Origin of the sequence: Phaeobacter sp. HF9A, from assembly GCF_011806385.1 — a bacterium.
Classification (GTDB): domain Bacteria; phylum Pseudomonadota; class Alphaproteobacteria; order Rhodobacterales; family Rhodobacteraceae; genus Epibacterium.
In genome coordinates this window covers 1-55828 of the sequence record NZ_JAATOX010000010.1, presented here as the reverse complement: position 1 = coordinate 55828, position 55828 = coordinate 1, and the positions used below count along the sequence as shown (strand labels likewise).

Below are 55828 nucleotides of genomic sequence, written 5' to 3'. Positions count from 1 at the left end.
TGCTGTCCGGCTCCTTTGCCCGCTGGCGACTGCTGCCGCAGCTGTCGCCCTTGCAGGCCGCGCAGCTGACCGGCTTTGTCGGGATCACCTTCATGACCGCGCTTGCGGTGATCTGCGGCGTGACGCTTATGCTGGTGGCGCCAACGCTCGCCATGCGCGGCGCCGGGCTTGCCATTCTGGCGCTGGCCACGACTGCGGTCGTTCTGTGTTTTCTGCATCCCGAATGGCGTCTGCGCGGGTTGAAACTCAGGTTGCCCTCCTTGCAGGCGATCTTTGCGCTGATGTTCTGGGCGCTGCTGGACGTCACATTTGCCTGCACCACCCTCTGGCTGCTTTTGCCGGAAGGACATGGGCTGACCTTCGCCGCGCTTCTGCCTGCCTATTTCCTAGCGCTTGGCCTGGCGATCGTCTCCTCCTCTCCCGGCGGTGCCGGCCCGCTAGAACTCGCCATGCTGGCCATGCTTCCCGGCGCGGATGCAGCCGTCCTGGTGGCCGGGCTCCTGGCCTTTCGCGCGGTCTATTACGGGCTGCCGGCGGCCCTCGGGGGGGCCTTGCTGCTCTGGCCTTCGCTGATGCGCTATGGCCTGCCTGAAGAAAGCGAGGAAGTGGATCTTCTTGGCGCCGATGCGCGTGTCGCCGCCAGCCAGCCGTTTGACCGCCCACAGGCAGAAACCGCGGTTATCCTGCAAAATGGCGGTCATGTCATGGCCTTTGGGCTCAATCAGGTCGCGATCCTGGACACGCCCCAGCTCTCCACCGTGCTGTTTGACCCGATGACCGGGCGTCGCGATGAAATCCCCGAGGCCCTGGCGCGGCATGCCCGCTCTCGCAATACCGCCGCCTGTTTCTACAAATGCGGCCCCCGCATGGCGCTTACCGCCCGCGCACAGGGATGGAAGGTGCTTCGGGTGGCGCAGGATGCCATCCTGTTTCCTGCGGATTTCTCCGAACAGGGCTCCGCCTTCCGGCAGCTACGTCGCAAACTGCGCCATGCTGAGAAATCCGGCGTGACGGTGGAACCGGCCTGGAACAGCCTGCCGCTGCGCGAAATGGCCGAGGTCGATGCCGCCTGGATCGCCCAGCACGGGAGCGCGCGCGGCACCACCATGGGGCAGTTCGAACCGGGCTATGTCGCCATTCAGATGACATTTCTCGCCCGGATCGAGGATCGGCTCGTCGGCTTTATGACCTTTCACCGCTGCGCCAATGAATGGTGCCTTGATCTGGTCCGCCAACTGCCCGGCGCGCCGGACGGCACCGGACATGCGCTGGTGCGCGCGGCGATCGAGGCGGCCAGGATCTGCGGTGTGGCGCGGCTCTCGCTCTCTGCTGTGCCGGATCACAGATTGGCACAGCGCTATGACAACGGGTTGCGCCAGTTCAAATCCTGCTTTGCACCCCATTGGGAAACCCGTTACATGGCCGCGCCGAGCTGGCCGCAAATGGCGCTCGCGCTGGCCGAGATGACCCGCCTTGTGCATCGCCCGATCCGCCCGGACTTCAACCTGCCGCAACAAACGCTGACCTTGCAGGATCCTCATGTTGATCTTGAGGAAAATGCGGTTGCGATCAAACGGACCGCGTGAGAGACGGACACATCCGGCAACGGGCGTGCCACGCCCGAGCCCAGATCTGGCAAGTGGATACCAAGATGAGCAATAGTTTCCTCGACCTGATGGCAAGCCGCGATGTGCTGCTGGCCGATGGAGCAACAGGCACCAATCTGTTCGCCATGGGGCTCCAGTCCGGCGACGCGCCGGAACTGTGGAACACCGATGAGCCCGGCAAGATCAAGGCGCTCTATCAGGGATCCGTGGACGCGGGCAGCGATCTCTTCCTGACCAACAGCTTTGGCGGCACCGCCGCGCGCTTGAAACTGCACAATGCGCAGGGGCGCGTGCGCGAGCTGAACCGCGTCGCCGCGGAACTCGGCCGCGAGGTCGCCGACACTGCCGGGCGCAAGATCGCCGTTGCCGGCTCGGTCGGCCCCACTGGCGAAATCATGGAACCCGTCGGCAGCATGAGCCATGCGCTGGCGGTGGAAATGTTCCACGAACAGGCCGATGCGCTCAAGGAAGGCGGCGCTGACGTCCTCTGGCTGGAGACAATCTCTGCCCCCGAAGAATTCCGCGCCGCCGCCGAGGCGTTCAAACTGGCGGATATGCCCTGGTGCGGCACCATGAGCTTTGACACTGCGGGACGTACCATGATGGGCGTGACCTCCGCCGATATGGTCAAACTGGTTGAAGAGTTCGAAAACGCCCCGCTCGCCTTTGGTGCAAACTGCGGCACCGGATCCTCCGATATCCTGCGCACCGTGCTTGGCTTTGCGGCGCAGGGCACGGAACGACCGATCATTTCAAAGGGCAACGCGGGCATTCCGAAATATGTCGATGGCCATATCCATTATGACGGCACGCCTGACTTGATGGGCGAATATGCCGTCCTGGCCCGGGATGCCGGCGCCAAGATCATCGGTGGCTGCTGCGGCACCATGCCGGAGCATCTGCGCAAGATGCGCGAGGCGCTGGACAGCCGTCCGCGCGGCGAACGCCCGACGCTGGAGCATATCGTCGAACTGCTCGGCCCCTTCAGCTCTGCCAATGACGGCACAGAAGACGGGGCGGAAACCGGCCAAGAGCGGCGCGCGCGCAGAGGCCGCCGTCGCGGTTAAACCCAACATCACGGCACATCACACCTGGGCGGCTTCCCCAGAGCCGCCCTTTGCCGTCGCGGCGCCAGCAGTCGCCGGGTTATTTTCCGGCGGCAACCATATCCCTGATTTTCACTGCCTTTTCGAAATGATCCAACTGATGGCTGGCAATCCACCAGGTGGCCGCCTCCATCAGCAGTTCAGGATCATCATTGCGATTGGCAAAGAAGGCATAGAACGACAGGCCAACGCCTTCGCCTTTTTGAGCGATCTTCTGGTCGCACACGTGAATGATCTTGTCTCGCAGGCTTTGTCGCATCGCGTTCGACCTTCCGTCTGAAATTCCGCTAGAACAGCGCCAGCTGATCCCCCGCCTGCGCCGGTTTTGCAAACAGATCGCAGCGCAAGGGCGGCGCTTTCTCTGCCAGGCCCAAGCGCGCGCAGGCCAATTTGAACCGCCGTGCGATCATGTCGGCATATTCCCCCTCGCCGCGCATGCGATGACCCCAGCGTGGATCATAATCGCGCCCCCCATGCATTTCGCGCAGCCGGGCCATGACCTTTTCCGCCCGGCCCGGTTCATGCTCGCGCAGCCATTCCTGCCACAACACCGACACCTCCCGCGGCAAGCGAAGCATGATCCAGCTCGCCGCATCGGCACCGGCCTCCGATCCCGCCGCCAGCAGCGCCTCCACCTCGTGATCCGTAAGCCCCGGCACCAGCGGCGAGGTCATGATCCGCACCGGAATACCCGCAAGGTGCAAGCGGTTGATGGTCGCCAATCGCCGGGCGGGAACTGGCACCCGGGGTTCCATCCGCCGCGACAGATCCGCATCCAGCGTGGTGACCGAAATCCCCACCCTGACCAGCCCAAGCGCGGCCATTTCCGACAGGATATCAATGTCGCGCTCAATCATCGTGCCCTTGGTGACGATGGCAACCGGGTGGTTAAAGTCCCGCAGAACCTCAAGACAGCGCCGCATCAGCCCATGATCCCGCTCGCAGGGTTGGTAGGGGTCGGTATTGGTGCCGATCGCCAGCGGCGCGACCTTGTAACTGCGGGAGGATAACTCCTTGCGCAGGATCTCCGGCGCATTGCTGCGCGCCACCAGACGGGTCTCGAAATCCAGCCCCGGCGACAAGCCCAGATAGGCATGGCTCGGCCGCGCAAAACAATAGATGCAGCCGTGCTCGCAGCCCCGATAGGGGTTGATGGAGCGATCAAAGGGCAGATCCGGCGACTTGTTGTAAGAGATCAGACTGCGCGCCATTTCGCTGCGAATCTCTGTCACCGGCGAGGGCGAGTCCTCCGCCTGATACCAGCCATCCGACTCTGCCTCGCGGCTCAAATCGAACCGCCCCGCCGCATTGCTGAGCGCCGCGCGTGTTTTGCGACGTTTTAAGGTTTGACAAGATTTTTCCAACATACTCTTGCTATGCCACACCAATGGGAACAAATAAAGAACACTTGCGCAGATGCAGAGAAAATCAGGCGATAACGGCATGAGAACAGCGCGGTTTTCATCACAGAGGTCGGTACAACGCGCCGCGAGGTCGCAATCGAAACAGTTCCGATTGTCGCATCTGTCACAAAACGATAAAAAATAATGGCCAAACCGGGTTCGCCCGCCAGCTAAGGAACACAGATATGTCGGAAGAAGAAGACATCATCCTCGCAGACCTCGACGACGAGGAACTGGTTCAACAGATGTTCGACGACCTCTACGACGGTCTCAAGGAAGAGATCGAAGAAGGGGTGAATATCCTCCTGGAGCGCGGCTGGGCGCCCTACAAGATCCTGACCGAAGCGCTGGTTGGCGGCATGACCATCGTTGGCGCCGACTTCCGCGATGGTATCCTTTTTGTGCCCGAAGTTCTGCTGGCTGCAAACGCGATGAAGGGCGGCATGTCCATCCTGAAACCCCTGCTCGCCTCCACCGGTGCGCCGCGCATGGGCTCCATGGTGATCGGCACCGTCAAAGGCGACATCCACGACATCGGCAAGAACCTCGTCTCGATGATGATGGAAGGGGCCGGCTTTGAGGTGGTCGATATCGGCATCAACAACCCGGTCGAAAACTATCTGGAAGCGCTCGACGAGCACAAGCCCGACATCCTCGGCATGTCCGCCCTGCTCACCACCACCATGCCCTATATGAAGGTCGTGATCGACACGATGATCGAGCAAGGCAAGCGCGACGATTATGTTGTGCTGGTCGGTGGCGCACCGCTAAACGAGGAATTCGGCAAGGCGATCGGTGCTGACGGCTATTGCCGCGATGCCGCCGTTGCGGTTGAAATGGCCAAGGATTTTGTTGCGCGCAAGCACAACTCAGCAAACGCCTGATATGAGCACCGCGTCGCCAAGACGCGGACGCGCGGCTCGCCTGCAACGGCGGGCCGCGATGCCGCTGCCCAGCGGAACCTCTCTTGACGAAAAAAGCCTCACCGAACGGGGGCTCGCCGCACCGGAGCGCAAAACGGGACGCATCCTGCTGATCGCCTGCGGTGCCTTGGCGCGCGAGATCCTCGACATCACAGCCGCCAATAGTCTCGATCACCTGGATCTGACCTGCCTGCCGGCCAAGCTGCATCTTTATCCCGACCAGATCGTTGCCCATGTCGAGGCCGCCGTGAAAAAACACCGCGCGACCTATGATCGGATCTATGTGGTCTATGCCGATTGCGGCACCGGTGGCCTGCTGCAACAGAAATGCGCCGAACTGGGGGTGGAGATGGTCCCCGGCCCCCATTGCTATGCCTTTTTTGAGGGCAACGCGAAATTCCAAGACCGCGCCGACGACGGCGAAATCACCGCCTTCTACCTTACCGATTTTCTGGTCAAACAGTTCGACGCCTTCATCTGGCGCCCGATGGGGCTCGACAAGAACCCCGAGCTGCGCGACATGATTTTTGGCAATTACACCACACTGGTCTACCAATCACAGGTAGCGGACCCGCATCTGGTGGAGAAAGCGCGCGCCTGCGCGACCCGCATGGGGCTGAGGTTTGAGCATCGCCATACCGGCTATGGCGATCTGGAACCCACGCTCACCAAATGGGGCGGCGCCTGATCTTCTTCTAACTCGAAATATCCCGGGGTGAATTGGCCCCCGGGCCAAGAGGGGCAGCGCCCCTGTCTTCTGGCTCTAGATCTGCGCCGCGGCGGTTTCGCGGATGCGCTCTATCATGGCCCGCAGCCCGTTGGAGCGCTGCGCGGACAGATGATCGTTCAGCCCAAGCCGTCCCATTTCCGCGCGGGCATCCACCGCCAGAACCTCGGCAAGGGTCAAGCCGTTGTACAGCTTGCGCAACACTGCGATCAGCCCCTTTACAATCATCGCATCGCTGTCACCGTCAAAATGCAGCCTGTCCCCGTCGATCTGTACATGCAGCCAGACCTGGCTGGCGCAGCCATCGACCTTGGTGGCCGGCACTTTCAGCGCGTCAGAGAGCGGCTCCATCGCCTTGCCCTGTTCGATCACATGGCGATAGCGATCCTCCCAGTCATCAAAGAACTCAAAATCCTCGACGATCTCTTCAAAAGCAGCAGTGGCCATGACAGCTCTCATCTCTCAATATCAGGAACAGCCAGCACCTAGGCCAGCCGCCATGTCTTTTCAACCGCTTTTCAACGGCGTCGCAATCGGGTAACCAGATTTACAAGACACTCTGACCGCGGCAGGTATTTATGCGTATCACATTCGGCGCTCTCTTGATTGGCACTCTGGTCCTCTCCTCCTGTGGTGGATGGCGCGACTCCCGGATCAATCCGACAAACTGGTTTGGCAAATCCCGCGAAAGCCGCGTTGAGGCCAGCGTGGATGAAAACCTGAACCCGCTGATCCCGCAGGAAGAGGACCGCGCCAATCTTCTGGGCTCACGCGACGAGGTACAGGAAGATCGCAGCCTGCCCATCGCCCTGATCAAGGATATGTCGATCAGCCGCACCCCGACCGGGGCCATCGTCACAGTGGTTGGCGAGGCGGCGCGCAACGGTGCCTATGACGCCGTGCTGGTTCCGACAGAAGCACAAGGCCCCGGCGAGCTGGAATATACCTTCCGCGTGACCTACCCTGAAAAAGCCACCTATCGCGGCACCGAGGCGACGCGCACCATTCGCGCCGCTGTCAGCCTGTCCAATCAGGACCTGCGCGGCGTCCATCGCATTCGGGTCGTGGGCAAGGAAAACGCGCGAGAGAGCCGTCGCTGACGCAGCCCTCGCCGCTTTGGGTCACCGCAGCAGGCTGCCGCGTGACCCGCTGATATCACTGATATAAATCCAGACCTCTGCCACCGGCAAAGCGCATTATGCGCTTGGCCGGTGCCGCATCAGACTGTTCCCGGGGGTCAGACCTCGACCACCTTCACCTGTTGCCCTTTGGCCGCGAGCGCGATCTTGCCCTCGCACAGACGCAGCGCATCGGCGCCAAAGACCTCAAGGCGCCAGCCATGCAGCGCGGGCACATCACGTTCCCCGGCGGCAATCGCATCCAGATCGGCCGAGGGCGCGATCAGCTTGGCGGCAACACCCGAGGTTTCGGTCTTGGCCTTCAGCAACACCCGCAGCAGATCCGCCAGCGCGCCGTTGATTTGCATCTTCTCGCGCGAGCGATCCGGCTGCGGCATCTGATCCTGCGGACAGTTCACGCCGCGCTCCACCGCCTTGAGGATGCCATCGGCGATCACGCCCTTGCGGGCCTCACGCAGCAGCAGGCGCGAGCCGCCAAGGTCGGCAGGGGTTTGCGGTTTGGTCGAGGCGAGCTCCACCAGCGCGTCATCCTTGAACACCCGGTTGCGCGGCACGTTATTGGTTTGGGCATATTCCTCGCGAAAGGCTGCCAATTCGCGCACCACGGCGAGGAATTTGCCAGAGTTGGTGCGCGTCTTGACCCGGCGCCAGGCGTTTTCCGGCACCACCGTATAGGTCGCCGGATCGGTCAGAACTTGCAGCTCTTCCGCGACCCAATGGCTGCGCTTGGTCTTGTCCAGTTCCTTGCGCAGATATTCGTAGATCAGGCGCAGATGGGTCACATCGGCCAAAGCATAGGTTTTCTGCGCCTCGCTCAGCGGGCGGCGCGACCAATCGGTAAAGCGCGAGGTCTTGTCGACCCCCTGTTTGCAAATCTTACGCACCAGGGTTTCATAGCCGACCTGCTCGCCAAAGCCGCAGACCATTGCGGCGACCTGGGTGTCAAACAGGGGCTTGGGGAACACCTGCGCATCAACCCAGAAGATCTCCAGATCCTGACGCGCGGCGTGAAAGACCTTGACCACATTCTCGTTGCGGAACAGATCATAAAGCGGCTCCAGCGACAGCCCCTTGGCCAGCGGATCCAGCAGCACCGCGTCCGTCTCGCCGTCACCCTTGAAGGCCAGCTGCACGAGGCAGAGTTTCGAATAATAGGTGCGTTCGCGCAGGAACTCGGTATCCACCGTCACATAAGGATAATTCGCAGCCTCTTCACAAAAGCTGCGCAGTTCGTCGGTGGTTGTCAGAGTTTTCATGCAGATGCGTCTTTGCCGGTTTTTATAGGGTTGGCCCGCTCGGGTCCGCCCTTGATACGCCGTACCAGCCTCGGTTGCAAACCCTCTTGAACGCAGCGTCAGTCGAGGTGCAGCATCTCGCGCTCACCGCGCAGAAACCGTGCAAGCACAGCCGGATAGAGCCGATGTTCCTGTTTCAGCACCCGCGCCGCCAGCAGATCGGGCGTATCGCCCGGCAGGATCGGCACCTCGGCCTGGCCCAGCAGCGGGCCGTCATCCAAACGCGGCGTCACCTCATGCACGGTGCAGCCATGGCGGCTGTCACCCGCCTCCAGCGCGCGGGCATGGGTGTGCAGCCCCTTGTATTTCGGCAAGAGCGAGGGGTGAATGTTCAGCATCCGCCCTTCAAACTGGCTGACGAAGCCTGCGGTCAGCACCCGCATGAAGCCCGCAAGGCAGACCACATCGGCGCCGGCCTCAAGGATTGGCTTGACCAGCTCGGCCTCAAACGCCGCGCGATCCTCGCCAAAGGGGCGGTGATCCACCACCGCCGTGGCAACACCGCGCTCGGCGGCCTTGCGCAGCCCGCCCGCATCGGCGTTGTTTGACAGCACCAGACAGGGGCGGCCCGGATGGCTGGAGTCCTGCAACATGCTGTCAACGAGGGCCACCATATTGGAGCCCCCGCCGGAAACCAGAATGGCGACTGTCTTCTTGGTGCTCACAGCAGCCCGCCGGAGTAGCGAACCCCCTCGCCCGCGACCACGGTGCCAAGGCGGGAGACGGTTTCGCCCTCGCCCGTCAGCACCTCGGTCAGCGCGTCGGCGCGGTCTGCGCTGACAACCAGGATCATGCCGATGCCGCAGTTAAAGGTCTTGAGCATTTCGGATTCTTCAATGCCGCCGGTCAGGGCCAACCAGTTAAAGACGCTGGGCACCACCCAGGCGCTGAGGTCGATCTCGGCGCCCATGCCTTCGGGCAGGACGCGCGGCAGGTTCTCGGTGAGACCACCGCCAGTGATATGGGCCAGCGCGTTGACGCCGCCCGCGCGCACCGCCGCCAGCGCCTGCTTCACATAAAGCCGCGTCGGCGTCAGCAGCGCCTCGCCCAGGGTGCCGGTGCCAAAGGGGCTCGCCGCATCCCAGTCGAGGCCGGAGTATTTCACGATCTGGCGCACCAGCGAATAGCCGTTGGAATGCACCCCGTCAGAGCGCAACCCCAAGAGCACGTCCCCTTCGGCGACATTGGCGGGCAGCGTCGCGCCGCGCTCCATCGCGCCAACAGCAAAACCGGCCAGATCAAAATCACCCTTGGGGTACATGCCGGGCATCTCTGCGGTCTCGCCCCCGATCAGCGCACAGCCCGAGCGCACACAGCCCTCGGCAATGCCTTCGATGATGCGCGCCGCGACCTCGGTTTCCAGCTTGCCGGTGGCGAAATAATCCAGGAAGAACAGCGGCTCGGCGCCCTGACAGACCAGATCGTTGACGCACATGGCAACCAGGTCGATACCGACGCCATCCACATGGCCAGTGTCGATCGCGATGCGCAGCTTGGTGCCCACACCATCGGTGGCGCCAACCAGAATCGGATCTTCAAAACCGGCGGCCTTGAGATCAAACAGGGCGCCAAAGCCCCCCAGCCCGCTCATCACGCCGGAGCGATTGGTGCGCTTGGCTGCCGGTTTGATCCGGTCCACCAATTCGTTGCCCGCATCAATATCCACCCCTGCATCCGCATAGGTCAAACCGTTCTTGCCGCTGGTCATCGCATGGCTCCTTCGCAATGTTGGAGTGGCTTTATCCTATAGGGCGCGCGAAGGGAACCAGGGAATACGCCACTCCCCCGGGTGAAACCCGCCCAAAGGGAGTGACATTTTATCTATTGGTGCAGCGTCACGCGCCTGCCCCCGTAGCTAGATGCCAAATTGCCAGGGCGCCTGATGAAAGGCAAAGGAATCGCCCTCGCGCGCCACCTGCCCCAGACCCGGGAAATCAATATGCATTCCGGTCACCAGCAGCTGGTCGGCGGCGGCCCGCTCAAACATCGCCTTGCGGGTCTGTGCGGCCAGCGCCTGATCCACATCAAAGGGGATCGTCCATTCGGGATGCGGGAACTGCAAGGCGGTGCTGTGCACGATATCGCCCCAGATCAACAGCTGCGTATCGCCACCGTCCAGCATGAACCCGCTGTGCCCCGGCGTGTGGCCCGGCAGCGGCACTGCGGTAAAGCCGGGCGCCGCCTCGACCTCGCCCGAGAACAGTTTGAGCCGGTCCGCATAGGGCGCGGTGGTGTTGCGCGCCATCTGAAAGAACCCCTGCGCATCCGCGGGAACCGAGGCCATGATGGCATCGTCCTGCCAGAACCCCCATTCGGTTTCCGCGATCACAAGTTCGGCGTTGGGAAAGGCCGCGCTGCCATCCGCCGCCAACAGCCCACCGGCGTGATCCGGGTGCATGTGTGTCAGCAAGACGGTGGAAATATCCGCCGCCGCCACCCCCGAGGCCGCCAACGCCGCGCTCAACCCGCCAAGGTCAGGCCCCATCAGCTGCGCGGTGCCGGTGTCGATCAGCGTGTATTTGCCCCCCCGTTCCACCAGATAGCCATTGACCGGGATCTCCACCCCGCCATCCTTGGCCTGATAGAGCGTGCCCGCCAGCGCCGCCTCGACCGCCGCCGGATCAGAGCCGGTAAAGGCCGCCGTCGGCAGTGCCAGGTGCCCGTCCAGCAGCGCGGTCACCGTCGCGTCGCCAATGTGGAACCGGTGCAGCACCGGAGCGGGCCCCGGCGCCGCCGCCTGTGCCCGACGCCCGAAGGACGGAACAGCAAGGGACGCGGCCCCCAGGCCGATCGACTGAAGCACGGATCTGCGCAAAAGTGTCATAAAAACCTCCAATATCTCTGCCCGCCACATCAGCGAACACTGAATAGTTACCTGGCCAAACTGGCCTTCGGCAGCCGCAACGGGCTAATAAGGGATATTAGCACTCCTAATAGGCAAGCCCATGGACCGATTGACGCTTCTCGAAACTTTTACGGTCGCGCTGGACGAAGGTAGCCTCAACCGCGCCGCACAGCGACGCAGCCTGACTCAATCGGCGATCAGCCAGCAGATCAAACAGCTCGAACAGCTCATCGGTCAACAGCTCTTGCACCGCACCGCGCAGGGCGTCCGCGCCACCCGCGCCGGAGAGCTGGTCTATGATCACGCCCAGGGCCTTCTGGGCGGCTATGACCGGATGTTGGCGGAACTCAGCGTGTTGGACACCAGCCTCTCTGGCGTGTTCCGCATCAGCGTCAACACGTTCCTTGCGCGCAAAGTGGTCGGGCCGCTGCTGCTGGAGCTCGATCAGCAGCATGAGGACCTCAATATCGTGATGCGGGTGGATGACCGGCTGGTCAATGTGGTGCGGGAGAATTTCGATCTCGCCATTCGCTCCGGTCGCCTGGGCGATACCGATGGCGTCGGGCGGCGCATCGGCGAGATTGAAACCGTGCTTTTTGCCACCTCGGGCTACCTCGACAACATCGGCCGCCCACAACGGCCAGAGGACCTCAAGCGGTTGAAATTCATCCAATATCACGAAGACCAGACCAAGGGATTCTTCCCCATGTTGCGTGACGGGGTGGAGTCGCTGGCGCCGATCCGGGTCGGGTTCACGGCGGATGATCCCGAACTCATCATGCGGGCCGTCAGCAATGGTGCCGGCTACACCCGCGCTCCGCTGTTCTTTGTTCAGGAGCTGCTCCGCAGTGGCACCTATGAGCGGGTGCTGCCAGACTGGACCGCGCCCAACAAGGATATCTTCGCCGTCTACCCGTCTCGCCACAGCCGAGACCGGCGACGAGAGCTGATTATCGACGGCATTGCCGAGCGGCTGCAAGAGGCGCTGCACCCGCAGGATCGCCCGCCTCGCGCTCAATCACCGCTTGACCTCTCCGCCACCATTACCTAACCAGTTTTTCCAGGTGGGCCTGTAGCTCAACGGTTAGAGCAGAGCGCTCATAACGCTTTGGTTGCAGGTTCGAATCCTGCCGGGCCTACCATTCCCCAGATACATCTGTTCCCTCTCGGCCAAACGCGCGAGTCTGTTGTTCGCGATCAGAGTACCGCAGAGATGGCGGCGCATATGTCATATTCGAAACAGTTTCGACACAGTGCAGAGCTTCGTCGATCACGATATGGCGGACGCTTTCGTGAACGCGCAACACCGCCGCCATGCGCACCGTTTGGGCCTTCTCGGCGGCGCGAAACACTTCGACGATCAATCAAAGCGGCTTGAAGCCATCAAACAGTGTGGAATGTTGGCTCCTCCGGCCAAAAATGACGAAAGCCGCCCTGTGGAGGCGGCCTTTATCATCTTGTATTCTCAAGGAGAATTTGGCTCCGGCGGTAGGGATCGAACCTACGACCAATTGATTAACAGTCAACTGCTCTACCGCTGAGCTACGCCGGAGTGTGAGCGACCGTATAGCGAGGGGATTTCGGGGCGTCCAGAGAAAATATTACAGTATTCGCGATTTTTTGCAGGGGAATTTGGTGAGCGTCCCGGCTTTCTCCTGCGTCCCCTCACGGCTCGCGAGAACCTCACAGGTCATTCATATTAAAGAATATTATGACATTGAGGGTGCTTTTACGCAGCCAGCCATCATGCGGAGCCGGTTTAACGAAAAAAAAATTCTCCTGTGGCAATGTCAGCCCAAACGAATTGGAGGGACATCATGTTCTTGAAGTCTTGGTTCCGTAACATGCCAGTAAAACAAAAGATCCTGCTCCCTGGGATGGCTGGCTTGTTGATGATGATCGGCGTCATCACGACGTTCTGGGCTCAACGCCTGTCCACCGCCCTATATTCAGGGTTTGAAGAGCAGGTCGTGCTCACCGAATCCTATATTGCGGCCCCGCTGGCGACTGCCGCATGGAACTACGACGAGGAGCTTGCGAATACCACGCTACGCTCCTTGGCGGAGCGCGAGACTTTTGTCTTTGCCCGTGTGGTTAGCAGTGGCGCCGTTCTTGCCGAAGCCCATATCGGCGACACAATGCAGGAGGATTGGATCGCGCATGCCGACGAAATGCTCCAGTCGGAAGAGCCGCGTATGGAGGTGGGGGACTACACCTATTTCATGACGCCGCTGCTCTTTGACGGCGAGCAGGCGGGCAACATGATCTGGGCATTGGATACCTCGATCATTTCCAACCAGATCATGCATGCCAATGTGGTGGCCGCAGGGCTTGGCTTTGCGATCTTCGCAGGGTTTTCGATCATCTTTTACATGATCGCAGTCGCGGTCTCGCGTCCCATCGGGGATGTGGTGACCCATATCGACGCGCTTCAGCATGGCGATCTGACCCGGGACATCCCGGAAGCGGATCGTCGCGATGAAATCGGTGCGCTCGGCAAGGCTCTGGTCGATTTTCGCAATACCTCTGCGGAACAGCAGCGCATGGAAGAAGAAAAGCGCAAGCAAGACGCGGCCCAGGAGCATGTTGTCACAGTGCTGAGCCACGCGCTTGGGGAACTCTCCACCGGCGATCTCACGGTGAAGATCGACGAAGACTTCCCGGCGGAATACGAAAAACTGCGCGAAGACTTCAACGCCTTGGTGCATCGTTTGTTTGATACCGTCTCTGCGGTGGTTGATGCAGCTGAGAGCATTCAGAATGGCTCGACCGAGATCAGTTCCGCCTCTGATGACCTTGCGCGCAGGACCGAAAGCCAGGCCGCAACGCTTGAAGAAACAGCTGCGGCGCTGGACGAGTTGACCGCATCGGTGCGCCAGGCAGCCGAGGGGGCAACCAGCGTTTCCAATACCATGGATGAAGCCAAGGCTGAGGCGGTCAATAGCGGCACAGTTGTGAACAGCGCCGTCTCTGCAATGACCGAAATCGAACAATCCTCGAGCCATATCTCGCAGATCATCGGTGTGATTGACGACATTGCCTTCCAAACCAACCTCTTGGCGCTGAACGCTGGTGTTGAGGCGGCGCGGGCCGGCGAGGCTGGACGGGGCTTTGCCGTGGTTGCCTCCGAGGTGCGCGCCCTTGCGCAGCGATCCTCTGACGCGGCGATGGAGATCAAGACGCTTATCGGCGATTCCTCCAAACAGGTGGAGCGCGGCGTCGATCTGGTTGGCAAAGCAGGCGAAGCGCTGCACAATATCGTGGAGCGCGTCACCCAGATCTCTGGCCTGATTTCCGATATCGCACAGGGTGCGAGCGAGCAATCCGCCGGGCTTGGTGATATCAACAGCGGGATGGTGGAACTGGATCAGGTGACCCAGCAAAACGCCGCGATGGTCGAAGAAGCCACAGCCGCAAGCCACATGTTGAAGGCCAACGCCACCAACCTTGCCGGTATGGTCTCTCACTTCAAGCTGGGTAACGCCCAGAGCAACGTCCATGTCATGGCGGCCAAGCCGGATGCAGAAGAAGAGATCGCAGCGCCCTCTGCTTATGGCGAGGATTGGGACTACACCCCCGAGCCGACCAAAGCCGCGGTTGGAGCTGACAGTGGCAATTCCAAGATCTGGGATGACTTCTAGATTGCAATGACGGCAGGGGCCTTCCCCTTGCCATCCATCAAGACAGGAGCTGGTTTCCACTATGGAGACCAGCTTTTTCACGTTGCAAGGAATGGCAGTCCGAGGGGGGTACTCGATGTCGCCCGCGAAGTAAGCACACATCTGCATCCTGCGCGGAGGAGCCGTTTTTTAGTCAAGGCGCCACTATAGCTGCCACAGCGCCCGTGCAGAAAGCTCCGCCTGGCGCGCTTGCGCGGAAACGGCCGTTCTTGTCAAAGCGCAATAACGATATCTGCGCGCAACCCCCCCAGGTCATCGCTGGTGCCCAGGCGCAAAATCCCGCCATGCGCGCGTGCAATATCGGCCACGATGGCCAAGCCCAGCCCGACGCCGGTGCCGCGGTCCTGATTGCGGGCGGGATCCAATCGCGTAAAGGGGCGCATGGCGTCTCCGCGCAGGTCTTCGGGAATGCCGGGCCCGTCGTCATCCACCCGGATGCGCAGGGATTTCTGAGTGACCGCCACCGAAACCCGCGCTTGCGTGCCATAGCGCACCGCGTTGGAGATGAGATTGTCCAGCGCACGACGCACCGCTGCCGCCCGCAAGGGCACCACCCGATTGCCTGACAGGTCGATCAGCTGCACGTTTTTTCCCTGACGCACCCAATCCTCTATCGCGTCTTGCACCAGCTCGCCGGGATCGCTCTCTTCCATTTCGCTGGTTGTCACACCCCGGGAGAAATCAAGGAAAGCATCGACCATCTCTTCCATCTCGCGCACGTCCTGGCGCATCGACGCGGCGTCCTCATCCTCCAGAAACGACAGGCTCAACTTGAGCCGGGTCAAAGGAGTGCGCAAATCATGGCTCACCCCGGACAGCATCAGCGTGCGCTGTTCAATCTGACGATCAATGCGCGCGCGCATGTCAACAAAAGCAGCGCCCGCGGCGCGGACTTCGGTGGCGCCGCGGGGTTGGTAGGGAATCATCCGGCCCCGGCCAAAGGCCTCGGCGGCTTCGGCCAATCGTTTGATCGGTCGCAGCTGATTGCGCATATAGGCCATGGCGATCACCACCAGCAAAAAACCAAAGACCACCATGGTCACAATCAACTGGTGCGGCGCCGCGGCGCTCACGCGCCTGCGACTAAACTCCATCTCCAGCGGTCCGAGGTCGGTATCCATAATGACGCGAATCTGTCGCCCCTCCGGCAACTGGATCGATTCGAAATTCGGCAGGGTCAGACGAAGCGTCGAGCGCACGATGCGGCCCGAAAAATCCTCAAACGAGATCTGATCCGGCGGAATCTGCTCATCAGGTGCCAGGAAACGCAGCTTGATCTGCAAGGGGCGCAGCAACGGCGCCAGCCGCGCCATCGCCTCCTCCTGTGTTTGCGCGCCGCCGATCTCGTCGTTGATCATGATGAACTCACGCGACATGGTCTGCGCCATCTGGCGGGTGATATTTTCAAGATCGCGACGGATAAACGCAAAGGACACAACGATCTGCAACACCACAACCGGCATCAACAGGATCAGGGCCGCCCGACCGTAAATCCCGCTGGGCAGTCGTGGCATATAGTGTTTGAGGCGCGAGAGGTTCATGGCTAAGCCTAAGCGGAGGAAAATTGCCGGGCATTTGCCCCAAGAGGATGATCCAATGAGCAGAGCGCAAGCAACGGATGGGTTCAACCCTAAACCCGGGGTGCCGGAACAGATCACGCCAATGGTGCGCCGCATTCTCGCTCCGAACCCGTCGCCCATGACCTATCGTGGCACCAATAGCTATCTGATCGGCACCCGCGACATTGCTGTTATTGACCCTGGCCCCGCCTCGTCGAGCCACCTTGCCGCGCTGCTTGCGGCGTTGGAGCCGGGGCAACGGATCAGCCATATCCTTGTCACTCATAGCCATCTGGACCATTCACCGCTCGCCGCCGCGCTTCAGGCAGAGACCGGCGCGCCGATCCTTGCATTCGGCGATTTCCGCGCCGGACGCAGCGCCATCATGGAAGAACTCGTCACCCAGGGGGTCGCTGACGGCGGCGAAGGGATGGATCGCGAGTTCGCTTGCGACCGGTGCCTCAAAGACGGCGAGGTGGTCTCGGCGGAGGGCTGGTCACTTGAAGCGCTGCACACGCCCGGCCATATCGGCAATCATCTCTGCTTTGCGCTTGGCGACACCCTGTTCTCCGGCGATCATGTCATGGGATGGGCAAGTTCCCTGGTCTCGCCCCCCGACGGTGACCTGACCGATTTCATGGCCTCATGCCGACGTTTACAGCATCGCCGCTGGACGCGCTTTCTGCCCGGGCATGGTGATCAAGTGTCAGAGCCGGCAGCGCGACTTGACTGGTTGATCGAACACAGATTGTCGCGTGAAACGGCAATTCTCGACCATTTGCGCCGCGCAAGCGCAAATGCAGCGGAATTGACCCAACTGATCTACACAGAGACCCCAAGCGCCCTTCTCCTGGCCGCGGAGCGAAATGTTTTTGCACATCTGGTCGACCTTCACCAACGTGGCAAAGCCCAGGCCCTCGGCCCCCTAACGACACAGGTCCGCTTTGCGGCTGATATCTGAATTTTTTGCCCGCACAGGCAAATTCGCTCTGGACGCCCCGAAATCCCCTCGCTATACGGTCGCTCACACTCCGGCGTAGCTCAGCGGTAGAGCAGTTGACTGTTAATCAATTGGTCGTAGGTTCGATCCCTACCGCCGGAGCCAAAATCCCCAAGTAGATCATAGATTTACAAGACACCTCAGTTAGGTGGCTCAGGGGGTGTTTGGCATGCGCAAGCATATGGTAAGCAATGCGGCGCTGATACAAGATAGCGCGATTTGCCATGAACCCAGCGCCTGATGCTGGTCTGCGGTGCAGAACCTATGAAATTCGATATCCATATTCTCGGCCTTTGCGGACTTTTCTTGTCACTTCCCACCGCGAGACAGATCGCGTCGGGCCTTGGTTGCCGCTTCATTCATCGAATGAAATGCTAGAGGAGGCCCGACCTCCAGTAGATGACATAATCGTTCTGTCGGAAATTGATCTCGGTGTCCTTCCACAAACCTGCACCTCGGGGCTATTGTCTCGCAAAGAACCACCCTGCCTTTTTAGGGTGTCCTTTTGATTCTTGATAATACGGGTCTCACCGGCGCTTCATTCGCGCCGAGGGCTTTGGTCCTAGGCGCCCACGAAGCCTGCCAACATGGTATCGGCGGACTGCCAGGCCCTATTGAACCCCTCCAAGGAGGGGACGGCATTGGTGTTTGCCTGCTCTATCTCCAGCATGCACGCACGTAGCTCTGCCAGCCCCAGGACGGCGGCGGATCCGGCGAGGCGATGGGCTTCTTGTCGATGATCCTCTGTCAGCTCTGCGCTTTGCCCCAATGCGTCGCTCAGGATCTTCACGTCGCTTCGAAACACCGACAGGAAATGCTGCGCTTTCTCGGGGCCCACCGCCTGGACGAACTGTGCAAGGTCGGACTCACCCTCGCGGGGGGCGTGATCCACAACCGCGCCCTGCCCTCGGCTGCGGCGCACCACCAGATCGCCCAGGGCCGCGCGGTTGATCGGCTTGGTCAAGACCTCGGCAAAGCCCGCGTCAAGAATGCGGGCATGATCTTCGGCGGCGGCATGGGCTGTCAGCGCGACAACCTCGATATCATCGGCCAATCGCTCAGCCCGTATGCGGCGCAGCACCTCCATGCCGTCGACTTCGGGCATGCTGATATCGGTGAGGATCAGGTCAAAATCATGGGCTTCGACCAACGACAAGCCCTCTGCGCCGCCGCTGGCAGTGACCACGCAATGACCAAGGTCGCTCAGCATCTTTTCCAACAGCAACCGGTTGATGTCATTGTCCTCGATGACCAGGAGATTGCGCGCCTGTGCCCGGGTTTCCTGAACCACGACAGCCTGGTGATCGCGCAGCGACGCGGGGGGCAAGGGCACCGAGAAACTGAAGATACTGCCCTCGCCAAGCTCGCTTTCGCAGGCGATTTCGCCCCCCATCCGATGCACCAGCCGCTGCGAGATCGCCAGACCCAGGCCGGTGCCCTCGCTGCCGCGTTTATAGCTTGGGTCGAGCATGATGAAATCGTCGAAAATACGCTCCAGATCTTCGGCGCCGATCCCCTTGCCCGTATCCGCCACGCTGAATTCAACCAGATCGCCCTCGCCCCGGATCACATCCACCGAGATCGCGCCGTCACGGGTGAATTTGATCGCATTGCCCACCAGGTTCAGCAGCACCTGCTGCACACTGCGCGCCTGCCCCAACACCCCGTCGTTATCGCCAAGACTGCAATAGATGCTGAGTTCATTGTTGTTTTTCAGCGCGTTGGCCTTTTGACTGTCCACCAGGCCGGTGACAAGCTCATTGAGATCAAAGGGCCGGGCCTCTTCGGGTTCGGCGCCGGCTTCCAGCCGTGACAGCTCCAGCACATCATTGACATGATGCAACAGCAATTCGCCCGAAACGCGCATGGCCTGTAGGTATTTCCGTTGCTCCGGCGAAGGCTGCATGTCTTCCAGCAGATCCAGCGAACCGAGGATGCCCGTCAACGGGGTGCGCATCTCGTGGCTCATCACCGTCAGCAGCTTGTCCTTGGCCCGTTCTCCGGCGAGCGCCTCGTCGCGGGCGCGGCGCAGATCCTCCTCGGCGCGAAGGCGGTTGGAGATGTCGCGCACATAGCTGACCAAGACCTGGTGGCCGCTGGATTTACTGACCTTCAAGGAGACTTCGACCGGCAGGATTTCTCCGGTCTTGCGGGTGGCGGTCAGCTGAATACGGTCATCGCCGCCCATTGCCTCTTCAAGCCGGCTCTGGGCCGACATGATATCCGGATCCAACGAGATCAGCGCATTGATCGGCATGCCCTTGGCCTCTTCGGCGGAATAGGCAAAGATACGTTCCGCCGCGCCGTTGAACGCGGTGATCCGGCCGCGCTTATCCGCCATCAGGATGGCATCCAGCGAAGAGGTGACCATCGCCTCGGTTCGGGCCGCCTCGGTTGCCTGCAAGGCCGCCAGCCGCTGACCACGGCGATAGAGCAGCAAGATCAGCAAAGCCGTCGTTGCAAGCGCCAGCAACAGCGTGCCGACGACGAAGCTCAGCCTCAGGAACAGGCGGTGCAACAGCACCCGTTCGGCGCCTGCCGTCTCCGCCTGGATCACCACCCCCATCAGGGCGAGGTCCCGCACCTCCGCGCCATCGCTTTCAACCATCTTTCGCAGATCATCGAGCCGCGCCAGCAGCACATCGTCGCTGGCGTCAATCAAAGCCGCCTGCTGATGCAACCCCTCGCGCAGCCGTTCAAGCGTGCGGCCGCCGTCTTCGGTTTCGCGGATCCCGGCATAAAGCGCGCTCTCCTGAAAGGTCACGATCCGGCTGTAGTAAATGTCAAACTGCCTGCGCAACAACGGCAGATCGCCGGGCCCCGCAGTCAGGATCGCCGCCTGCTGATACTTCAGATAATCGACTTCGGCCTGGGACAGGGTCCATTGCAGGTTGTCCGTCGCCGCGGTTGACAACGCCTCGATCCGGTTCTGCACATTGTTGCCAAGCCGAAACGCCTGGACCGCCAGCAGTGTCAAGACCACGGCGGCACCTGATATCAGCCAGCGATGCAGGTTCGGTAGCGTGAGGCGTCTCAAAGACCGGATAGCTCCTGAATATCAGCCCAACGGAGGGAGGGTTACTTTACGGTTATTCTGTTCAACTGCCAGATGCTGCGGGAATAGACTTCCTCGGTGCGGAACTCGGCCCCGCTGTCGTAAGGGTAGACAATCCAGAGCGGCCCCTTGTCGCGCAGCGACATCGTGGCGCCATTGCGCATATAGGCAATCATCGGTCCGCCGGGGCGCACATCCGACATGGGGATCTCCACCGCGTAGTCATTGACCGCCGCCGCCTCAAGCGCGCCATCCTGCGCCCCGATATGAGACATCAGCGTATCCAGCGGCACGCCGACAAAGGTTTGCACGCCATCGCTCCAGATCGTCGTGGTCTTGATTTCGCGGTCACCAAGCGCGCGCAGATCCTCAAGCGTATATTCAAACGAGGCGTCCCCGCTGCGCACCGTCAGCAGCACGTCACCGCCGGAAGCAACGACAGGAAGGGAGAAGAGGCAGGTGAAAAGCAGCGCAGCGGCGGCAAACAGGCGTTTCATACAATTAGCTCCTAAGTCAATCCGGCCCCCAATCAGGCCACCGAGATATTGACACAACGAAGACGCGTCAGCATGAGCGCCTGTGTATAGTTTCCTAGACTTTCGTATAATATCGGTAAACTGCGTCGCCCTCGGGTAAGCTGTTTCCACCACCCTGCCCCGACACAAGTAGATTAAAGTAAGATCAGCCGGCCTTTGTTGCGGCGTTTGAGAGTACGGGAGTGCACCATGAGTTATGCCTACGCCACCTTCGATCCGAATTTTAACGCCGAAGTTGATAGATTAGAAACGTTTGGCCCTGTAGGATCGACATCGAACAGTGAAAACAGGTTAAACGGCAACATGCGTATTCTTCTGGCAGATGACCACGACATGGTACGGGATACAATCTCGGCCTATCTGACATCAGAGGGCGGTGCGGAAATCACCACGACAACGGACCTGCCGCGCGCACTCAAGGAAATCGAAGGCAGCGGTCCTTATGACCTGGTGCTCTTGGACTACAACATGCCCGGGATGAACGGTCTGGATGGGTTGCAACGCGCCCTGAAGGCAAATGGCGGCGGCGGGGTTGCGATCCTTTCCGGCAGCGCGCCGACCCGCACCGCGCAAGAGGCGCTTGATGCCGGGGCGATCGGATTCATCCCCAAGACGATGGGAGCGCAATCGCTGCTGAACGCGGTCCGTTTCATGAGCGCCGGTGAAATCTATGTTCCGGTGGAACTGATGCGCCAGGAGGCCGCCGCGTCCGCCCATCCGCTGATCGCACAGCTCAGCCCGCGTGAAGTCGAAGTGCTCAGCGGTCTGTGCCGCGGCCAATCCAACAAGGAAATCGCCCGCGATCTGAATCTTCAGGAAGTGACCATCAAGCTGCATGTGCGCACCCTGTGTCGCAAGCTCGACGCCAAGAACCGCACCCAGGCTGCAATGACCGCAAAAGAAGCCGGGCTGTTCTGACCCCGAAAAAGACCGCTGACTTTCGCAAAAACCCTTCGATCCTGTCGAAGGGTTTTTTGTCGCCCCCATGATCCAGATCCCAATGCGCCCCCCCAACGCCCCGGCTGCCCAAGGCGCGAAGACCTGTAAGCGCCGCAAGGCGCTGGCTGTACCAGAGGCGGATGCAGGATGAAGAGCAACGCGACCAGCCCCGGCCCTTTCCAGAGCCGCAACTGGCCAGGGGCAAAGCCTTCCTCTTGTCACGCCGCGCGCAAAACCTGCGAACTCCATCGGCGTCTTGCGCCCGGTCGATATCCGCGGCTCGCAAACGGCCCTCATCCGCAGGCCGCAGCCCTCAACACAAAAGGACGCCCCGCGTGGGCGCGCGGGACGTCAAGAGCCGGTGTTGCGGTGAGGCAAGAGGGGGGGGGGTTACGCAACGCCGGCGGGGGAAGAATTCCGATCTGTACCCGTGGCCGACCCGCCCTTATTGAGGGCAGAGACGTTCAACTGGACCAGCTGCAAGACGCCGGAGCCCGGGTTTTCAATGCGCCGATCCCGTCCTGCCGGGATTCGGGCGCTCTGGCTTTCCCAGAGCATGCGGACCTGCTGGCCTAGGGTAAGCAGGGCCGCACCTTGTACGACGACCCAATGCTCCGGGGTGCCTGCGCCAGCGCTGAGGGTGACGCTCGCGCCCGGATTGACAATCAGCCGCTGCAAGGAAAACCCCGGCCCCATGGCCAGCGTTTCACGGCTGCCCCAGGCATGAGACGAACGCCGGGAGGAAATCCCGTCCTCCTCTGTTGCGGCGGCGACACTGGCATAGATCGCCATCATATCCGCGGCGTGTTGATGAGGGACGTGATGGGCCTGATCGGCGGTCAAATCGGCATCCCAGGCGGCGACCTCGGGATTGGACGGTGCCTGTTCCTCTGCCGCGTCCCGCGCCCAGTCGTTCAGCAGGCTCCAGGAGGGATCCACCTGAACTGCAACCAGATTATCCACCTGTTGCGCCACGGCACGTTCAAAACTCACATCCCGCACCCGGCGATAGGCGTGATTGTCCAGCAACATCGCATCGCCCAGGGCAGCGGCCTGCTGGCTGGCATGTTGCACCGGCAGGAACAACCGGCTTGCGTGATGTTTGAAGGCCGCCAGCAGCACATCAGCGCGGGCGACGTAGACACCCAGCCCCCAGAGCTGATGATTGCTCTGGAACAGCGACCTTAGGGAGGCGTGGCGGCGGCTTGGCTGCACCCGGGTCACCGCCACCGGGGCATTGTCGCGCGGCAGGCAGGCCACGTCAAAGGCGCCGTGGCCGGTATAGCCGCGTGTGCTGCGCTCTCCCAGCGCGACAATCTCGCCGCGCTGCGCCGCCGGAATGGCATGGCACAGGGCGGTATCAAGCAAGCCCAGATCCTCGAACTGCGCCGACGCGGGGGCGACAACCACCAGCGCCTGCGGGCTTGCCTCAAGCGCAAAAAGCGCGCTCAGGAAGGCTGCGGCGGGCTTGTGCCGCTCAGGCTCCAGGATCAGTTTGGCGCCGGGAGATGCCTCCAGCTGCTGGCTGGCAAGGGGGCCATGCTCCAAGGGGGTTACAACCACCGGCGGGGCAAAAACATCGCCGGAAAACGTATGCAGCAAAGCCTCGAAACGGCTGGGCACGCCCGGCGCATTTTCAAAGTGCAAAGGGCAAAGACCAGCTGCATGTTCTCTGGGCTGATCAGCGCTTCCGGCGAGAATGATGGGGTGCAGCATGGGAACCTCGATTGCTTGGCATTCCGTTGTGTACAAACTTATACAAACCGGCGCACAACATCCCCTATCCATCCGTCTTCGCGCCCATTGCGAAAGGATAGAGACACGTCTTTGGGATAGGTCGTCCCCCTCGCCGGGTCACAAATTTACAGGAATTAGAGGTAACATTATTTCGTCTTTGAAACGCTAACGTTTGTTAACCATGATTCCGACAACCACTTGGAATCATTAACCAAGTTTTGCGAGAATCACCCACCTCGAAGATCCAAGTGATCCGCTCCGTCTGCTTCGCGACATTCCAGGGCTGACGCGCAGCCTGCTTTGGGCTAAATCTGGCGAGATGAGCACACCCGTTTCCAGCATCCGCAATCTTGGTCCCGCGTTTGAAGCCTCCTGCGCGCGGGCGGGCATTCAATCCGCCGAGGAGCTGCGCGCGCTCGGGGCGGATGCGGCCTATGCGCAATTGCTGCGATCCGGCTCAAAGCCACATTTCATCGGCTACTACGTGTTGGTGATGGGTTTGCAGGGCCGCCCCTGGAACGATTGCAAGGGCGAGGAGAAGAAAGCCCTGCGCAAGCGCTTTGACGCGATCAAGGCGCAATCCTTTGACAAGGAGCGCTCCGCCTTTGAAGCCATTCTGGACGAAATCGGTGTGATCCCGGCCAAATCCGCCGCCAAATCCTAGGGTGCGACCGCGCCGCGCCATGCATATGCGAACAAAAAAAGCCGCCGCATGACACATGCGACGGCTTTGATCTGCTAAGATCTGAGTGGTGGGCTTAGCCGACCAGTTCCAGACCCGAGAAGAAATAGGCGATTTCCACGGCTGCGGTTTCCGGCGCGTCGGAACCGTGCACGGAGTTTTCACCAACGGATTCCGCGAACTCGGCGCGGATGGTGCCGGGAGCGGCGTCCGCCGGGTTGGTGGCGCCCATGATTTCGCGGTTTTTCGCGATGGCACCTTCGCCTTCCAGAACCTGGCAGACGATGGGAGCGGAGGACATGAATTCGCACAGTTCGTCATAGAAGGGACGCTCGGCGTGCACTTCGTAGAATTTGCCTGCTTGCGCTTTGGTCAGGTGGATGCGCTTTTGCGCAACGATGCGCAGGCCGGCTTCTTCGAATTTGGCGTTGATTGCGCCGGTCAGGTTGCGGCGGGTTGCGTCGGGTTTGATGATCGAAAAGGTGCGTTCCAAGGCCATGGGTATGCTCCGTCTGATTGACCGGGCACAATGCCCGGCTTCCTTTGTCGCGGGCGGTAGCATGGCCTCGAAGATTTTTAAAGCCCCAAAGAAACGCCGGGCTGCCCGCCAACGCGGCGGATCGGGGTGCCGGTGCCGGGCTCACTCTGCGGCCCCGACCTCCAGTGGCGAGGCCTGATCCGCCCAGCGCGTATAGAGCACCGCCGCCAGCGCCAGGATCGCCGCCCCCAGCATGATCGTAAAGACCGCGAAAGGCGCATTTTGTGCAGTGACGCTGAGGCCGGTCAGCGTGGTCAGCACCGCCCCGACCGCAACGCCCAGCGCCCCCGAAAGCCCCGCCGCGCTGCCAGCTAGCTCGGGGCGCAGCGACATCAGTCCGGCGCTGGCATTGGCCATGGTCAGCCCATTGCCAAACCCCACCGCGACGGCACAGCCGAAAAAGGTCACAGCACTGCCTAGGTCGGCATAAAACAGCAACAGCCCCAGGCTCGGCCCCAGCACGGCGCAGCTGCGCCCCCAGAGGATCAGCGTCAAGAGCGGCACCCGCAGGCTCAACCGGGCAGAGACAAGATTGCCCACCATAAAGCCGCCGGTGATGATACCGATGCCAAGGCCCACCCAGGCGCTGTTCATGTTGAACCAGGCCTGCGCCACCATCGGCGCACCGGTGATGAAGGCAAAGAAGCCACCGATAGAGAACGCCATGCAGACACTATAGCCCCAGAAGCGGCGCGAGCTGAACAAGAGCGGATAGCGCCGCATCTGGGTCATGACACTGGCGCTGCGGCTATGATTGGTTTCGCCAAAATCCACCCAAACCAGCGCCAGCACCCCGCCGCCCAGCGCCAGATAGAGCCAAAAAGCCGCGCGCCAGCCAAACAGCATGTCGAGCCAGCCGCCAAACATCGGCCCCAGCATCGGCGCGAGCGCCATGGCCATGGTCACATAGCCCAGCCGACTGGCCGCCTCGCGGGTGTCATAGAGGTCGCGCACAGCCGCCCGGGGAACGACCGACCCGACCACAGCGGCACTCTGGAGCAGACGAAACCCGAGAAAGACCCAGATATTGCTGGCAAGCGCCGTCCCGAAGGAGGCCAGGGTAAACAGCACAAGTGCCCAGAGCATCACCGGACGCCGCCCAAAGCGATCCGACAGCGGGCCGACCAGCACCTGCATAACCGCCGAGATCGCCAGAAATGCGCCGACAGACAGATTCGCCAGCGCGTAATCGACCTGAAACTCCGCTGCGATATGGGGCAAGGAGGGCAGGAACATATTCAGCGCCAGCACCGACAGCCCGGTCGCAAGCGTCAAGGTGACCAGGGTCGGTGGCGTGCGGGCGGCTGGGACTTTCACTCTGGGTATCCGATCATCGCAATGGGCAACGGAGCAAAGCTGTCAGGACAGGTGGGTGATTTCAACCAAAAGACTGCCAGCATTGTTGCCATAGGTCCGCCAGGCATCATTGGCAAAGAGATAGAGATAGCCGCTGCCTTTGTTCACCGTGAACTGCATATCAGAGCCAAGGCATTGCACCTCGTGCTGTTCCAGCCCCGCGCCGGTTTCGCTGGCCCCCTGCCCGTTGGCAATAACCCCGATCAGGGCAAACCACGGCGCGTCATCGACGCGTCTGGTCAAGGGAAGATCGGCATTGCGAAACCGCTCGACGGAGCGCCACAGCCGACGCATCGCTTCCGGTATCGCGGCCAGCCCATAGGCCAGCTTGCCAAGATGGACCCCCTCACGCGCGCCATCCGCCGTTGCGACAATTGCGGCATCCTTCCATTCCCCTGGGGCGCGCACCGCATAGGTGCCTTTGTTTTCGAGAAAAATCCCGGTCGCATTCCATTTGATCCGCGCATGGGCGTAGGTCTTGCAGCTCTCGCCCGGCTGCAAGGTCCGCGTTGGCCAATACTGCGCCTCTCCCGGCGGCGGCGAGCGATGACGTGTGAGCACGGAGTCGTCAAAAGTGGTGCGGCTGAGCCAATCAGCGATCACCCCCTCGCGATCTATCACCTCTGGCACCGCGCGCGGGCGGCTGGGGCGTTTCTGGAAGCCGCCAAGCAGGGAATCATGACGCGGCGCAAAGGCGTTGGGCTGCAACTGCCCCGGCACCATATCCCGCAGCGCCAGCCCGTTGGCCTGGGCCTCCTCCAACATCCATTGCAGGGTCAGATCGCCCAGGCCGGTCTCGGCGTAGCTGCCACCGACGTTTCCATGCACACCGGGAAACCAGCGTTGCTCCACGTCCTGGTCGGGCGCCCATTCCGTCCAGAGCGTCGGCGCGAAATCCACCCGCCGCTCGTCCATCGCCAATGCCTGCCGGGCGCAGACGACATTGCCCCCCAATGCGGTATCCTTGAAACCCAGCTTGAGCGGATCCCCCAGCACCCAGCGCAGGAAGGCCAGATCGTCGGGAATGCCCAGCGCGCCGACGGTGTCCCAGACCCCGATAAAACGAAAACCGATCTGCGCCGGATCGTGGAATTTGACCACCCCAACGGGACGCGGCTGCAAGAGCCTGGCCCGCAGCCCTGTCTCGGGCGCGTCGGCCTTGTTGAACTGATAGCGGGTCATCAGCTTCTTCACCACCTGCCAGGGATCTTCATAAGGCGACAGATGATCGGGCCGCAGATCCGCCAGCCCCACGTTCGAGATCATGCCCGCAAGGCTGCGCGCCGTGTAAGCGCCCCGGCTGAACCCAAAGAGGAAGATCTCGTCCCCCGGCGCATAGGTTTCGGCAACGAACTTATAGGCGCTCATGATGTCGTCTTCGAGATTGCGCCCAATAGCGCCCCCCAGCGCGCGGCGAATGATGCCGCCAGAGGTGCCGACCCCGGCGCGATAATAGGGGATCTGCTGCACGCCTGCGCTGTCTTGCGCTGCCACCAGCGAATGCAGCTTCACCACATTGGTGGGCGTGGGCAAACCATCTCGGTTCTGATCCGGCGTGTTCCAGGTCCCGTCACAACAGACAACCAATCTGCGCATATCACTATTCCTCAACTAAAATAAAAACCGAAAAATCATGCCGCACGCCCGGCGCGCCGCCCTTCAATACAAGGCAGAGCCTAGCACAGATCGCGACACAGCCAAGCCTGCGCCCCGGAATAGCACGGATAGTGATTGACCCCTCCCGCCGCTTTCGACATGAGAGAGCCATGCTCAAGATTGACACCATCACCTATTCCGTCGAAGGCCGCCCATTGCTGGAAGAGGCCTCCGCTAACATTCCCACCGGCCACAAGGTCGGCGTCGTGGGCCGCAATGGCACCGGCAAATCCACCCTGTTCCGCCTGATCCGGGGCGAGCTGGCGCTGGAGACCGGCTCCATCTCGCTGCCGTCCAAGGCGCGTATTGGCGGTGTCGCTCAGGAGGTGCCCTCCTCCGAGACCTCGCTGGTCGATACGGTGCTGGCCGCCGATACCGAGCGCGCCGAGCTGATGGCGGAATCCGAAACAGCCACCGATGGCACCCGCATCGCCGAGATCCAGACCCGGCTTGCGGATATCGACGCCTGGTCGGCCGAGGCCCGCGCTGCCTCGATCCTCAAGGGGTTGGGCTTTGACGATGCCGACCAGCTGCGCCCCTGTTCCGATTTCTCCGGCGGCTGGCGGATGCGGGTGGCCCTTGCCGCCGTGCTCTTTGCCCAGCCGGATCTCCTGCTGCTTGACGAGCCGACCAACTATCTTGATCTGGAAGGCGCGCTCTGGCTGGAAAACTATATCGCGCGCTACCCGCATACGGTGCTGATCGTCAGCCACGACCGTGGGCTGCTCAATCGTGCGGTGGGGGCGATCCTGCATCTGGAGGACCGCAAGCTCACGCTCTATCAGGGACCCTACGATACCTTTGCCGAAACCCGCGCCGCCCGCATCGCCGTGGCCCAGTCCGAGGCCCGCAAGCAGGACAACCGGCGCGCGCATCTGCAAAGCTTCGTGGATCGCTTCCGCGCCAAGGCCTCAAAGGCGAAACAGGCGCAATCGCGCCTGAAGATGATCGAGAAGCTGAAACCGATCTCCACCCCGCAAGAGGCCGCCATGCGCGCCTTCACCTTCCCCGAGCCCGAGGAAATGTCACCGCCGATCATCCAGATCGAGGGCGGCATCACCGGTTACGGCGAGGTCGAGGTGCTAAAACGGCTGAACCTGCGTATTGACCAGGACGACCGTATCGCGCTCTTGGGCAAGAACGGTCAGGGCAAATCGACCCTCTCCAAGCTGCTGTCGGACCGGCTGCCGCTGATGGCGGGCAAGATGGTACGCTCCTCCAAGCTGCGGATCGGCTATTTTGCCCAGCATCAGGTGGACGAGCTCTATGTGGATGAAACGCCGCTGGATCATTTGCGCCGCCTGCGCCCGCATGAGGCCCCGGGCAAATGGCGCACCAGGCTTGCGGGTTTTGGGCTTGGCGCGGCGCAGGCCGAAACCAAGGTCGGACGCCTTTCGGGTGGGCAAAAGGCACGGCTGAGCCTGCTTCTGGCCACGCTCGACGCGCCGCATATGCTGATCCTCGACGAGCCGACCAACCACCTGGACATCGAGAGCCGCGAAGCCTTGGTCGAGGCGCTGACCGCCTATTCCGGCGCTGTCATTCTGGTCAGCCACGATATGCACCTGCTGAGCCTGGTCGCCGACCGCCTGTGGCTGGTCTCTGACGGCACGGTAAATCCCTATGATGGCGATCTGGAGAGCTACCGCAGCCTGCTGCTGGCGCGTGACAAACCCGCCACCAAGGCCACGCCCAAAGCAAAAGCGGAGCCGCAAGACGCGCCCAAGCCCAAACGGGCCATGCGCGACCGTCTGGCGACCCTGCGTGCCGATGTGCGCAAATCCGAGGCCCGTGTCGAAAAACTCACCGAGATGCGCGAAAAGCTCGATGAAAAACTCGCCGATCCCGCTCTCTATGAGAAGGAAAAGCAGTCCGACCGCGCCGTCTGGCAGAAGAAACACGCCGAGTGTATCGAAGCCCTGGCCCGGGCAGAGGCGCTCTGGATGGAGGCGCTGGAGCAGCTGGAAATCGCGGAGGCCTCATGATCGAGCAAAGCTTCCTGATTACGTCTTTTGTGACGCTCTTTGTCATCATCGACCCGATCGGGCTGACGCCGGTCTTCGTGGCGCTCACGCAAGGCATGTCCGCTCGACAGCGCCGGGCCATAGCCCTGCGGGCCTCGCTCACCGGGATTTGCATCCTTGCGGTCTTTGCCCTGTTTGGCGAAAGCGTGCTGGGCTTTATCGGTATCTCCATGCCGGCCTTCCGCGTCGCGGGTGGCGTGCTGTTGTTCCTCACCGCGCTGGACATGCTGTTTGAACGTCGCACTGCGCGGCGCCAGCACCAGGGCGATGAGATCACGCCCGCAGATGACCCTTCGGTCTTTCCCCTGGCGATCCCGCTGATTGCCGGCCCCGGCGCAATTGCCACCGTGATCCTGCTCTCCGGTCAGCACCCGGGCGTTGAGGGCTTTCTCTCGGTCATGGCGATCCTGGTGGCTGTGATCGCGGTTTTGCTGGTGCTCTGCCTTATGTCCAGCCTGGTCGAGCGTATTCTGGGCCCCGTCGGCATCAATGTCGCCACCCGGCTCTTGGGGATGCTGCTTGCGGCGCTCTCGGTGCAATTCGTGCTGGATGGGCTGCGCGCATTTGGCTTTGCGGGCTAGACATCCTGTCCGGCAAGACCTAGCTCCGGTTCAGGAGGACAGTGCCAATGACATCCGATGATATCGGCCATATGATCTATCTGGTGCTCATGCTTGCCGTGATCGGCTCCTGGGTGTTTGTGCAAAACCGGCAATCCCTGGGCAAGACCGCGCAGCAGCTGGCGATCTGGGTGTTGATCTTCCTTGGCGTGATTGCCGCCTATGGTCTCTGGGAAGACATTCGCGGCACCATGGTGCGGCAGCAGGCAGTGATGTCAGATACCGGCCAGATCGCGGTCCCACGGGCGCGCGACGGGCATTATTACCTCACCCTGACCATCAACGACACGCCGGTGACCTTCCTGGTGGATACCGGAGCCAGCGAAATGGTTCTGAACGCGCGGGACGCAAGGCGGGTGGGGATTGATCCGCAGGATCTCGCCTATCTTGATCGCGCCACCACCGCAAATGGCGAAGTCCAAACCGCGCGCGTCAACCTGGACAGTGTGGTTCTGGGCCCAATTCACGATCAAGACGTCACCGCCTGGGTGAACAAGGGCGCTCTGGAACAATCGCTCCTCGGAATGGGCTATCTTCAGCGCTACTCCGGCTTTGAGATCCGCAACAACGAGTTGATCCTAACCCGTTGAAACGCGCCTGACGGCACGTGCCTCCGGCGGGGATATTTTGAGTTAGAAGAATGCGAAACCTGCCGCCCCGAACACAGCGCTGGCGGCAGGCCTTCTCCTAACACGGCCATCGGCTTCCCAGCCTGTACCGCAAGAAGAACAAAAGCAGATCAAGGTTAATATTGTCTTGTGCCGCCATATTCTTCTAACCCGAAATATCCCGGGGTGAATTGGCCATCGGCCAGGAGGGGCAGCGCCCCTCACTTCATGCCGCGCTTTCGGCTTTCTTTTCCCAGCGGCCCGACTCTTCGGACCAATATTGCGCCGCGCAACCGGCGGCGGTCAGCGTTTTCCACTGTCCTCGCGCCTGTTGTACGGCCTCCGGGTCGGTGCCATCAAACAGGATACAGACCCGCTCAAGCGCCTGGACCTCTTCGGGGGCGACCTCCGCCCCGTCGATGCTCATCACGCAGACCGGTGTATTGGCTGCGGTCGCGGAGGTGGTCAGCAAGATCGGCTGCAAGGCATCATGGGGGCCACCTGCGCATCCGTGCGGCAGGAAACTCGCATCTCCGCCCAGCCACAGCGCCTCATCGAGCCAGGCCAGGCGGTCGGGGTCGCGGCCCCGGACCGCGACCCGCCAGCCCGCGCCGCGCGCCTTTTCCAGCAGCACCGGCAGGGTTGCCTGCAAGGGCTTTTGGGTCAGGTGATAGAAATAGGCGGCTCCCATAGCGCGATCACTCTGCTTCAAACATGTCCTGCACCAGACGGTTCAGCGCCATCACGCCCCAGCCCGTGGCGCCCTTGGGCGCATAGGCCGTATTGCTCTTGACCGACGCCACCCCGGCGATATCGAGGTGGATCCAGGGCGTTCCCTCCTGAATGAAGCGTTGCAGGAACTGCGCTGCGGTGACAGAGCCCGCCGGCCGGCCCCCGACGTTTTTCATATCCGCCACATTCGATTTCAGCTGCTCGTCATAGGCGGCGCCGAGCGGCATGCGCCAGGCGCCCTCATCCTCGGCCTCGGCGGCCTTCAGGAAGGCGCCGCAAAGATTGTCGTCATTGGAGAAAACGCCCGCGTTTTCATGCCCAAGGCCAATGATGATCGCACCTGTCAGCGTGGCAAGATCAATCACCCCGGCGGGTTTGAACCGCTCCTGCGCGTACCAGAGCACGTCACAGAGCACCAGACGCCCCTCGGCATCGGTGTTGATGATCTCCACCGTGTCTCCCTTCATGGATTTCACCACATCGCCCGGGCGGATCGCGGTGCCGGAGGGCATGTTCTCGACCAGGCCGACAAGGCCGACCACATTGGCCTTGGCCTTGCGCAGCGCCAGCGCGCGCATGGTGCCCGCAACCGTGCCGGCCCCACCCATATCCATGGTCATGTCTTCCATGCCTGCCGCCGGTTTGATCGAAATACCGCCGCTGTCGAACACCACGCCTTTGCCCACCAGCGCCAGCGGCGCGGCCTCAGCGGCACCGCCATTCCATTTCATCACAACCACCTTGGAGGGGCTGGCAGAGCCCTGCCCGACGGCCAGAAGGGTGCGCATGCCGAGTTCTGCCAGCGCGTCTTCTTCCAACACCTCGACCTCAAGCCCCAAAGCGCGCATCTCCGCCAGACGGTCGGCGAATTCGGTTGTGGTCAGCACATTGGCGGGCTCATTGACCAGATCGCGGGTCATATGCACGCCTTCGGCGACCGCCTGAAGCGGCGCATAGGCCTCGGCCAGTTCCTCGGGTTTGTTGTGGCAGATGACCACCTCGGCCGGGGCCTCGCTGTCCTGGGATTTATGCGCGTCGAACCGATAGTCGCGCAGCGCCAGCCCCAGCGCCAGATCTGCGGCCCGCGACATATTCCCGGCCTTCACGGTCAGCGGCGCGGAGCCGCGCGCTTCGGCCAGTTTTGCGCCCGCCTTGCGCGCCTCGATGGCCGAGACACGACGCGGCATCACCAGCACATGCAGCGCCTCGGCGGCGAGCCCCGCAGGCCAGGCCAGGGTGATCACCTGCCCGGTCTTGGCCTTGGCGAAATCATCAGAGGCGATGAGCCGCGCCACCGCGCCCTTGGTCAGGCGATTTGCCGAGCGCGCGGCTTGATCCATGGTGCCTTCGGGAGTGACCAGAATGGCCAGATGGCCATTGACGTCGGCGAGGGCCTTGGGATCGAAGCTGGAAAAACGGACCGGGCAAAGCGCGCTCATAGAGATCTCCTGTAGTTGATGCGGGGGGCGACGACCCCATTTGCCTAACAGGTAGCCGCTGGCAGCGATGAATACCAGAGCAGGCCCGCCGCTGCGCCCATTTCACGCGCGTTCCGCAGCAGGTAAGGAAGATTGCAGTTTTCCCGCCTGTTGAATTCCTCTAAGGTCCGCCACAATCAGAGCGCAAGATCTATGGGGGGATCGGGTGTCAGACCACGACAGATATGCGCTGTCGCATATATCGCTGTTCCATGGCCCCTGGGCCAGACCGTCGTCCCGCCCGATCTGGGGGCGCCGGACACAAGAGCCGTGCCTGCACACCATCGCAGGACGCGCAGATGGCCTGTTGATCTCCAAAATCCATGACCGTACGGACATTCCCCGCCGTGCCAGGGTGCACAACATGTGCCCGCAGCCGGAGAGTGCGGCATGATTCTCGACCTCTATTACGCGCGCCGGTTTCTCCAGTCGTTTGTCATCATCGCTGGCGTGTTGATGAGCCTCGTGATGCTGATCGACCTCAGCGAGCAATTCCGCCGGTTCGATGCCCAGGGGTTGAACCTGGGCCAGCTTCTGGGGCTGACGCTGCTGAACACACCGGCTGCGCTGAGCAATTTCCTGCCCTTGATCATGATCCTGACCACCATCGTGCTGTTTGTTGGCATGGCCCGCAGCAGCGAGTTGGTGGTGACCCGCGCGTTTGGGCGCTCGGGTATCCGGGCGCTGCTGCCGCCGGTGCTGCTGGCGCTGGTGATTGGTGCCCTGGCGGTGACCACGCTGAACCCGATCGTGGCGGCCACGGCCAATCGCTATAAATCCTTGGCCGAGAGCTATCGCCAGCCGGGCGCTGCGGCGGCGGTGTCGCTCACCGGCGAGGGGCTGTGGCTGCGTCAGGGCGGGCAGAATGGCCAATCGGTCATCCATGCGGCCAATTACGAGGGGACCGCGGATTCGCTGGTGCTCTCGCATGTCTCGATCCTCAGCTACGCGCCGGATGGTGGCCCCACCCGCCGCATCCTCGCGGAAGAGGCCTGGCTGGACGGCGAGGACTGGGTGCTGCGCAACGCCAAGGTCTGGCAGCTTGTGGTGGGGGTGAACCCGGAACGGGGCGCGCGCCGGTTCGAAGAGCTGCGCCTGCCGACCACCCTGACCAATGAGCGCATCCGCGACACCATCAGCTTTTCCGAGGGGATTTCGATCTACGAGCTGCCGCAAACCATTGCGGCGCTGAATGAGGCGGGGTTTTCCACCACCCGCTTTCAGGTCTGGTTCCAGGTGGAACTGGCCCGGCCGCTGTTTCTGGTGGCGATGGTGCTGGTCGGCGCCGCATTCACCATGCGCCACACCAGGCTTGGTGGCACCGGCGTCGCGGTGCTGACCTCGGTCTTGCTGGGTTTTACGCTTTATTTTGTCCATAACTTCGCACGGATCCTCGGTGAAAACGGACAAATCCCGGTTCTTCTGGCGGCCTGGGCGCCACCGGTTGCCTCAATACTCCTGACGATGGGACTGCTCCTGCATGCCGAAGACGGTTGATTACAAAACAAAACGCCGGAGCAAACTGCTGTCATCCGTGCTGCCGCTCTGGCTGGGGCTGATGCTGGCGGCACCGGCCGCGCTGCATGCACCCGATGTGGCGGCACAGGATCAGAGCGCCGCCGCCACGCTGGTGGCGGATAAGGTCTTCATGTCGCCGGATCGCAAGCTGGTGGCCGAAGGTCATGTCGAGGCCTTTCAGGGCAACATCCGCCTTCAGGCCAGCCGCATCACCTATGATCGCCAAAGCGGGGTGCTGACGCTCGACGGGCCGATCCGGCTTGACCAGGGCGGCTCTGTCACCGTTCTGGCCAATGCCGCAGAACTCGACAGCGGGCTGCGCAACGGCATTCTGCGCGGCGCGCGGATGGTGTTTGACCAGCAGGTCCAGCTCGCGGCCCAGCAGATGACGCGGGTCGAGGGGCGCTATTCTCAGCTCTATAAAACCGCCGTCACCTCTTGTGATGTCTGTGGCGATGGCCGCCCGCCGCTCTGGCAAATCCGCGCCGAACGGGTGACCCATGACGCAGAGGAAAAACAGCTGTATTTCGAGGGCGCGCAGCTGCGGATCCGAAATGTCCCGGTGTTCTACTTTCCCGGCCTGCGCCTGCCGGATCCCTCGCTGGATCGGGCCGATGGCTTCCTGATCCCGACCTTGTCGAGTTCCTCGAACCTCGGGTTTGGTGTCAAGGTGCCCTATTTTGTCACCATTGGCCCCCATCGCGATTTGACCATCACGCCCTATCTGGCGGCAAAGGCCACCTCGCTCGGGCTGCGCTACCGGCAGGCGTTTCGCAACGGCCAGATCGAGATTTCCGGCGCCTTCAGCCGCGACGAGATCCAACCCGAGGACAATCGCGGCTATCTCTTCGCCACGGGCCTCTTCGAGCTGCAACGCGGCTTCAAGCTGCGCTTTGATCTGAAAACCGTATCAGATGACGGCTATCTCGCCGATTATGACATCTCGGATGCCGACCGGCTGCGCTCTGACCTGAGCCTCTGGCGGGTGCAGCGCGATCAGCTGATCCAGGGCAGCATTCACAACTACAAGACCCTGCGCGATACAGAAAATGGCGATCTTGTGCCCACCGCCATTCTGACCGGCACATTTGAACAGCGCCTGTTTCCCAGGCATATCGGCGGTGAATTGCGGCTGCGGCTGAATGGCACGCAGTTTTTCCGCGAATCCACGCTCGACGCCACCGCGACCGAGGCCAATGGCCGTGATGTGACCCGCCTGACCGCCGATGCAACCTGGCTGCGCAGCTGGATCCTGCCCTGGGGCGTTGAGACCAGCGCCACCGCCGGCGTGGCGATCGACAGCTTTGCGCTCTCCGATGATGCCATCTACCAACAGGACGTCAGCCGGATCACCCCAAAGGCGGCGCTGACCTTCCGCCGCCCGATGTTGCGCCAAACCGCCTCCGGCGCGACGCAACTGCTGGAACCGATCGTGCAAATCGGCTGGTCCCATGTCAGCGGCGATGATGTGCCCAACGAGGCCAGCAATATCTCGGAATTCGACCAGGGCAACCTCTTGGCGCTGTCACGCTTTCCCGAACCCGACGCGCGCGAAGATGGGCTGGCACTGGTCTATGGTGTCAATTTCGCCCATTTCGACGAGCGCGGCTGGTCGGCGACCGGAACCATTGCGCAGATCTTGCGCGAGGACGCGCAGCCCGGCTTCACCGCCACCTCGGGCCTGGATGGGCAAAGCTCCGATTTCCTTCTGGCCGGTCAGGTCAATTTCATGAACAATCTGACCGTCACCGCGCGCGGGATCCTCGACGAATCCTGGTCGGTCTCCAAGGCAGAGTTTCGCGGCGATCTGGATCGCGACCGGCTGAGCCTCTACGGCAGCTATCTCTGGCTTCAGTCGGACCCGGCAGAAGACCGCAGCAGCGATACCTCCGAGCTCTGGCTCGATGGCAGCTATGCGCTGACGAACACCTGGCGCGCGGGGGCCGATGTGCGCTACGACATTGCCGATAGCCGCGCCACCCGCACCGGAATTGGCCTGACCTATCAGAATGAGTGCGTTACCCTCGACCTCTCGGTCAGCCGTCGCTATACCTCGACCACAAGTGTTGAGCCATCGACCGATTTCGGATTTACTCTCTCGCTCAACGGGTTCTCCGTTAAGAGCGGCACCACAACGAGCAGGCGATCATGCAGTTGAAACAGATTTCCCATCGGGTTCTTCAAGCCCTGACCTCCTGGCCGCGCCCGGTTGCCTATGCTGGCGCCCTGGCCCTGACCAGCTTTCTGCCGACGCTCTCCGCCACACCGGCGGCGGCGCAGGGGCTGTTTGCGCCCGCGATCACCGTCAACGAGGATGTGATCACCCGATATGAGCTGGAGCAGCGCGAACTGTTTCTGACCGTGCTCGGTGAAACCCAGGGGAACGCGGCCGAAGCGGCCCGAGAGGCCCTGATCGAGGATCGTCTCAAGCGCGCCGCCATCAATCAGGCGGGCCTGACCCTCAGCGACGAGGAAATCACCGAAGGCATGCGAGAGCTGGCCGGACGGACCAACATGTCGCTTGAGGAATTCCTTTCGCGTCTCAACCAAAGCGGCGTCTCCACCGAAACCGTGCGGGATTTTGCCGCCATCGGTCTCGGCTGGCGCGAATATGCCCAGGGCCGTTTCCTGGCGCAGGCCCAGCCCAGCGACGCGGAAATCGACCGCGCCATGGGATCCGCCGGCACCGGCAGCGTGCAGGTGCTGCTCTCCGAGGTCATCCTGCCCTATGATCAGAACAACGCCGCCCAGGTCGAAGAGCTCGCAACCCAGATTGCAGATGTAAAGACCGCCGCCGCCTTTGCCGCCTCTGCCGCGCAGTTCTCCGCATCCAGCAGCCGCACCGACAGCGGCCGCCTGCCCTGGTTGCCCCTGTCCCAGCTGCCCGCGCCGCTGCAAAACGTGGTGCTGGAAATGCAACCGGGCGAGATCACCGAACCCTTGCCGCTTCAGGGCGCTATCGCCATTTTCCAGATGCGCGGCCTGCGCGAAGTGGACGGGCGCAGCGCCCGCTACGCGGCGCTGGACTACGCCACCTATCGCATTCCCGGCGGGCGCAGCCCCGAGGCGCTCGCAGAGGCCAAACTGCTGCGCGACAAGATCGACACCTGCGATGACCTTTACGGGGTCAACAAGGGCAAGGACCCGGCGCTCTTGTTCCGTGGCAGCAAGGCCCCCGGCGACATCCCTCAGGATATCTCACTGGAACTGGCCAAGATGGACGCCAATGAATCCTCCGCCAATGTGACCCGCGACAATGGTCAGACGCTGCTGTTTGTCATGCTCTGCGGCCGCACAAGCGAGGTCGTGGGCGCGCAGGAAGATGCCCGCCAGACCGTGGCCAACGCGCTGCTGCAACAGCGTCTCGCCGCCCTCGCCGAAAGCTATGTCGAACAGCTCAAGGCCAACGCACGGATCAGCTACAAATGAGTGACACGCCACAGGTTATCGCGCTCTCCTGTGGCGAGCCGGCCGGAATAGGCCCGGAGATCGCCGTTGCCGCCTGGCGCGAACTGCGCGCCAGCTGCCCCTTTGTCTGGATCGGCGATCCCCGGCACCTGCCCGCCGGCACGCCGATCAAGGAGGTCACACACCCCGCCGAGGCGATCCCCCATTGCGACAGCGCGCTGCCAGTGCTGCCCCTCGCCTTTGACGGGGATCTGACACCGGGTCAGGCCGATCCCCGCAATGCGCCCGGCGTGATCCGCGCCATCGAGACCGCCGTGGAGCTGGTCAAACGGCAAGATGCCTCCGCGCTCTGCACCGCCCCGATCCACAAGAAGGCGCTGATTGACGGCGCGGATTTTTCCTACCCCGGCCACACCGAATTCCTCGCCGCGCTCGCTGAGGTTGATCACGTGGTGATGATGCTCGCCAGTGCCGAGCTGCGCGTGGTGCCCGCCACCATCCATATCCCCCTGTCGCGCGTCCCTGAGGTGCTCACCCCGGATCTTCTGCGCCAGGTGATCACCATCACCGATCAGGGGCTGCGCCGGCTCTTTGGCCTGCAGGCCCCCCGTATCGCCCTCACCGGCCTGAACCCTCATGCGGGCGAAGGCGGCGCCATGGGCCATGAGGAACTGGACTGGATGCAGGGCCTCATCGCCGCAATGCAGGCCGAGGGCTTCGCCCTCACCGGCCCGCACCCGGCGGATACGCTGTTTCACGCCGCCGCCCACGCCCGCTATGATGCGGTCATCGCCATGTATCATGATCAGGCGCTGATCCCGATCAAGACGCTGGCCTTTGACAAGGGCGTCAATGTCACCCTCGGCCTGCCCTTCATCCGCACCTCGCCGGATCACGGCACCGCCTTTGACATCGCCGGTCATGGCATTGCCAATCCCTCCAGCCTGATCGAAGCCCTGCGCCTCGCCCAATCCATGGCGCGCAGTCGTTAACACCAGGAAGACGCCAGCCCCTTTCTTCTAACCTGAAATATCCCGGGGAGCGCGAGGGGCAGCGCCCCTCGCTTTCGCCAGCTCCCTGCATTTGCCGCTTTCCAGATCCGCGCGCGCGCCTTATGACATCTCCTCATGAGCGCCATCGACACCCTCCCCCCGCTGCGCGAGGTCATCGCGACCCATCAGCTGTCCGCCCGCAAATCCCTGGGCCAGAATTTTCTCCTCGACCTCAACCTGACCGCCAAGATCGCGCGCCAGGCGGGGGAGCTTTCCGGCTGCGACGTGCTGGAAATCGGCCCTGGTCCCGGCGGCCTCACGCGTGGTTTGCTGGCCGAAGGCGCCCGCCGGGTGCTCGCCATCGAGAAAGACCCGCGCTGCCTGCCCGCGCTGGAAGAGATCGCCGCCGCCTATCCCGGCCAGTTGCAGGTGATCAATGGCGACGCGCTGGACGTGGATCCGCTCGAACATCTCACGCCGCCGATTCGTATTGCGGCGAACCTGCCCTATAACGTCGGCACCGAATTGCTGGTCCGCTGGCTCACCCCAAAGGCCTGGCCGCCCTTCTGGCAAAGCCTGACCCTGATGTTCCAGCGCGAGGTCGCAGAGCGCATTGTTGCGCAACCCGGCTCCAAAGCCTACGGGCGGCTTGCGCTCTTGGCGCAGTGGCGCGCCGATGCGCGCATCGTGCTGTCACTGCCGCCCGAAGCCTTCACTCCGCCACCCAAGGTCTCCAGCGCCGTGGTGCATCTGGCCGCGCTGCCGGAGCCCCGGTTTCCGGCAGATGCCGCGATTCTCAACAGGGTCGTCGCCGCCGCCTTCAACCAGCGCCGCAAGATGCTGCGTGCCTCGCTGAAGGGGGTTTCCCCCGCCATCGAGGACCATTTGAACGCCGCCGGCATTCCGCCCACGGAACGCGCCGAACAGGTCAGCCTGGAGGCCTTCTGCGCATTGGCGCGCAGCCTGGCACAGGGCTGATGCCGCCTCCTTGATCCCGGCATCAGCCAGACAAAGAAAAACCCCCAAGGCGCAGGCCTCGGGGGTTTTTACCAATTCAGTGGCCGCTTTATTCAGCAGCTTCCTGAGGCTCTTCCGGCTTGGGCTTGGCGCGGCTGCGCTTCGGCTTGGGCTTCGGTTCGCCTTCGGGTTTCGCCTCTGCGGCGGGTTTGGCTTCCGCTTCGCCGCCTTCGACAGCCGCTTGCTCCTTGGGAGCAGCGGGCTTGCGGCTGCGGGGTTTGCGCGCCGGGGCTTTCTTGGCCGGAGCGGCCTCGGTGCCTGCGGTCTTGCCCTCGGGGGTTTCCACCAAACCGCTGTCCTCGGCGCTGGTTTCAGCCTCCGCATCACGCGGGTCCTGGATCTCAGGCTGCGGGCCCTCGCCGCTGGCGGCGGTGGCGGCAGGTGCCGCTTCACGCTCCTGGCGCTCCAGACGATCCGCGCGCTCTTTATCCCGTTCGGCCTGGCGCTCGCGATTCTGACGCTCCTGCTCTTCCCGGCGGGCGTCGATCTCGCGCTGTGCCTCGTTCAACATGCGCAGATAATGCTCTGCGTGCTGCTGAAAATTCTCGGCTGCAACACGGTCGTTGCTCAGCTGCGCATCCCGCGTCAGCTGGTTATATTTGTCGATGATTTGCTGCGGTGTACCGCGCACTTTTCCCTCGGGCCCACTGCTATCGAACACGCGGTTGACAACATTGGCGCCTTGCGGGCGATTTCGGTTCGACTTCGAACGCGAACGTGATTTGGACGATCTCATATGCCTAACGTCAGCCTTGGTTCTAATTGTCGAAGACCGTGGTTCGCGCGTTCTGCGCAAGGGTCTGCGAACTTTTTTGGGCTTGGTGTCGCCGAGAGGCCTAGATGCGTCCTCTTGCAACAGCGACACTTTGAGTAACCATTTTCCACCGCATCGCACAAGGGGCCAGCGGGGGAAATTTCACTCTTTTTACTCTCAACAGGTGTAATATGGATGAATTCGGCCCAAATGTCACGGATTTCTGGCCAGAACCACCCGGTCACGGCCATCTAAATCCTGCAAAATCGTGACCTCTCTCAGCCCCGCCGCGCGCATCATATCGGCCACGGCATTGCCCTGCGTCGGGCCGATCTCCACCGCCAGCCGACCAGCCTGCGCCAGATAGGGGCGCACACCTTCGCAGATATGCCGATAGGCACTCAGCCCGTCGGCCCCGTCGGTCAGGGCCATCTGCGGTTCATGCTCGCGCACCTCGGCGGCAAGACCGTCCATTTCCTCCAGCGCGATATAGGGCGGGTTGGAGACGATGAGGTCGAATTGCCCCTCCACCTGGTCAAACCAGTCTGAACAGCGGATATCGGCGCGCGCTTCGACCCGATGCAGCACCGCATTGGCGCTGGCTTGCAGGCAGGCCGCCTCGCTCAGATCCACGCCGAGCCCGATGGCGCCCGGCTGCTCGGCCAGAAGCGTCACCAGAATGCAACCCGAGCCCACGCCGAGATCCAGCAGCCGCTCAAAGGGTTCCGACAGGGCCGCCTCGATCAGGGTCTCGGTTTCCGGGCGCGGGTCCAGCACATCCGCCGAGACCTTGAAGCGGCGGCCATAGAAATCCCGCTCGCCGATCAGATGCGAAACCGGCACCCGGATGGCGCGCAGGGCGATCAGCTGCTCATAGCGCTCGGCGATCTCATGCGACAGCTCCTCCGGCGCGATCAGGGTCACCCGGCTGGCATCAATCCGCGCCGCATGCGCCAAGAGCACCCGTGCATCCCGGGCCGGGTCATCCACCCCCGCCGCCCGCAATCGCGCGGTCGCAGCGACCATGGCCTGCGCGGCGGTGGTGGTCATTGCCCCATCTCCGCCAGTTGCTTGGCCTGATGTTCCGAAATCAAGGCGTCAATGATTTCGTCGAGATCGCCGCCCATGATCTGGTCCAGCTTGTAGAGCGTCAGGTTGATGCGGTGATCCGACATCCGCCCCTGTGGGAAATTATAGGTGCGAATGCGCTCGGATCGGTCGCCCGAGCCCACCTGGCTGGCCCGATCCGCCGAGCGCTCACCGTCGATGCGCTGGCGCTCAAGATCATACAGCCGGGTTTTCAGCACCTGCATGGCAATCTCGCGGTTGCGGTGCTGGGATTTCTCGGAGCTGGTAACCACCAGCCCGGTCGGCAGGTGGGTGATCCGCACCGCGGAATCGGTGGTGTTCACGTGCTGCCCGCCCGCCCCCGACGAGCGCATGGTATCAATCCGCAAGTCATTGGCGTCGATCCTGATATCCACGTCCTCGGCCTCCGGCAGCACCGCCACGGTGGCTGCGGAGGTATGGATCCGCCCGCCGCTCTCGGTCACCGGAACCCGCTGCACCCGATGCACGCCGCTCTCGTATTTGAGGCGGGCAAAGACACCATCGCCATTGATCCGCGCCACCAGTTCCTTGAGGCCGCCAAGCTCGGTGGCCTGCTCCTCGATCACCTCGACCTTCCAACCCTGCATCTCGGCGTAGCGGCTGTACATGCGATAGAGATCGCCGGCAAAAAGCGCCGCCTCATCGCCGCCGGTGCCTGGGCGGATCTCCAGGATCGCGGCGCGGCCATCGGCCTCGTCCTTGGGCAAGAGCGCCAGTTGCAAAGCCTGCTCCGCCGCTGGCAGCGCGGCCTTGAGCATCGGAATTTCCTCTTCCGCAAGGGCTTTCATATCCGGATCAGAGAGCATCTCCTCGGCCTCTTGCAGGTCGCTGAGCAGCTGCCGATAGGCGCTGATTTGCTCCGCCACCGGCCGCAGATCGGAATATTCCTTCGCCAGTTTTGCGATATCGCCCCCGTCTCCCTCGGCCATCGCGGCTTCAAGGTACTGAAAGCGTTGCAGGATCTGTTCCAACCGGTCTTCGGGAATCATCTTCGGGATTACTCGCTCTTGCAGGCACCTCTGTCTTTGGTACCGGGGTCAACATGTGATAGGATAGTGACATGCAACATGCCAGTGGTCATATCCGTTTCGCGGCTTTGGCGGCCCTGGGGCTCTTCGGCCTCTGGAGCGGGCTGGCGCAGGCGGATGTCATCGGCCCCGGCGGCAAGACGGTCGATTGCTATTGCACCAATACCCAGGGCAACCGGATCGAACTGGGCGAAACCATCTGCCTTCAGGTGGATGGGCGCATGTTCATGGCGCAGTGCCAGATGTCGCTGAATGTGCCGATGTGGCGCAAGGTGCAGGACGGCTGCCTTGCAGCCCAAAACAGCCCCGCCCCACAAACACTGCCCCGCCTGTAGCGCAGCCGCGCCGGGCTTTGCCCGGCGCCCGGCCCAACGCGAGTGGATCGCCAGATCCGACGAGGGGCGGGAGCGCTCCCCCCCCCTGCGTCGCATATCGAACTCCGCCGCTTAGCGCGGGTTGCGCCCCGGCAGGATGCACAGCAGCTCATACAGCAGATTGGCCGCCACCAGCGCGGTATTACCCGAGGTATCATAGGGTGGTGAGACCTCGACCAGATCACAGCCGACCACATTCAACCCCTTGAAGGCGCGGATCATCTCCAGCGCCTGCATGGTGGTCAGCCCACCGATCTCCGGCGTGCCGGTGCCGGGTGCAAAGGCTGGGTCGAGACTGTCGATGTCATAGGAAATATAGACCGGACGGGTGCCGATATCGCGACGGATCTCCGCCCCCATATTGTGCAGCGAGCGATTCCAGAGCTCCGAGGCCGGAAAATGCTGAAAGCCCCAGCCCTGCGGTTCCTTGAAATCATCCGGCCCGTACCCCGTGCCGCGCAGCCCGATCTGATAGACCTTGTCGGCCTGCAACAGACCTTCCTCACAGGCGCGGCGAAAGACGGTGCCGTGGGTTTCCTTTTCACCAAACATGTCGTCGTTGACGTCGGCATGGGCGTCCACATGGATCACCGCCACGGGGCCATGTTTGCGGGCCATGGCACGCAGGATCGGCAGGGTGATCGAATGATCCCCGCCCATGGCCACCGGCAGGACATCGGCGCTGAGGATGGCATCATAGCTGTCCTCGATGATCCGCAGCGATTCCTTCAGGTTAAAGGTATTGATCGCCAGATCGCCGATATCCGCGATGTTCAGCGCCTCAAAAGGCGCGGCGCCCGTGGCCATGTTATAGGGCCGGATCATCGCGCTCTCGGCACGGATCTGTTTCGGGCCAAAGCGCGTCCCCGAACGCCAGGAGGTGCCGATATCCATCGGAACCCCCAGCATCGCCACATCCAGCCCATCAAGCGAAGTTGCCTGCGGCAGGCGCATATAGGTGCCCGGACCGGAAAACCGGGCCAGGTCATTGCCGCTGATCGGTTGGTTGAACTCGGTCATTTCTCCCTCATGTTCCAGGCCAGAAGACAGATGATACCCGTGGCCACATGGGCGCCTGCGATCGCGGTTGCACCGGTGGTGTCAAAGGGGGGCGACACCTCGACCACGTCACCCCCCTTGATGTTGATGCCCCGCAATGCCTTCAGGATCGCCTCCGCCTGCGCGCTGGTCAAGCCGCCCCAGACCGGGGTGCCGGTGCCCGGCGCATAGGCGGGATCCAGACAGTCGATGTCAAAGGTCAGATAGACCGGACGATCTCCAAGCACCTCGCGAATACGGCGGGCAGTCTCTACCGGGCCGATCTCATGTACGGTGGCCGCGTCAATGGTTGGAACGCCGAGGTTGTCCTCATTGGTGGTGCGAATGCCCACCTGCACCGAGGTCGCCGGGTCGATAATGCCGGATTTCACCGCCTTGTAGAACATGGTGCCATGATCAATGCGGCTAAAATCATCATCCGCCCAGGTGTCGCTGTGCGCATCGAAATGCAACAGAGACACGGGCCCGTATTTCTCGGCATAGGCCTTGAGGATCGGGAAGCTGATATAGTGATCGCCGCCGATCACAACAGAGGCGGTATCGGTGGCCAGAATGCCCCGGATGTGATCCGTCAGCGTATCAGGGAAGGCAGGCACATCGGCATAGTCAAAGGCCAGATCGCCGTAATCCACGATGGCAAACTCGCTCATCGGGTCAATGTCCCAGCCATAGGGCGCATCGGGGCTTTGCAGCGCCGAAGCTTCGCGCACCGCGCGCGGGCCGAGCCTTGTACCAGGACGGTTGGTCACCGCCTGATCAAAGGGAACACCGGTCACCGCGATATCCGCATGCGTCAGATCCTTGCTGTAGCGCCGCCGCAAAAAGGATGTTGCCCCCCCAAAGGTATTCTCAAAGCTGAGCCCCTTCAGGTCGTCGCGGGTGAAAGCCTGATCAACCTGGTTTTTGGCGTCTTCCAGTGACATGTAGAACCACTCTCTTCTAGAATTTTGCGTTTTTCCTAGCGAAACCGGCGGCGCTTGTCATCTGAAAGCCCCGCCGTTCCCGACTTCACGCCAAAGGCTGTGCTTTCTCGACCAATCGCGCAAAGAATGACGCACCAATCGGCGAGATTTCATCGTTGAAGTCATATTCGGGGTGATGGAGCCCGGCGCTGTCGCCCTGGCCGAGAAAGAGATAGGCCCCCGGGCGCGCCTCCAGCATATAGGCGAAATCCTCCGCCCCCATCTCGCGCGCGCCTTCGGCCTCCACATTGGCCTCGCCAGAGATCTCGCGGGCGACATCTGCGGCAAATTCGGTCTTTTGCGCATCATTGATGGTCGCAGGATAGCCAACGTCGTAATCCAGCTCCGCGGTGACACCGTAAGCCATGGCACAGCCCTCCACGATCTCTGCCATGCGGGTCATCACCATCTGCTGCACCTGCGGATTAAAGGTGCGGATGGTGCCGTTGATATAGGCGGTTTCGGGGATCACATTGTCCACGGTGCCGGTGTGGATCTGAGTGACAGAGATCACCAGATCCTCGGTGGCGTGGTGGTTGCGGCTGACGATGGTCTGGATCGCCTGCGCAATGCCACAGGCCGCCATCACCGGATCGCGGGTCTCATGCGGCATGGCGCCATGGCCGCCCTGGCCGGTGATATTGACGGTAAAAGTATCCACAGCCGCCATGAACGGCCCCGGCGTGGTCACGAACTGCCCGACCGGCATGCCCGGGGCATTGTGCAGCGCATAGACCTCCTTGATGTCGAAACGCTCCATCACGCCCTCTTCGACCATGATGCGGGCACCGCCGATGATCTCTTCGGCGGGTTGGAAGATCAGCGCCACCTGCCCGGCAAAGTTCCGCGTCTCCGCCAGGTATTTCGCCGCCCCAAGCAGCATCGTCGTATGGCCGTCATGCCCGCAGGCATGCATTTTTCCCGGGGTCTGGGATTTGTAATCCAGATCGCGCGCCTCGGTGATCGGCAGCGCATCCATATCGGCCCGCAAACCGATGGTCGGCCCCGCGCCCTGGCCCTTGATGATCGCCACGATCCCGTTTTGCGCGATGCTCCCGTGGATTTCGTCAACGCCGAATGTCTCAAGAAGTTCAGCCACATAGGCGGCGCTCTTCACCGTATCCAACCCCAGCTCGGGGATCTGGTGCAGATGGCGACGCCAGGTCTTCATCTCGTTGGCATAATCGGCGATGCGGTTCACAACCGGCATGGGGTGGACTCCTGTGAAATAGTCGGGATGATGCAGCTGAACACGAAATTTCGGGCAGGTGCAATGAGCGACGACAGGTTGATCCACGATGAAACCGCAGGCATTGAACGGCTTCTGGAAATCATGCGCCGGCTGCGCGATCCCGAGGGCGGCTGCCCCTGGGATATCGAGCAGGATTTCGCCAGCATCGCGCCCTATACCATCGAAGAGGCCTATGAGGTCGCCGACGCCATCGAGCGCGGGAAATGGGACGAGCTGAAGGGCGAGCTGGGCGATCTGCTGTTCCAGTCTGTCTTTCACGCGCAGATGGCGCAGGAAGCCGGGCATTTCAGCTTTCAGGATGTGGTCACCACCATGTCTAACAAGATGGTCGCGCGCCATCCGCATGTGTTTGGCGATGAAAGCCGCGAAAAATCCGCCGAGCAGCAGACCCGCGACTGGGAGACGATCAAGGCCGCCGAGCGCGCCAGCAAGAACGAGACCGGCGCGCTGGATGGGGTCGCCGTCGGGCTGCCCGCCTTGCTGCGCGCCTACAAGCTGCAAAAACGCGCGGCCCGGGTGGGCTTTGACTGGCCCTCGGCGCAGAATGTGCTGGCCAAGATCGCCGAAGAATCCGCCGAACTGGTCGAGGCCCGAGAGGAGCTGACCCAGGACGAGGTCGAAGAAGAATTCGGCGATCTGTTGTTTGTGATGGCCAATCTTGGTCGTCACCTTGGGGTCGAGCCCGAGGCCGCCCTGCGCCGCACCAACGCCAAATTCACCCGCCGTTTCAACGCGGTAGAGGAAAAACTTGCCGCGCGCGACAAACGCCCGCAAGACAGTGACCTGGCGGAAATGGATGCGCTTTGGGATGAGGTCAAGGCCGAGGAAAAAGCCGCGCGCAGCTGACCTGCGTTCTGACCCGGCGCTTCTTTGCAAAAGCGGCCGTTCCCGGGCCCAGACCTATGGACAATCGCCGCCCCCCTTGCCAGTGTCCTGCCAAGTGAACGGAGGCCACAAATGAGCGCGCGCAAAATCATCATCGACACCGATCCGGGCCAGGACGACGCGGTCGCCATCCTGCTGGCGCTTGGCTCGCCGGAGGAGATCGACCTTCTTGGCATCACCGCGGTGGCGGGCAATGTGCCGCTGGCGCTGACCCAGAAAAACGCCCGCATCATCTGCGAGGTGGCCGGCCGCCCCGAGGTCAAGGTCCATGCGGGGTGCGACGCACCGCTGGAACGCCCCCTGGTCACGGCCGAACATGTGCATGGCGGCAGCGGCCTGGATGGGCCGGAGCTGTTTGACCCCAGCATGCCGCTGGCCGAACAGCATGGCGTCGATTTCATCATCGACACCCTGCGCGCCGAACCGTCCGGCAGTGTCACCCTCTGCCCGCTGGGACCGCTGACCAATATCGCCGCCGCCTTTCGCCGCGCCCCCGATATCATTGACCGCGTGCAGGAGATCGTCCTGATGGGCGGCGCCTATTTCGAGGTCGGCAACATCACCCCGGCGGCGGAGTTCAACATCTACGTGGACCCGGAAGCCGCGCAAGAGGTGCTGCACGCGGGCGTGCCCGTCACCATGATGCCGCTGGATGTCACCCATAAGGCGCTGACCACCCGCGCCCGCGTCGAGGCCTTTCGCAACCTGGGCTCGCGCGTTGGGAACTTCACCGCAGAGATGCTTGATTTCTTTGAACGTTTCGACGTGGAGAAATACGGCTCCGAAGGGGGGCCGCTGCATGATCCCTGCGTCATCGCCTATCTGATCCGCCCGGAGCTCTTCTCCGGTCGTCGTGTGAATGTCGAGGTAGAGGTCAGCTCGCCTTTGACCCTTGGCATGACGGTGGCCGATTGGTGGGGGGTGACGGATCGCCCCGCCAATGCGCTGTTTATCGGGGATCTTGATGCGGATGGGTTCTTTGCTCTGCTGACCGAACGTCTGGCGCGGCTATGAGCGCCTCTTTGCATCTGGCCCGCCCGGAAGATCTGGAAAAGCTGCTTCCGCTTGTCGAAGGCTTCCACCGCGAAGAAGGCATCGACAGCACGGAGGAGCAACGCCGCGGCGCCTTGCTGCCGCTGCTTGAGGGCATCCCTTACGGTGCCATCTACCTTGCCGGTCCGGTGCGCGCGCCGATCGGCTATGTCATCGTGACCTTCACCTGGTCGGTGGAATTCGGCGGGCTGGACGGCATGATCGACGAGCTGTTCATCCGCCCCGCCGTGCGCGGGCGCGGCATCGCCACAGAGGTGCTCTTTGCCCTGCCCCGCCCCTGGGCCGAGGCGGGCGGGCGCGCCCTGCATCGGGGGGTGAACCGCCACAATGCCTCGGCGATCAAGCTCTATACCCGCGCCCGGTTTCAGCCGCGCGAGGATTATGTGCTGATGAGCCGCAAGCTCTGACCCGCCGCCGCTGCGCCTGCTACGGGCGGAGCAGCGGCACCTGCGGCGCGCAATCCTCGGGCAGCAATCCAATAAGGCGGGGATCATCCGCGACTTCGACCTCGCGCCGACAAGGCACAAAACCAGAGCGGATGTAGAATCCCAGTGCCTGCGGGCTGTCGAGGGTGCAGGTATGGACAAAGAACCGCATGATGGGGCGCGAATAGGCGCGCTTGATCGCGTGTTCCATCACCCAGCGCCCGACGCCGCCGCCGATCAGCTCCGGCGAGAGGCCAAAGAACAACAATTCGCAATCGCCGTTCTCCATCCACACCAGTTCCAGCAGGCCAAGATCGGCGCCCGCCTTCTGCACCGACCAGACCTCGACCGCCTCACTGGCCAGATGCGCCGCCAGATCCCGCTCGGCCATGGCAAGATGCGAGAACCAGAGATAGTCCTGCCCCACCAGTCGAAAAAGCTGGCGATACCAGCTCACCTCGGGCGCGGCATGCAACACCAGATCCAACCCCGCGGGCACTGAAACCGCGCGCGGCGCCGGGCGCTGGGTCATCTCCAACGTGGTCACCACAGCCGCGATTTTGCCCGGGGTCACGGCGGATATGCCATCTCTTAGCGTCACGTTTCTCTCTCCCGTCCTTGCGCCGCTTGCGCGCCAATCTCTCCACAAACAAAGGGCCCCGCTGATGCGAGGCCCCAATAGTCCCGTCCCGGAGGCTTAGCCCTTGAGGATCGAACGACCCGCGTATTCCGCGATCTCGCCCAGGGTTTCCTCGATACGGATCAGCTGGTTGTATTTCGCGAGCCGGTCCGAACGCGCCAGGGAGCCGGTCTTGATCTGACCGCAGTTGGTGGCCACGGCGAGGTCGGCAATTGTGGCGTCCTCGGTCTCGCCCGAGCGGTGCGACATCACATTGGTGTAGCGCGCACGATGCGCCATATCGACCGCTTGCAGGGTCTCGGTGAGCGAACCGATCTGGTTCACCTTCACCAGCATGGAGTTGGCGCAGCCCTTCTCGATGCCCATGGCCAGACGCGCCGGGTTGGTCACAAAGAGATCGTCGCCGACCAGCTGCACCTTGCCGCCGAGCTCGTCTGTCAGCGCCTTCCAGCCCTCCCAGTCATCCTCGGACATGCCGTCCTCGATCGAGATGATCGGGTAATCCTTCACCAGCGCGGCCAGATAGGCGACGTTTTCGTCAGACGACAGGGTCTTGCCCTCGCCCGACAGAACGTATTTGCCGTCCTTGTAATATTCGGTCGCGGCGCAATCCAGCGCGAGATAGATTTCCTCGCCCGGTTTATAGCCAGCTTTCTCGATGGATTTCAGAATGAAATCAAGCGCATCTCGGCTGGAGCCCAGCTCCGGCGCAAAACCGCCCTCGTCGCCCAGACCAGTGGACATGCCCGCTGCCGACAGCTCTTTTTTCAGGGTGTGGAACACTTCGGAGCCCATGCGCACCGCGTCGCGGATATTGCTCGCGGCGACCGGCATGATCATGAATTCCTGAATGTCGATCGGGTTGTCGGCATGTTCGCCGCCGTTGATGATATTCATCATCGGCACCGGCAGCACGCGCGCCGAGGTGCCGCCCACATAGCGATAGAGCGGCTGGGTGGTGAAATCCGCCGCCGCCTTGGCCACTGCCAGCGACACGCCCAGGATGGCGTTGGCGCCCAGGCGGCCCTTGTTCTCGGTGCCGTCCAGCTCGATCATCGCCCGGTCGATGGAGACTTGCTCGGTCGCGTCAAAGCCCACCAGCTCATCGGCGATCTCGCCATTGACGGCGGCAACCGCTTCCAGAACGCCTTTGCCCATGTAGCGGCTCTTGTCGCCGTCGCGGCGCTCAACCGCCTCATAGGCGCCGGTGGAGGCGCCGGAGGGCACCGCAGCGCGGCCCATGGTGCCGTCTTCAAGAACGACATCAACTTCGACCGTCGGGTTGCCCCGGCTGTCGAGAATTTCGCGGGCGTGAATGTCGATAATGGTGCTCATCGCAGGTGGTCCCTCACTGTGACAGGATTTCCCCCCGGTCATAGCAAGACCCTGTAAAAAGTAAACCGGAGGCGTTATCGCTAACACCCCTAATTCGGGAGGTTTAGCCCTAACAGTCGAAATTTCTTTGGCGGGATTTGGCTATGGCTTGGATCGGCGCGATAAAAATGACGCGCCGATCCGGGGGCGGCATGAAAAACAGCGGCAAGAGCTTGCGCCAGATGATTAACAGCGCAAGAGTCTGCGCCATGACTCACCCTCCCCTCCAGCGCGCGGTCGGATTTCGCAGCTTTGTGATTTCCAACCTCTCCTTCCTGTCAGCCGGCGCGATGCTGACCTTCCTGTCGAGCTTTGGTCAGACCTTCTTTATCTCGGTCTTTGCCGGGCAGATCCAACAGGAGTTCGGCCTCAGCCACGCGGGCTGGGGCGGGCTTTACATGATCGGCACCATGGTCTCGGCACTGGTCATGGTCTGGGCCGGAGCGCTGACGGATGTGTTTCGGGTGCGCCGCCTGGGGCCTATCGTGCTCTGTGGTCTGGCGCTCTCCTGCGCGTTGATGGCGCTCAACCATAGGCTTTGGGTGCTGCCGCTCTCGATCTTTCTGCTGCGGGTCTTTGGCCAGGGCATGAGCACCCACCTGGCGGTGGTGGCCATGGCGCGCTGGTTCGTGGCCGCACGCGGGCGGGCGCTGTCGCTTGCGGCGCTGGGGGTCTCCTTCGGACAGGCGGTCCTGCCGCTGACATTCGTCGCGCTCATGGCGGTGTTTGACTGGCGCAGACTCTGGCTGCTGGCGGCTGTGATCTGCCTGCTCGGCGTGCCCCTTCTCGCGCGGCTCTTGTCCAGGGAGCGGATGCCGCAATCGATCAGCGCCGAGAACAGCAGCACCGGCATGGACAATCGCCACTGGACCCGTGGCGAGGCCCTCCGCTCGCCGCTGTTTTGGTACATGATGCCTGCGATTTTGGGGCCCGGCGCCTTCAACACCGCGTTTTTCTTTCACCAGCTGCATTTCGCCAGTACCAAGGGCTGGTCGCATCTGGAACTGGCAGCCCTGTTTCCCATCTACACGGCGGCGGCGGTGGTCTTTATGCTGGTGTCGGGCTGGGCGCTGGATCGCTGGGGCGCCAATCGTCTGATCGTCTATTCCCAATTGCCCATGGTGCTGGCCTTCTTCATGTTTGCGCAATCCAGCAGCGCTGCGGGTCTCACGCTTGGCATTCTGGGGCTCGCCATCAGCCAGGGCGCCAGCTCGACCCTGCCCAATTCGCTCTGGGCCGAGGCCTATGGCACCCGCCATATCGGCGCGATCAAGGCGCTGGCGATCGCGGTGATGGTGCTGGGATCAGCCATCGGGCCCGGGATCACCGGGTTGCTGATCGACCTCGGCATCAACTTTGACCAGCAAGGCTATGGGATTGCAGTTTATTTCCTGTTCGCAACCGCGATGATGATGATCGGCGTGCCACAGGCGCGGCGGCGCCTGGCGCATGTTCAGGCGGGCTGAGCCAGGCCGCGCGCCGCCCGACGCGCCAACCTGCGTTCGCGCACAAAGGTATAAAGCCCGGTCGCAATGATCAACGCAGACCCCGCCAGTGTCATCGCATCGGGGCGCTCGGCAAAGATGATCGCGCCGCCAATCATCGAAAACACCAGACGCGAGTAGCGAAACGGCGTGATCACAGCGGCATCGGCAATGCGCGTCGCCGTCACCAGGCCGGAATAGGCGATCACCCCAAAGAGCGTCGCACCCGCCAGCATGCTCCATTCAAACCCGCTGGGCGCCCGTAGCCCGCCGGGCGTCAGCAGCAGCATCACCCCGCCCGCCAGCGCCACCGCACCATAGGCCTGCACGCTGAGCAGGAACGAGGGGATCTCCGCCGTCATCCGCCGTGTCATCAAATCCCGCGCGGCCACACCAAGCACCGCGACCAGCACCAGAAGCGCATTGGGTTCAAACCCCGACAGCCCCGGGCGGATGATCATCAACACGCCGAAAAAGCCGACGCAGATCGCGCTCCAGCGCCGCCAGCCCACGGATTCGCCGAGAAACAGCGCCGCGCCCATGGTGATCGCCAGCGGCGTGGCCTGAAACACCGCCGCCACCACCGAGATATCGACCAGCGCCAGCGCCGAGGCAAAGCTCATCGCCGAAACCGCTTCGGCTAGTGCCCGCAAAAGCGGCATGCCCGTCCAGGCGGCGGGCGTCAGCACGCTCCTGCCCTGCATCCACAGCGCGATCAGAAACACCGGCATAGCCGCCGCCCCGATCAGCATCAGGATCTGCCCCACCGGCAGGGTCCCGGAGAGCTGTTTGATAAACAGATCCTCGACCGTGAAGCCCGCCATGGCGATCAACAGCAACACAATACCTTTGACGTTATCCATGACCGCCTCCGCGCCGAAAAATTGGATACAACCTGCCTTCACATCGCCTGACGCGTCCCAGAGGAGCAAGCGCAAAACAGAAGCCCCACAGCAGAAGTTGTGACGGCACCGATAAAAATTTGTGATGGAGGATGCGGCCTCAGCCGTCTTTCTTCAGCGGCACACCATAGAGTTCCAGCTTGTGCCCCTTGAGCCGATAGCCCAGCTTCTGCGCGATCTTCTCTTGCAGCGCCTCGATCTCCGGGTCGCAAAACTCGATCACCTCGCCGGTGTTCAGGTCGATCAGATGGTCGTGATGCTCGCGGTCGGCATCCTCATAGCGGGCGCGGCCATCGCCGAATTCCAGCCGGTCCAGAATGCCGGATTCCTCAAACAGCTTCACCGTGCGATAGACCGTCGCCAGAGAAATCCGCGAATCCAGCGCATTGGCGCGGGCGTGCAGCTCCTCGACATCCGGGTGATCGTCGCTGTCTTCCAGCACCCGGGCAATCACACGCCGGGGCGCGGTCATGCGCAGACCGTGGGTCTCGCAACGGGAAATGATGGTATCGCTCATGCCGGTCCCTTATGCTCAGGCTCACTCCGGGGCGTCCTTGCTTGACCTGTCTTTTTATCGAATGCAAGCCCCGAATCCCAGCATCATCATTGACAAACGCCGCCATCAGGGTCATGTGCCCTTCAGGCATACCCTCTGCCGCGTGAGCAGAGGCCCTTAGCGTTCTTGGGATATCAGATATCCCCAGCCAGATTTTCGCCTGTCTCAGGTGGGGTTTGAAACGTCAAATCGGGTCTAATCAGGGATGCCATGGTTCCAAGATCACGCGTGGGGCTAGTTGCGAGGGATCGGCACATCGGCATCCGGCCGGATCGTGTCAGAGGTCCCCGCCCCACCCGAACAGGGCCGGAGGTCAAGGAGACCGCGGCCCTGCTGGTGCATGCGTTGATTGCATGCGCCACAGAAAGGACAATTGTGACCGAATTTTCAACGATGGATCTGCCCAAGCACCTGCAAACCCGCATGACGGAGATGGGCCTTCTTGAACCGACCCCGATCCAGGCGCGCGCGATCCCGCATGCGCTGAACGGCGAAGACGTGCTGGGGCTGGCGCAGACCGGCACCGGCAAGACCGCCGCCTTTGGTGTGCCGCTGGTGGCGCAGATGCTGCAATATGGCCGCAAACCCGCAGAAGGCACCGTGCGCGGGCTGATCCTGGCCCCGACCCGCGAGCTGGCCAATCAGATCGCCGAAACCCTCAAAGCCCTGACCGACGGCAGCCCGCTGAAAACCGGGCTGGTTGTGGGCGGTGTCTCCATCAACCCGCAGATCAACCGCCTGTCGCGCGGCACCGATATTCTGGTGGCCACTCCCGGGCGTCTCCTGGATATCCTGGATCGCGGCGCGCTGGATCTGGGCTCCTGTGATTTTCTTGTGCTGGACGAGGCCGACCAGATGCTGGATCTCGGCTTTATCCACGCGCTGCGCAAGATCGCGGCCCTGCTGCCCGAGGAACGCCAGACCATGCTGTTCTCGGCCACCATGCCCAAGCAGATGAACGAGATCGCCAACGCCTATCTCAAGAGTCCCGTGCGCATCGAAGTGACCCCTCCGGGCAAACCCGCCGCCAAGGTTACCCAATCGGTGCATTTCATCGCCAAGGCCGAGAAGCTGAGCCTGCTCAAGGAGCAACTCAGCAGCCACGATGGCGAGCGCACCCTGGTTTTTGGCCGTACCAAACACGGTATGGAGAAGCTGATGAAGGTGCTGGACAAGGCCGGCTTCAAGGCCGCCGCGATCCATGGCAACAAGAGCCAGGGTCAGCGCGAGCGCGCCCTGAAGGCGTTCAAATCCGGTGAAATCACCGTGCTGGTGGCCACTGATGTGGCGGCGCGCGGGCTTGATATCCCGGATGTGAAATACGTCTATAACTACGAGCTGCCCAATGTGCCGGACGCCTATGTGCACCGGATCGGCCGGACCGCACGCGCGGGCAAGGACGGTCAGGCGGTGGCCTTCTGCGCCCCCGACGAGATTGGCGATCTGAAAGCGATCCAGAAAACCATGGGCATCACCATCCCCGTGGCTTCCGGCCGCGCCTGGGAAGAGCTGCCCGATCCGGCGGCAAAATCGGGCCGTGGTGGCGGCCGTGGACGTCCCGGCGGTGGTCGCGGCAATGGCGGCGGCAAACCCGGTAACGGGCGTCGGCGCTTTGGCGGAGGCAAACCCGACGGCCAGTCCGGTTCTGGCGAAGCGCGCAGCGCCGGTGCGGGCGGCGGCGGTCGTCAGCGCCGCAAGTCCTGATCGCAACGGGGCTCTTCACCAGAGGACGGATTGTCCAGATCGGGGCGGGGAAACTCCCGCCCCTTTTCTCTGAGCCAAAGGCTCCG

At 62.3% G+C, this 55828-nt stretch carries 50 protein-coding genes and 3 tRNA genes (1 of these 53 cut by a window edge); 26 read left to right on the top strand and 27 right to left on the bottom strand.

Annotated elements, in window-relative coordinates; all coding sequences use genetic code 11:
• Both HCZ87_RS03355 and bmt read left to right on the top strand, forming a co-directional pair.
• Window positions 1–1586 carry the 3' portion of a phosphatidylglycerol lysyltransferase domain-containing protein gene (locus HCZ87_RS03355; RefSeq protein ID WP_167642357.1) on the top strand. 319 nt of this gene lie to the left of the window's left edge, so only the last 1586 of its 1905 coding nucleotides appear in the window; its start codon lies off the left edge, out of view; the stop codon is at window positions 1584–1586.
• A 65-nt stretch (window positions 1587–1651) separates the two neighbouring features.
• On the top strand, window positions 1652–2674 hold the full coding sequence (gene bmt, locus HCZ87_RS03350; RefSeq protein ID WP_167642356.1) for a betaine--homocysteine S-methyltransferase: 1023 nt from the start codon (window positions 1652–1654) through the stop codon (window positions 2672–2674).
• A 79-nt stretch (window positions 2675–2753) separates the two neighbouring features.
• Here bmt and HCZ87_RS03345 read toward each other — a convergent pair whose 3' ends face one another.
• Window positions 2754–2972, bottom strand: coding sequence for a DUF6500 family protein (locus HCZ87_RS03345; protein ID WP_167642355.1), 219 nt, complete (start codon window positions 2970–2972; stop codon window positions 2754–2756).
• Window positions 2973–3000: 28 nt separating this feature from the next.
• Window positions 3001–4080 (bottom strand): PA0069 family radical SAM protein, encoded by a 1080-nt coding sequence (locus tag HCZ87_RS03340; protein WP_167642354.1) that lies wholly within the window; start codon window positions 4078–4080, stop codon window positions 3001–3003.
• A 221-nt stretch (window positions 4081–4301) separates the two neighbouring features.
• On the opposite strand from HCZ87_RS03340, the gene HCZ87_RS03335 reads away from it, so the two are divergent.
• Entirely contained in the window at window positions 4302–5000 is a 699-nt protein-coding gene (locus HCZ87_RS03335; protein ID WP_167642353.1) for a B12-binding domain-containing protein, read from the top strand.
• A 58-nt stretch (window positions 5001–5058) separates the two neighbouring features.
• Window positions 5059–5727, top strand: coding sequence for a DUF1638 domain-containing protein (locus HCZ87_RS03330; RefSeq protein WP_254868504.1), 669 nt, complete (start codon window positions 5059–5061; stop codon window positions 5725–5727).
• A 75-nt stretch (window positions 5728–5802) separates the two neighbouring features.
• On the opposite strand, the gene HCZ87_RS03325 is transcribed toward HCZ87_RS03330, so the two are convergent.
• Window positions 5803–6213, bottom strand: a complete 411-nt coding sequence (locus HCZ87_RS03325; RefSeq protein ID WP_167642351.1) for a SufE family protein — start codon at window positions 6211–6213, stop codon at window positions 5803–5805.
• A 131-nt stretch (window positions 6214–6344) separates the two neighbouring features.
• On the opposite strand from HCZ87_RS03325, the gene HCZ87_RS03320 reads away from it, so the two are divergent.
• Complete coding sequence (locus tag HCZ87_RS03320) at window positions 6345–6866, top strand: hypothetical protein (protein WP_167642350.1); 522 nt, start codon at window positions 6345–6347, stop codon at window positions 6864–6866.
• A gap of 137 nt (window positions 6867–7003) precedes the next feature.
• On the opposite strand, the gene rnd is transcribed toward HCZ87_RS03320, so the two are convergent.
• The 4 genes from rnd to HCZ87_RS03300 form a co-directional block, all read right to left on the bottom strand.
• Window positions 7004–8161 (bottom strand): ribonuclease D, encoded by a 1158-nt coding sequence (rnd, locus tag HCZ87_RS03315; RefSeq protein ID WP_167642349.1) that lies wholly within the window; start codon window positions 8159–8161, stop codon window positions 7004–7006.
• A 98-nt stretch (window positions 8162–8259) separates the two neighbouring features.
• Window positions 8260–8865, bottom strand: a complete 606-nt coding sequence (gene purN, locus HCZ87_RS03310) for a phosphoribosylglycinamide formyltransferase (protein ID WP_167642348.1) — start codon at window positions 8863–8865, stop codon at window positions 8260–8262.
• Window positions 8862–9908 (bottom strand): phosphoribosylformylglycinamidine cyclo-ligase, encoded by a 1047-nt coding sequence (gene purM, locus HCZ87_RS03305; protein WP_167642347.1) that lies wholly within the window; start codon window positions 9906–9908, stop codon window positions 8862–8864. The genes purN and purM overlap by 4 nt, the downstream gene beginning before the upstream one ends.
• 147 nt (window positions 9909–10055) lie before the next feature.
• Complete coding sequence (locus HCZ87_RS03300) at window positions 10056–11024, bottom strand: MBL fold metallo-hydrolase (protein WP_167642346.1); 969 nt, start codon at window positions 11022–11024, stop codon at window positions 10056–10058.
• Window positions 11025–11145: 121 nt separating this feature from the next.
• On the opposite strand from HCZ87_RS03300, the gene HCZ87_RS03295 reads away from it, so the two are divergent.
• Together HCZ87_RS03295 and HCZ87_RS03290 are read left to right on the top strand one after the other, a co-directional pair.
• Complete coding sequence (locus HCZ87_RS03295; RefSeq protein ID WP_167642345.1) at window positions 11146–12096, top strand: LysR family transcriptional regulator; 951 nt, start codon at window positions 11146–11148, stop codon at window positions 12094–12096.
• Between the two features lie 15 nt (window positions 12097–12111).
• Window positions 12112–12187, top strand: a tRNA-Ile gene (locus HCZ87_RS03290).
• A 335-nt stretch (window positions 12188–12522) separates the two neighbouring features.
• Here the strand turns inward: HCZ87_RS03290 and HCZ87_RS03285 are convergent.
• Window positions 12523–12597: transfer RNA gene (locus tag HCZ87_RS03285), tRNA-Asn, on the bottom strand.
• 265 nt (window positions 12598–12862) lie between these two features.
• Here HCZ87_RS03285 and HCZ87_RS03280 point away from each other — a divergent pair.
• Entirely contained in the window at window positions 12863–14686 is a 1824-nt protein-coding gene (locus HCZ87_RS03280) for a methyl-accepting chemotaxis protein (protein ID WP_167642344.1), read from the top strand.
• A 251-nt stretch (window positions 14687–14937) separates the two neighbouring features.
• Here the strand turns inward: HCZ87_RS03280 and HCZ87_RS03275 are convergent, their stop codons facing one another.
• Window positions 14938–16266 (bottom strand): ATP-binding protein, encoded by a 1329-nt coding sequence (locus tag HCZ87_RS03275; protein ID WP_167642343.1) that lies wholly within the window; start codon window positions 16264–16266, stop codon window positions 14938–14940.
• A 55-nt stretch (window positions 16267–16321) separates the two neighbouring features.
• On the opposite strand from HCZ87_RS03275, the gene HCZ87_RS03270 reads away from it, so the two are divergent.
• Both HCZ87_RS03270 and HCZ87_RS03265 read left to right on the top strand, forming a co-directional pair.
• A complete protein-coding gene (locus HCZ87_RS03270; protein WP_167642342.1) occupies window positions 16322–17245 on the top strand; it encodes an MBL fold metallo-hydrolase in 924 nt (307 codons plus the stop codon).
• Window positions 17246–17314: 69 nt separating this feature from the next.
• Window positions 17315–17389: transfer RNA gene (locus HCZ87_RS03265), tRNA-Asn, on the top strand.
• A gap of 457 nt (window positions 17390–17846) precedes the next feature.
• On the opposite strand, the gene HCZ87_RS03260 is transcribed toward HCZ87_RS03265, so the two are convergent.
• Complete coding sequence (locus tag HCZ87_RS03260) at window positions 17847–20267, bottom strand: ATP-binding protein (RefSeq protein WP_368484077.1); 2421 nt, start codon at window positions 20265–20267, stop codon at window positions 17847–17849.
• Window positions 20268–20362: 95 nt separating this feature from the next.
• Complete coding sequence (locus HCZ87_RS03255; RefSeq protein WP_167642340.1) at window positions 20363–20836, bottom strand: oxidoreductase; 474 nt, start codon at window positions 20834–20836, stop codon at window positions 20363–20365.
• Window positions 20837–21178: 342 nt separating this feature from the next.
• On the opposite strand from HCZ87_RS03255, the gene HCZ87_RS03250 reads away from it, so the two are divergent.
• Window positions 21179–21793, top strand: coding sequence for a response regulator transcription factor (locus HCZ87_RS03250; RefSeq protein WP_167642339.1), 615 nt, complete (start codon window positions 21179–21181; stop codon window positions 21791–21793).
• A gap of 411 nt (window positions 21794–22204) precedes the next feature.
• Here the strand turns inward: HCZ87_RS03250 and HCZ87_RS03245 are convergent, their stop codons facing one another.
• Window positions 22205–23437 carry a mannose-6-phosphate isomerase gene (locus tag HCZ87_RS03245; protein ID WP_368484076.1) on the bottom strand — a complete coding sequence of 411 codons (1233 nt, stop codon included), beginning with the start codon at window positions 23435–23437 and terminating at the stop codon, window positions 22205–22207.
• A 433-nt stretch (window positions 23438–23870) separates the two neighbouring features.
• On the opposite strand from HCZ87_RS03245, the gene HCZ87_RS03240 reads away from it, so the two are divergent.
• Window positions 23871–24215, top strand: coding sequence for a TfoX/Sxy family DNA transformation protein (locus HCZ87_RS03240; RefSeq protein ID WP_167642337.1), 345 nt, complete (start codon window positions 23871–23873; stop codon window positions 24213–24215).
• 94 nt (window positions 24216–24309) lie between these two features.
• Here HCZ87_RS03240 and ndk read toward each other — a convergent pair whose 3' ends face one another.
• From ndk to HCZ87_RS03225, 3 genes are all read right to left on the bottom strand, one after another.
• Window positions 24310–24732 (bottom strand): nucleoside-diphosphate kinase, encoded by a 423-nt coding sequence (ndk, locus tag HCZ87_RS03235; RefSeq protein WP_167642336.1) that lies wholly within the window; start codon window positions 24730–24732, stop codon window positions 24310–24312.
• Window positions 24733–24873: 141 nt separating this feature from the next.
• The gene (locus HCZ87_RS03230) at window positions 24874–26088 is read right to left on the bottom strand and encodes a multidrug effflux MFS transporter (RefSeq protein ID WP_368484075.1); all 1215 of its coding nucleotides are present in this window, start codon (window positions 26086–26088) and stop codon (window positions 24874–24876) included.
• 42 nt (window positions 26089–26130) lie between these two features.
• Window positions 26131–27723: a DUF2235 domain-containing protein gene (locus HCZ87_RS03225; RefSeq protein WP_167642335.1), complete on the bottom strand. Its 1593-nt coding sequence runs from the start codon at window positions 27721–27723 to the stop codon at window positions 26131–26133.
• A 170-nt stretch (window positions 27724–27893) separates the two neighbouring features.
• Between HCZ87_RS03225 and HCZ87_RS03220 the strand changes: the two genes are divergently transcribed.
• From HCZ87_RS03220 to HCZ87_RS03210, 3 genes are read left to right on the top strand one after another with little or no spacing between them, the layout of a single operon-like run.
• Complete coding sequence (locus tag HCZ87_RS03220) at window positions 27894–29768, top strand: ABC-F family ATP-binding cassette domain-containing protein (protein ID WP_167642334.1); 1875 nt, start codon at window positions 27894–27896, stop codon at window positions 29766–29768.
• The gene (locus HCZ87_RS03215; RefSeq protein ID WP_167642333.1) at window positions 29765–30388 is read left to right on the top strand and encodes a MarC family protein; all 624 of its coding nucleotides are present in this window, start codon (window positions 29765–29767) and stop codon (window positions 30386–30388) included. Before HCZ87_RS03220 ends, HCZ87_RS03215 begins: the two co-directional genes overlap by 4 nt.
• A gap of 47 nt (window positions 30389–30435) precedes the next feature.
• Window positions 30436–31017 carry a TIGR02281 family clan AA aspartic protease gene (locus HCZ87_RS03210; RefSeq protein WP_167642332.1) on the top strand — a complete coding sequence of 194 codons (582 nt, stop codon included), beginning with the start codon at window positions 30436–30438 and terminating at the stop codon, window positions 31015–31017.
• Between the two features lie 244 nt (window positions 31018–31261).
• Here HCZ87_RS03210 and HCZ87_RS03205 read toward each other — a convergent pair whose 3' ends face one another.
• Together HCZ87_RS03205 and HCZ87_RS03200 are read right to left on the bottom strand one after the other, a co-directional pair.
• Window positions 31262–31726, bottom strand: coding sequence for a DNA polymerase III subunit chi (locus HCZ87_RS03205; RefSeq protein ID WP_167642331.1), 465 nt, complete (start codon window positions 31724–31726; stop codon window positions 31262–31264).
• Window positions 31727–31733: 7 nt separating this feature from the next.
• Window positions 31734–33206: a leucyl aminopeptidase gene (locus tag HCZ87_RS03200; protein ID WP_167642330.1), complete on the bottom strand. Its 1473-nt coding sequence runs from the start codon at window positions 33204–33206 to the stop codon at window positions 31734–31736.
• Window positions 33207–33635: 429 nt separating this feature from the next.
• Here HCZ87_RS03200 and lptG point away from each other — a divergent pair, with 429 nt between their 5' ends.
• The 5 genes from lptG to rsmA all read left to right on the top strand — a co-directional run bounded on the left by lptG (window position 33636) and on the right by rsmA (window position 40141).
• The gene (lptG, locus tag HCZ87_RS03195) at window positions 33636–34742 is read left to right on the top strand and encodes an LPS export ABC transporter permease LptG (RefSeq protein ID WP_167642329.1); all 1107 of its coding nucleotides are present in this window, start codon (window positions 33636–33638) and stop codon (window positions 34740–34742) included.
• Window positions 34726–36921, top strand: a complete 2196-nt coding sequence (locus HCZ87_RS03190; RefSeq protein ID WP_167642328.1) for an LPS-assembly protein LptD — start codon at window positions 34726–34728, stop codon at window positions 36919–36921. The genes lptG and HCZ87_RS03190 overlap by 17 nt, the downstream gene beginning before the upstream one ends.
• A complete protein-coding gene (locus tag HCZ87_RS03185; RefSeq protein WP_167642327.1) occupies window positions 36912–38192 on the top strand; it encodes a peptidylprolyl isomerase in 1281 nt (426 codons plus the stop codon). The genes HCZ87_RS03190 and HCZ87_RS03185 overlap by 10 nt, the downstream gene beginning before the upstream one ends.
• Entirely contained in the window at window positions 38189–39163 is a 975-nt protein-coding gene (gene pdxA, locus HCZ87_RS03180) for a 4-hydroxythreonine-4-phosphate dehydrogenase PdxA (RefSeq protein WP_167642326.1), read from the top strand. The genes HCZ87_RS03185 and pdxA overlap by 4 nt, the downstream gene beginning before the upstream one ends.
• Before the next feature lie 135 nt (window positions 39164–39298).
• Window positions 39299–40141 (top strand): 16S rRNA (adenine(1518)-N(6)/adenine(1519)-N(6))-dimethyltransferase RsmA, encoded by an 843-nt coding sequence (gene rsmA / locus HCZ87_RS03175; protein WP_167642325.1) that lies wholly within the window; start codon window positions 39299–39301, stop codon window positions 40139–40141.
• 88 nt (window positions 40142–40229) lie between these two features.
• Here the strand turns inward: rsmA and HCZ87_RS03170 are convergent, their stop codons facing one another.
• The 3 genes from HCZ87_RS03170 to prfA form a co-directional block, all read right to left on the bottom strand.
• Window positions 40230–40916 (bottom strand): DUF4167 domain-containing protein, encoded by a 687-nt coding sequence (locus HCZ87_RS03170; protein WP_167642324.1) that lies wholly within the window; start codon window positions 40914–40916, stop codon window positions 40230–40232.
• A 231-nt stretch (window positions 40917–41147) separates the two neighbouring features.
• Window positions 41148–41984 (bottom strand): peptide chain release factor N(5)-glutamine methyltransferase, encoded by an 837-nt coding sequence (gene prmC / locus HCZ87_RS03165; protein ID WP_167642323.1) that lies wholly within the window; start codon window positions 41982–41984, stop codon window positions 41148–41150.
• A complete protein-coding gene (gene prfA, locus HCZ87_RS03160; RefSeq protein WP_167642322.1) occupies window positions 41981–43033 on the bottom strand; it encodes a peptide chain release factor 1 in 1053 nt (350 codons plus the stop codon). The genes prmC and prfA overlap by 4 nt, the downstream gene beginning before the upstream one ends.
• Window positions 43034–43104: 71 nt before the next feature.
• Between prfA and HCZ87_RS03155 the strand changes: the two genes are divergently transcribed.
• Window positions 43105–43407: a hypothetical protein gene (locus tag HCZ87_RS03155; protein ID WP_254868503.1), complete on the top strand. Its 303-nt coding sequence runs from the start codon at window positions 43105–43107 to the stop codon at window positions 43405–43407.
• A 111-nt stretch (window positions 43408–43518) separates the two neighbouring features.
• On the opposite strand, the gene speB (HCZ87_RS03150) is transcribed toward HCZ87_RS03155, so the two are convergent.
• The 3 genes from speB (HCZ87_RS03150) to HCZ87_RS03140 all read right to left on the bottom strand — a co-directional run bounded on the left by speB (HCZ87_RS03150) (window position 43519) and on the right by HCZ87_RS03140 (window position 46677).
• Window positions 43519–44466, bottom strand: coding sequence for an agmatinase (gene speB / locus HCZ87_RS03150; protein ID WP_167642321.1), 948 nt, complete (start codon window positions 44464–44466; stop codon window positions 43519–43521).
• Entirely contained in the window at window positions 44463–45428 is a 966-nt protein-coding gene (gene speB / locus HCZ87_RS03145; RefSeq protein WP_167642320.1) for an agmatinase, read from the bottom strand. Before speB (HCZ87_RS03145) ends, speB (HCZ87_RS03150) begins: the two co-directional genes overlap by 4 nt.
• 85 nt (window positions 45429–45513) lie before the next feature.
• Window positions 45514–46677, bottom strand: a complete 1164-nt coding sequence (locus HCZ87_RS03140; protein ID WP_167642319.1) for a M20 aminoacylase family protein — start codon at window positions 46675–46677, stop codon at window positions 45514–45516.
• 63 nt (window positions 46678–46740) lie between these two features.
• On the opposite strand from HCZ87_RS03140, the gene mazG reads away from it, so the two are divergent.
• The 3 genes from mazG (at window position 46741) to HCZ87_RS03125 (ending at window position 49064) form a co-directional block, all read left to right on the top strand.
• Window positions 46741–47565 carry a nucleoside triphosphate pyrophosphohydrolase gene (mazG, locus tag HCZ87_RS03135; protein WP_167642318.1) on the top strand — a complete coding sequence of 275 codons (825 nt, stop codon included), beginning with the start codon at window positions 46741–46743 and terminating at the stop codon, window positions 47563–47565.
• Window positions 47566–47676: 111 nt separating this feature from the next.
• Window positions 47677–48618, top strand: coding sequence for a nucleoside hydrolase (locus HCZ87_RS03130; RefSeq protein ID WP_167642317.1), 942 nt, complete (start codon window positions 47677–47679; stop codon window positions 48616–48618).
• The gene (locus tag HCZ87_RS03125) at window positions 48615–49064 is read left to right on the top strand and encodes an N-acetyltransferase (RefSeq protein WP_167642316.1); all 450 of its coding nucleotides are present in this window, start codon (window positions 48615–48617) and stop codon (window positions 49062–49064) included. Before HCZ87_RS03130 ends, HCZ87_RS03125 begins: the two co-directional genes overlap by 4 nt.
• Before the next feature lie 19 nt (window positions 49065–49083).
• Here the strand turns inward: HCZ87_RS03125 and HCZ87_RS03120 are convergent, their stop codons facing one another.
• Both HCZ87_RS03120 and eno read right to left on the bottom strand, forming a co-directional pair.
• Window positions 49084–49683 carry a GNAT family N-acetyltransferase gene (locus HCZ87_RS03120; RefSeq protein ID WP_368484074.1) on the bottom strand — a complete coding sequence of 200 codons (600 nt, stop codon included), beginning with the start codon at window positions 49681–49683 and terminating at the stop codon, window positions 49084–49086.
• A 96-nt stretch (window positions 49684–49779) separates the two neighbouring features.
• Window positions 49780–51057, bottom strand: a complete 1278-nt coding sequence (eno, locus tag HCZ87_RS03115) for a phosphopyruvate hydratase (protein WP_167642315.1) — start codon at window positions 51055–51057, stop codon at window positions 49780–49782.
• A 248-nt stretch (window positions 51058–51305) separates the two neighbouring features.
• Here eno and HCZ87_RS03110 point away from each other — a divergent pair, with 248 nt between their 5' ends.
• Window positions 51306–52562, top strand: coding sequence for an MFS transporter (locus tag HCZ87_RS03110; RefSeq protein WP_167642314.1), 1257 nt, complete (start codon window positions 51306–51308; stop codon window positions 52560–52562).
• Here HCZ87_RS03110 and HCZ87_RS03105 read toward each other — a convergent pair.
• A complete protein-coding gene (locus tag HCZ87_RS03105) occupies window positions 52550–53443 on the bottom strand; it encodes a DMT family transporter (RefSeq protein ID WP_167642313.1) in 894 nt (297 codons plus the stop codon). The genes HCZ87_RS03110 and HCZ87_RS03105 overlap by 13 nt on opposite strands.
• Window positions 53444–53582: 139 nt before the next feature.
• The gene (locus tag HCZ87_RS03100) at window positions 53583–53999 is read right to left on the bottom strand and encodes a Fur family transcriptional regulator (RefSeq protein WP_167642312.1); all 417 of its coding nucleotides are present in this window, start codon (window positions 53997–53999) and stop codon (window positions 53583–53585) included.
• A gap of 414 nt (window positions 54000–54413) precedes the next feature.
• Between HCZ87_RS03100 and HCZ87_RS03095 the strand changes: the two genes are divergently transcribed.
• Complete coding sequence (locus HCZ87_RS03095; RefSeq protein ID WP_167642311.1) at window positions 54414–55742, top strand: DEAD/DEAH box helicase; 1329 nt, start codon at window positions 54414–54416, stop codon at window positions 55740–55742.
• Window positions 55743–55828 lie beyond the last annotated feature (86 nt).

What these genes read in the sequence shown, in the direction of transcription:
- HCZ87_RS03125 (WP_167642316.1), top strand. Translation starts at nt 48,615, where the DNA reads ATGAGCGCCTCTTTGCATCTGGCCCGCCCGGAAGATCTGGAAAAGCTG.
- mazG (WP_167642318.1), top strand. Translation starts at nt 46,741, where the DNA reads ATGAGCGACGACAGGTTGATCCACGATGAAACCGCAGGCATTGAACGG.
- eno (WP_167642315.1), bottom strand. Translation starts at nt 51,057, where the DNA reads ATGAGCACCATTATCGACATTCACGCCCGCGAAATTCTCGACAGCCGG.
- HCZ87_RS03190 (WP_167642328.1), top strand. Translation starts at nt 34,726, where the DNA reads ATGCCGAAGACGGTTGATTACAAAACAAAACGCCGGAGCAAACTGCTG.
- HCZ87_RS03325 (WP_167642351.1), bottom strand. Translation starts at nt 6,213, where the DNA reads ATGGCCACTGCTGCTTTTGAAGAGATCGTCGAGGATTTTGAGTTCTTT.
- HCZ87_RS03210 (WP_167642332.1), top strand. Translation starts at nt 30,436, where the DNA reads ATGACATCCGATGATATCGGCCATATGATCTATCTGGTGCTCATGCTT.
- HCZ87_RS03255 (WP_167642340.1), bottom strand. Translation starts at nt 20,836, where the DNA reads ATGAAACGCCTGTTTGCCGCCGCTGCGCTGCTTTTCACCTGCCTCTTC.
- HCZ87_RS03220 (WP_167642334.1), top strand. Translation starts at nt 27,894, where the DNA reads ATGCTCAAGATTGACACCATCACCTATTCCGTCGAAGGCCGCCCATTG.
- HCZ87_RS03240 (WP_167642337.1), top strand. Translation starts at nt 23,871, where the DNA reads ATGAGCACACCCGTTTCCAGCATCCGCAATCTTGGTCCCGCGTTTGAA.
- HCZ87_RS03340 (WP_167642354.1), bottom strand. Translation starts at nt 4,080, where the DNA reads ATGTTGGAAAAATCTTGTCAAACCTTAAAACGTCGCAAAACACGCGCG.
- HCZ87_RS03185 (WP_167642327.1), top strand. Translation starts at nt 36,912, where the DNA reads ATGCAGTTGAAACAGATTTCCCATCGGGTTCTTCAAGCCCTGACCTCC.
- HCZ87_RS03270 (WP_167642342.1), top strand. Translation starts at nt 16,322, where the DNA reads ATGAGCAGAGCGCAAGCAACGGATGGGTTCAACCCTAAACCCGGGGTG.
- rnd (WP_167642349.1), bottom strand. Translation starts at nt 8,161, where the DNA reads ATGAAAACTCTGACAACCACCGACGAACTGCGCAGCTTTTGTGAAGAG.
- bmt (WP_167642356.1), top strand. Translation starts at nt 1,652, where the DNA reads ATGAGCAATAGTTTCCTCGACCTGATGGCAAGCCGCGATGTGCTGCTG.
- purM (WP_167642347.1), bottom strand. Translation starts at nt 9,908, where the DNA reads ATGACCAGCGGCAAGAACGGTTTGACCTATGCGGATGCAGGGGTGGAT.
- rsmA (WP_167642325.1), top strand. Translation starts at nt 39,299, where the DNA reads ATGAGCGCCATCGACACCCTCCCCCCGCTGCGCGAGGTCATCGCGACC.
- HCZ87_RS03205 (WP_167642331.1), bottom strand. Translation starts at nt 31,726, where the DNA reads ATGGGAGCCGCCTATTTCTATCACCTGACCCAAAAGCCCTTGCAGGCA.
- HCZ87_RS03295 (WP_167642345.1), top strand. Translation starts at nt 11,146, where the DNA reads ATGGACCGATTGACGCTTCTCGAAACTTTTACGGTCGCGCTGGACGAA.
- HCZ87_RS03330 (WP_254868504.1), top strand. Translation starts at nt 5,059, where the DNA reads ATGCCGCTGCCCAGCGGAACCTCTCTTGACGAAAAAAGCCTCACCGAA.
- ndk (WP_167642336.1), bottom strand. Translation starts at nt 24,732, where the DNA reads ATGGCCTTGGAACGCACCTTTTCGATCATCAAACCCGACGCAACCCGC.
- lptG (WP_167642329.1), top strand. Translation starts at nt 33,636, where the DNA reads ATGATTCTCGACCTCTATTACGCGCGCCGGTTTCTCCAGTCGTTTGTC.
- HCZ87_RS03155 (WP_254868503.1), top strand. Translation starts at nt 43,105, where the DNA reads ATGCAACATGCCAGTGGTCATATCCGTTTCGCGGCTTTGGCGGCCCTG.
- HCZ87_RS03300 (WP_167642346.1), bottom strand. Translation starts at nt 11,024, where the DNA reads ATGACACTTTTGCGCAGATCCGTGCTTCAGTCGATCGGCCTGGGGGCC.
- HCZ87_RS03130 (WP_167642317.1), top strand. Translation starts at nt 47,677, where the DNA reads ATGAGCGCGCGCAAAATCATCATCGACACCGATCCGGGCCAGGACGAC.
- prmC (WP_167642323.1), bottom strand. Translation starts at nt 41,984, where the DNA reads ATGACCACCACCGCCGCGCAGGCCATGGTCGCTGCGACCGCGCGATTG.
- HCZ87_RS03170 (WP_167642324.1), bottom strand. Translation starts at nt 40,916, where the DNA reads ATGAGATCGTCCAAATCACGTTCGCGTTCGAAGTCGAACCGAAATCGC.
- HCZ87_RS03100 (WP_167642312.1), bottom strand. Translation starts at nt 53,999, where the DNA reads ATGAGCGATACCATCATTTCCCGTTGCGAGACCCACGGTCTGCGCATG.
- HCZ87_RS03110 (WP_167642314.1), top strand. Translation starts at nt 51,306, where the DNA reads ATGACTCACCCTCCCCTCCAGCGCGCGGTCGGATTTCGCAGCTTTGTG.
- speB (WP_167642321.1), bottom strand. Translation starts at nt 44,466, where the DNA reads ATGACCGAGTTCAACCAACCGATCAGCGGCAATGACCTGGCCCGGTTT.
- prfA (WP_167642322.1), bottom strand. Translation starts at nt 43,033, where the DNA reads ATGATTCCCGAAGACCGGTTGGAACAGATCCTGCAACGCTTTCAGTAC.
- HCZ87_RS03215 (WP_167642333.1), top strand. Translation starts at nt 29,765, where the DNA reads ATGATCGAGCAAAGCTTCCTGATTACGTCTTTTGTGACGCTCTTTGTC.
- HCZ87_RS03275 (WP_167642343.1), bottom strand. Translation starts at nt 16,266, where the DNA reads ATGAACCTCTCGCGCCTCAAACACTATATGCCACGACTGCCCAGCGGG.
- HCZ87_RS03335 (WP_167642353.1), top strand. Translation starts at nt 4,302, where the DNA reads ATGTCGGAAGAAGAAGACATCATCCTCGCAGACCTCGACGACGAGGAA.
- HCZ87_RS03280 (WP_167642344.1), top strand. Translation starts at nt 12,863, where the DNA reads ATGTTCTTGAAGTCTTGGTTCCGTAACATGCCAGTAAAACAAAAGATC.
- HCZ87_RS03200 (WP_167642330.1), bottom strand. Translation starts at nt 33,206, where the DNA reads ATGAGCGCGCTTTGCCCGGTCCGTTTTTCCAGCTTCGATCCCAAGGCC.
- HCZ87_RS03320 (WP_167642350.1), top strand. Translation starts at nt 6,345, where the DNA reads ATGCGTATCACATTCGGCGCTCTCTTGATTGGCACTCTGGTCCTCTCC.
- HCZ87_RS03345 (WP_167642355.1), bottom strand. Translation starts at nt 2,972, where the DNA reads ATGCGACAAAGCCTGCGAGACAAGATCATTCACGTGTGCGACCAGAAG.
- HCZ87_RS03250 (WP_167642339.1), top strand. Translation starts at nt 21,179, where the DNA reads ATGCGTATTCTTCTGGCAGATGACCACGACATGGTACGGGATACAATC.
- pdxA (WP_167642326.1), top strand. Translation starts at nt 38,189, where the DNA reads ATGAGTGACACGCCACAGGTTATCGCGCTCTCCTGTGGCGAGCCGGCC.
- speB (WP_167642320.1), bottom strand. Translation starts at nt 45,428, where the DNA reads ATGTCACTGGAAGACGCCAAAAACCAGGTTGATCAGGCTTTCACCCGC.
- HCZ87_RS03140 (WP_167642319.1), bottom strand. Translation starts at nt 46,677, where the DNA reads ATGCCGGTTGTGAACCGCATCGCCGATTATGCCAACGAGATGAAGACC.
- HCZ87_RS03225 (WP_167642335.1), bottom strand. Translation starts at nt 27,723, where the DNA reads ATGCGCAGATTGGTTGTCTGTTGTGACGGGACCTGGAACACGCCGGAT.
- HCZ87_RS03105 (WP_167642313.1), bottom strand. Translation starts at nt 53,443, where the DNA reads ATGGATAACGTCAAAGGTATTGTGTTGCTGTTGATCGCCATGGCGGGC.